Source organism: Aeromonas sp. 102P (assembly GCF_051920345.1).
In the GTDB taxonomy this organism is placed as follows: Bacteria; Pseudomonadota; Gammaproteobacteria; order Enterobacterales; family Aeromonadaceae; genus Aeromonas; species Aeromonas veronii.
In genome coordinates this window covers 930,001-986,560 of record NZ_JBQBCZ010000001.1, presented here as the reverse complement: position 1 = coordinate 986,560, position 56,560 = coordinate 930,001, and the positions used below count along the sequence as shown (strand labels likewise).

50 protein-coding genes, 1 tRNA gene and 2 rRNA genes (1 of these 53 cut by a window edge) are annotated in these 56,560 nt (G+C 59.7%); 19 read left to right on the top strand and 34 right to left on the bottom strand.

What is annotated here, in order from left to right:
• Positions 1 to 33: 33 nt before the first annotated feature.
• From mshL to ACTG1K_RS04710, 5 genes are all read right to left on the bottom strand, one after another.
• Positions 34 to 1,704 (bottom strand): pilus (MSHA type) biogenesis protein MshL, encoded by a 1,671-nt coding sequence (gene mshL / locus ACTG1K_RS04730; protein WP_268011884.1) that lies wholly within the window; start codon positions 1,702 to 1,704, stop codon positions 34 to 36.
• 70 nt (positions 1,705 to 1,774) lie between these two features.
• Positions 1,775 to 2,104: a SctD/MshK family protein gene (locus ACTG1K_RS04725; protein ID WP_193860618.1), complete on the bottom strand. Its 330-nt coding sequence runs from the start codon at positions 2,102 to 2,104 to the stop codon at positions 1,775 to 1,777.
• Entirely contained in the window at positions 2,097 to 2,744 is a 648-nt protein-coding gene (locus ACTG1K_RS04720) for an MSHA biogenesis protein MshJ (protein ID WP_139429545.1), read from the bottom strand. The genes ACTG1K_RS04725 and ACTG1K_RS04720 overlap by 8 nt, the downstream gene beginning before the upstream one ends.
• The gene (locus tag ACTG1K_RS04715) at positions 2,744 to 3,337 is read right to left on the bottom strand and encodes a PilN domain-containing protein (RefSeq protein ID WP_439979885.1); all 594 of its coding nucleotides are present in this window, start codon (positions 3,335 to 3,337) and stop codon (positions 2,744 to 2,746) included. Before ACTG1K_RS04715 ends, ACTG1K_RS04720 begins: the two co-directional genes overlap by 1 nt.
• Positions 3,337 to 4,200 (bottom strand): hypothetical protein, encoded by an 864-nt coding sequence (locus ACTG1K_RS04710; RefSeq protein WP_026035092.1) that lies wholly within the window; start codon positions 4,198 to 4,200, stop codon positions 3,337 to 3,339. Before ACTG1K_RS04710 ends, ACTG1K_RS04715 begins: the two co-directional genes overlap by 1 nt.
• 86 nt (positions 4,201 to 4,286) lie before the next feature.
• Here ACTG1K_RS04710 and ACTG1K_RS04705 point away from each other — a divergent pair, with 86 nt between their 5' ends.
• Positions 4,287 to 5,210 carry a 1-aminocyclopropane-1-carboxylate deaminase/D-cysteine desulfhydrase gene (locus tag ACTG1K_RS04705; RefSeq protein ID WP_440006796.1) on the top strand — a complete coding sequence of 308 codons (924 nt, stop codon included), beginning with the start codon at positions 4,287 to 4,289 and terminating at the stop codon, positions 5,208 to 5,210.
• Between the two features lie 76 nt (positions 5,211 to 5,286).
• Here ACTG1K_RS04705 and ACTG1K_RS04700 read toward each other — a convergent pair whose 3' ends face one another.
• Positions 5,287 to 7,215, bottom strand: a complete 1,929-nt coding sequence (locus tag ACTG1K_RS04700) for an EAL domain-containing protein (protein ID WP_181269659.1) — start codon at positions 7,213 to 7,215, stop codon at positions 5,287 to 5,289.
• Between the two features lie 504 nt (positions 7,216 to 7,719).
• Between ACTG1K_RS04700 and ACTG1K_RS04695 the strand changes: the two genes are divergently transcribed.
• Both ACTG1K_RS04695 and ACTG1K_RS04690 read left to right on the top strand, forming a co-directional pair.
• Entirely contained in the window at positions 7,720 to 9,246 is a 1,527-nt protein-coding gene (locus ACTG1K_RS04695) for an EAL domain-containing protein (protein WP_440004875.1), read from the top strand.
• A gap of 315 nt (positions 9,247 to 9,561) precedes the next feature.
• Positions 9,562 to 10,659, top strand: a complete 1,098-nt coding sequence (locus ACTG1K_RS04690) for a calcium:proton antiporter (protein ID WP_005348596.1) — start codon at positions 9,562 to 9,564, stop codon at positions 10,657 to 10,659.
• Positions 10,660 to 10,804: 145 nt separating this feature from the next.
• Here the strand turns inward: ACTG1K_RS04690 and hutH are convergent, their stop codons facing one another.
• The 10 genes from hutH to ftsY all read right to left on the bottom strand — a co-directional run bounded on the left by hutH (position 10,805) and on the right by ftsY (position 22,647).
• Positions 10,805 to 12,337, bottom strand: coding sequence for a histidine ammonia-lyase (gene hutH / locus ACTG1K_RS04685; RefSeq protein WP_425856109.1), 1,533 nt, complete (start codon positions 12,335 to 12,337; stop codon positions 10,805 to 10,807).
• 4 nt (positions 12,338 to 12,341) lie between these two features.
• Positions 12,342 to 14,051, bottom strand: a complete 1,710-nt coding sequence (gene hutU, locus ACTG1K_RS04680) for a urocanate hydratase (protein ID WP_440004874.1) — start codon at positions 14,049 to 14,051, stop codon at positions 12,342 to 12,344.
• Between the two features lie 53 nt (positions 14,052 to 14,104).
• Positions 14,105 to 15,049 (bottom strand): formimidoylglutamase, encoded by a 945-nt coding sequence (hutG, locus tag ACTG1K_RS04675; protein ID WP_425856113.1) that lies wholly within the window; start codon positions 15,047 to 15,049, stop codon positions 14,105 to 14,107.
• Positions 15,042 to 16,277: an imidazolonepropionase gene (gene hutI, locus ACTG1K_RS04670; protein ID WP_425856115.1), complete on the bottom strand. Its 1,236-nt coding sequence runs from the start codon at positions 16,275 to 16,277 to the stop codon at positions 15,042 to 15,044. The genes hutG and hutI overlap by 8 nt, the downstream gene beginning before the upstream one ends.
• Before the next feature lie 154 nt (positions 16,278 to 16,431).
• The gene (gene hutC, locus ACTG1K_RS04665) at positions 16,432 to 17,136 is read right to left on the bottom strand and encodes a histidine utilization repressor (protein WP_026035093.1); all 705 of its coding nucleotides are present in this window, start codon (positions 17,134 to 17,136) and stop codon (positions 16,432 to 16,434) included.
• An 11-nt stretch (positions 17,137 to 17,147) separates the two neighbouring features.
• Positions 17,148 to 17,807 carry a carbonate dehydratase gene (can, locus tag ACTG1K_RS04660; RefSeq protein WP_042076162.1) on the bottom strand — a complete coding sequence of 220 codons (660 nt, stop codon included), beginning with the start codon at positions 17,805 to 17,807 and terminating at the stop codon, positions 17,148 to 17,150.
• Between the two features lie 125 nt (positions 17,808 to 17,932).
• Complete coding sequence (gene rpoH / locus ACTG1K_RS04655) at positions 17,933 to 18,787, bottom strand: RNA polymerase sigma factor RpoH (protein ID WP_005339997.1); 855 nt, start codon at positions 18,785 to 18,787, stop codon at positions 17,933 to 17,935.
• Positions 18,788 to 19,238: 451 nt separating this feature from the next.
• Positions 19,239 to 20,192, bottom strand: a complete 954-nt coding sequence (ftsX, locus tag ACTG1K_RS04650) for a permease-like cell division protein FtsX (protein WP_005339996.1) — start codon at positions 20,190 to 20,192, stop codon at positions 19,239 to 19,241.
• Positions 20,192 to 20,860 carry a cell division ATP-binding protein FtsE gene (ftsE, locus tag ACTG1K_RS04645; RefSeq protein WP_005339995.1) on the bottom strand — a complete coding sequence of 223 codons (669 nt, stop codon included), beginning with the start codon at positions 20,858 to 20,860 and terminating at the stop codon, positions 20,192 to 20,194. The genes ftsX and ftsE overlap by 1 nt, the downstream gene beginning before the upstream one ends.
• An 89-nt stretch (positions 20,861 to 20,949) precedes the next feature.
• Positions 20,950 to 22,647 (bottom strand): signal recognition particle-docking protein FtsY, encoded by a 1,698-nt coding sequence (ftsY, locus tag ACTG1K_RS04640; RefSeq protein WP_440004873.1) that lies wholly within the window; start codon positions 22,645 to 22,647, stop codon positions 20,950 to 20,952.
• 110 nt (positions 22,648 to 22,757) lie between these two features.
• On the opposite strand from ftsY, the gene rsmD reads away from it, so the two are divergent.
• Positions 22,758 to 23,387 (top strand): 16S rRNA (guanine(966)-N(2))-methyltransferase RsmD, encoded by a 630-nt coding sequence (gene rsmD, locus ACTG1K_RS04635; protein ID WP_420939258.1) that lies wholly within the window; start codon positions 22,758 to 22,760, stop codon positions 23,385 to 23,387.
• A complete protein-coding gene (locus ACTG1K_RS04630; protein ID WP_440004872.1) occupies positions 23,371 to 23,682 on the top strand; it encodes a DUF1145 domain-containing protein in 312 nt (103 codons plus the stop codon). The genes rsmD and ACTG1K_RS04630 overlap by 17 nt, the downstream gene beginning before the upstream one ends.
• 856 nt (positions 23,683 to 24,538) lie before the next feature.
• Here ACTG1K_RS04630 and ACTG1K_RS04625 read toward each other — a convergent pair.
• The 5 genes from ACTG1K_RS04625 to ACTG1K_RS04605 form a co-directional block, all read right to left on the bottom strand.
• Positions 24,539 to 25,525 (bottom strand): helix-turn-helix transcriptional regulator, encoded by a 987-nt coding sequence (locus tag ACTG1K_RS04625; protein ID WP_440004871.1) that lies wholly within the window; start codon positions 25,523 to 25,525, stop codon positions 24,539 to 24,541.
• Positions 25,526 to 25,812: 287 nt separating this feature from the next.
• Positions 25,813 to 26,199 carry a SirB2 family protein gene (locus ACTG1K_RS04620; RefSeq protein WP_111900333.1) on the bottom strand — a complete coding sequence of 129 codons (387 nt, stop codon included), beginning with the start codon at positions 26,197 to 26,199 and terminating at the stop codon, positions 25,813 to 25,815.
• Entirely contained in the window at positions 26,196 to 28,052 is a 1,857-nt protein-coding gene (locus ACTG1K_RS04615; protein ID WP_440004870.1) for a monovalent cation:proton antiporter-2 (CPA2) family protein, read from the bottom strand. Before ACTG1K_RS04615 ends, ACTG1K_RS04620 begins: the two co-directional genes overlap by 4 nt.
• A gap of 67 nt (positions 28,053 to 28,119) precedes the next feature.
• A complete protein-coding gene (gene kefF, locus ACTG1K_RS04610; RefSeq protein ID WP_159158043.1) occupies positions 28,120 to 28,716 on the bottom strand; it encodes a glutathione-regulated potassium-efflux system oxidoreductase KefF in 597 nt (198 codons plus the stop codon).
• Positions 28,717 to 28,817: 101 nt separating this feature from the next.
• Entirely contained in the window at positions 28,818 to 29,660 is an 843-nt protein-coding gene (locus ACTG1K_RS04605; protein ID WP_159158042.1) for a LysR family transcriptional regulator, read from the bottom strand.
• A 142-nt stretch (positions 29,661 to 29,802) separates the two neighbouring features.
• Here ACTG1K_RS04605 and ACTG1K_RS04600 point away from each other — a divergent pair, with 142 nt between their 5' ends.
• The 6 genes from ACTG1K_RS04600 to ACTG1K_RS04575 all read left to right on the top strand — a co-directional run bounded on the left by ACTG1K_RS04600 (position 29,803) and on the right by ACTG1K_RS04575 (position 37,846).
• Positions 29,803 to 30,525 carry an SDR family oxidoreductase gene (locus tag ACTG1K_RS04600; RefSeq protein WP_005348556.1) on the top strand — a complete coding sequence of 241 codons (723 nt, stop codon included), beginning with the start codon at positions 29,803 to 29,805 and terminating at the stop codon, positions 30,523 to 30,525.
• Positions 30,526 to 30,613: 88 nt separating this feature from the next.
• Positions 30,614 to 30,937: a hypothetical protein gene (locus tag ACTG1K_RS04595; protein WP_159158041.1), complete on the top strand. Its 324-nt coding sequence runs from the start codon at positions 30,614 to 30,616 to the stop codon at positions 30,935 to 30,937.
• A gap of 46 nt (positions 30,938 to 30,983) precedes the next feature.
• On the top strand, positions 30,984 to 31,415 hold the full coding sequence (locus ACTG1K_RS04590; protein ID WP_005339953.1) for a DUF411 domain-containing protein: 432 nt from the start codon (positions 30,984 to 30,986) through the stop codon (positions 31,413 to 31,415).
• A gap of 233 nt (positions 31,416 to 31,648) precedes the next feature.
• Positions 31,649 to 33,802, top strand: coding sequence for a S9 family peptidase (locus ACTG1K_RS04585; RefSeq protein WP_440004869.1), 2,154 nt, complete (start codon positions 31,649 to 31,651; stop codon positions 33,800 to 33,802).
• Positions 33,803 to 34,215: 413 nt separating this feature from the next.
• A complete protein-coding gene (locus ACTG1K_RS04580) occupies positions 34,216 to 35,187 on the top strand; it encodes a TAXI family TRAP transporter solute-binding subunit (RefSeq protein ID WP_440004868.1) in 972 nt (323 codons plus the stop codon).
• Positions 35,188 to 35,290: 103 nt separating this feature from the next.
• On the top strand, positions 35,291 to 37,846 hold the full coding sequence (locus tag ACTG1K_RS04575) for a TRAP transporter permease (RefSeq protein ID WP_440004867.1): 2,556 nt from the start codon (positions 35,291 to 35,293) through the stop codon (positions 37,844 to 37,846).
• 521 nt (positions 37,847 to 38,367) lie between these two features.
• Here the strand turns inward: ACTG1K_RS04575 and ACTG1K_RS04570 are convergent.
• Positions 38,368 to 39,621 carry a phospholipase D-like domain-containing protein gene (locus ACTG1K_RS04570; RefSeq protein ID WP_440004866.1) on the bottom strand — a complete coding sequence of 418 codons (1,254 nt, stop codon included), beginning with the start codon at positions 39,619 to 39,621 and terminating at the stop codon, positions 38,368 to 38,370.
• A gap of 73 nt (positions 39,622 to 39,694) precedes the next feature.
• Between ACTG1K_RS04570 and ACTG1K_RS04565 the strand changes: the two genes are divergently transcribed.
• A complete protein-coding gene (locus ACTG1K_RS04565; protein ID WP_005339947.1) occupies positions 39,695 to 39,871 on the top strand; it encodes a hypothetical protein in 177 nt (58 codons plus the stop codon).
• Here ACTG1K_RS04565 and ACTG1K_RS04560 read toward each other — a convergent pair.
• From ACTG1K_RS04560 to tatA, 3 genes are all read right to left on the bottom strand, one after another.
• Entirely contained in the window at positions 39,849 to 41,270 is a 1,422-nt protein-coding gene (locus ACTG1K_RS04560; RefSeq protein WP_236322816.1) for a lytic transglycosylase F, read from the bottom strand. The genes ACTG1K_RS04565 and ACTG1K_RS04560 overlap by 23 nt on opposite strands.
• Before the next feature lie 229 nt (positions 41,271 to 41,499).
• The gene (locus tag ACTG1K_RS04555; RefSeq protein WP_005339945.1) at positions 41,500 to 41,802 is read right to left on the bottom strand and encodes a YfcZ/YiiS family protein; all 303 of its coding nucleotides are present in this window, start codon (positions 41,800 to 41,802) and stop codon (positions 41,500 to 41,502) included.
• A gap of 16 nt (positions 41,803 to 41,818) precedes the next feature.
• Entirely contained in the window at positions 41,819 to 41,980 is a 162-nt protein-coding gene (gene tatA / locus ACTG1K_RS04550; protein ID WP_005339944.1) for a twin-arginine translocase TatA/TatE family subunit, read from the bottom strand.
• Between the two features lie 276 nt (positions 41,981 to 42,256).
• Here tatA and ACTG1K_RS04545 point away from each other — a divergent pair, with 276 nt between their 5' ends.
• The gene (locus tag ACTG1K_RS04545) at positions 42,257 to 43,225 is read left to right on the top strand and encodes a LysR family transcriptional regulator (protein ID WP_005348538.1); all 969 of its coding nucleotides are present in this window, start codon (positions 42,257 to 42,259) and stop codon (positions 43,223 to 43,225) included.
• 75 nt (positions 43,226 to 43,300) lie between these two features.
• On the opposite strand, the gene ACTG1K_RS04540 is transcribed toward ACTG1K_RS04545, so the two are convergent.
• Complete coding sequence (locus ACTG1K_RS04540; protein ID WP_013724175.1) at positions 43,301 to 43,900, bottom strand: YhgN family NAAT transporter; 600 nt, start codon at positions 43,898 to 43,900, stop codon at positions 43,301 to 43,303.
• A 99-nt stretch (positions 43,901 to 43,999) separates the two neighbouring features.
• Entirely contained in the window at positions 44,000 to 44,245 is a 246-nt protein-coding gene (locus ACTG1K_RS04535; protein ID WP_425856126.1) for a YecH family metal-binding protein, read from the bottom strand.
• Positions 44,246 to 44,454: 209 nt separating this feature from the next.
• Here ACTG1K_RS04535 and ACTG1K_RS04530 point away from each other — a divergent pair, with 209 nt between their 5' ends.
• Positions 44,455 to 45,738, top strand: coding sequence for a dicarboxylate/amino acid:cation symporter (locus ACTG1K_RS04530; RefSeq protein ID WP_151287168.1), 1,284 nt, complete (start codon positions 44,455 to 44,457; stop codon positions 45,736 to 45,738).
• An 11-nt stretch (positions 45,739 to 45,749) separates the two neighbouring features.
• Here ACTG1K_RS04530 and ACTG1K_RS04525 read toward each other — a convergent pair whose 3' ends face one another.
• Positions 45,750 to 46,064, bottom strand: a complete 315-nt coding sequence (locus ACTG1K_RS04525; RefSeq protein ID WP_005339933.1) for a putative signal transducing protein — start codon at positions 46,062 to 46,064, stop codon at positions 45,750 to 45,752.
• Between the two features lie 9 nt (positions 46,065 to 46,073).
• Positions 46,074 to 46,976, bottom strand: a complete 903-nt coding sequence (locus ACTG1K_RS04520; RefSeq protein WP_139710852.1) for a LysR family transcriptional regulator — start codon at positions 46,974 to 46,976, stop codon at positions 46,074 to 46,076.
• 96 nt (positions 46,977 to 47,072) lie between these two features.
• Here ACTG1K_RS04520 and ACTG1K_RS04515 point away from each other — a divergent pair, with 96 nt between their 5' ends.
• Together ACTG1K_RS04515 and ACTG1K_RS04510 are read left to right on the top strand one after the other, a co-directional pair.
• The gene (locus tag ACTG1K_RS04515; RefSeq protein ID WP_425856129.1) at positions 47,073 to 48,125 is read left to right on the top strand and encodes an HlyD family secretion protein; all 1,053 of its coding nucleotides are present in this window, start codon (positions 47,073 to 47,075) and stop codon (positions 48,123 to 48,125) included.
• Positions 48,125 to 49,678, top strand: coding sequence for a DHA2 family efflux MFS transporter permease subunit (locus ACTG1K_RS04510; RefSeq protein WP_421336181.1), 1,554 nt, complete (start codon positions 48,125 to 48,127; stop codon positions 49,676 to 49,678). The genes ACTG1K_RS04515 and ACTG1K_RS04510 overlap by 1 nt, the downstream gene beginning before the upstream one ends.
• Before the next feature lie 78 nt (positions 49,679 to 49,756).
• Here the strand turns inward: ACTG1K_RS04510 and ACTG1K_RS04505 are convergent, their stop codons facing one another.
• Positions 49,757 to 50,383, bottom strand: a complete 627-nt coding sequence (locus ACTG1K_RS04505) for a lysoplasmalogenase (RefSeq protein ID WP_429075939.1) — start codon at positions 50,381 to 50,383, stop codon at positions 49,757 to 49,759.
• 175 nt (positions 50,384 to 50,558) lie between these two features.
• Here ACTG1K_RS04505 and ACTG1K_RS04500 point away from each other — a divergent pair, with 175 nt between their 5' ends.
• Positions 50,559 to 50,714, top strand: a complete 156-nt coding sequence (locus ACTG1K_RS04500) for a hypothetical protein (protein WP_155397466.1) — start codon at positions 50,559 to 50,561, stop codon at positions 50,712 to 50,714.
• A gap of 210 nt (positions 50,715 to 50,924) precedes the next feature.
• Here the strand turns inward: ACTG1K_RS04500 and ACTG1K_RS04495 are convergent, their stop codons facing one another.
• Positions 50,925 to 52,043: a fatty acid desaturase gene (locus ACTG1K_RS04495; RefSeq protein WP_425856130.1), complete on the bottom strand. Its 1,119-nt coding sequence runs from the start codon at positions 52,041 to 52,043 to the stop codon at positions 50,925 to 50,927.
• A gap of 147 nt (positions 52,044 to 52,190) precedes the next feature.
• Between ACTG1K_RS04495 and fabR the strand changes: the two genes are divergently transcribed.
• Both fabR and ACTG1K_RS04485 read left to right on the top strand, forming a co-directional pair.
• Positions 52,191 to 52,838 carry an HTH-type transcriptional repressor FabR gene (fabR, locus tag ACTG1K_RS04490; RefSeq protein WP_440004865.1) on the top strand — a complete coding sequence of 216 codons (648 nt, stop codon included), beginning with the start codon at positions 52,191 to 52,193 and terminating at the stop codon, positions 52,836 to 52,838.
• On the top strand, positions 52,831 to 53,196 hold the full coding sequence (locus tag ACTG1K_RS04485; protein ID WP_236322813.1) for a YijD family membrane protein: 366 nt from the start codon (positions 52,831 to 52,833) through the stop codon (positions 53,194 to 53,196). The genes fabR and ACTG1K_RS04485 overlap by 8 nt, the downstream gene beginning before the upstream one ends.
• A 479-nt stretch (positions 53,197 to 53,675) precedes the next feature.
• Here the strand turns inward: ACTG1K_RS04485 and ACTG1K_RS04480 are convergent.
• The 3 genes from ACTG1K_RS04480 to ACTG1K_RS04470 form a co-directional block, all read right to left on the bottom strand.
• Positions 53,676 to 53,752, bottom strand: a tRNA-Asp gene (locus ACTG1K_RS04480).
• Between the two features lie 97 nt (positions 53,753 to 53,849).
• Positions 53,850 to 53,964, bottom strand: a 5S ribosomal RNA gene (rrf, locus tag ACTG1K_RS04475).
• Between the two features lie 119 nt (positions 53,965 to 54,083).
• Positions 54,084 to 56,560: ribosomal RNA gene (locus ACTG1K_RS04470) — 23S ribosomal RNA — on the bottom strand (it continues 412 nt past the right edge of the window).

Below are 56,560 nucleotides of genomic sequence, written 5' to 3'. Positions count from 1 at the left end.
CGGGATGAGGGTGACCGCATCTGGTGTCATGGGTCAGCCCTTGGCCGGATACCACTTGTCGAGCAGCTCGGAGGAGCGTTGCAGCTCGTTTTGCCAGGTATCTTTCTCCACCACGGTCGGTTTGAGCATGATCACCAGCTCCACCTTCTTGGTGCTCTCGCGGCGGTTGGTAAAGGCTTCACCCACCCAGGGAATATCCCCCAGCAGCGGCACCTTGCTGACGATCTCCTGCTTGTCGGTCTTCATCAGGCCGCCGATAACGATGATGTCACCGTTATTGGCCTGCACCACGGTATCGGATTCGCGGATCGAGCTCTTGGCGAGCGGCAGTTGCAACTTGCCACCCGAGGTACCCATGTCGATCACCTTGTTTTGCTCTTCGGTATCGATAACCGAGGGATGGATGTGCAGCAGCACCTTGCCCTCTTCATCGATCTGCGGCGTTACGTCCAGCGCAATTCCGGAGAAGAAGGGGGTAAGCTCCACGTTAGGCGTCTTGTCTGTGCCCGTCGAGGTAGTGGTAATGGTGGTGGACGCATTGGTGACGTAATACTCATCCGTCCCCACCTTGATCACCGCCTTCTGGTTGTTGGTCGCGGTGACACGGGGACTGGAGAGGGTATTCACATCGCCCTGGGTCTTGAGCAGGTTGACCGCCACATTGAAGTTGCCATCAGAGATCTTGAAACCGGCGCCGCCGCCCAGCGCACTGAAGATCTGGTTGGGGGTGCTGGGCAGCTGAGTATTGGCAAGCGACTGGCCACCGGTAATCCCCTTGTTGCCATCCCAGCTGGCGGAGAGACCGCTCCAGTCGACCCCCTGTTCATACCCTTCGTTGAGGGCAACTTCGATGATCCGCGCCTCCAGCACCACCTGCCGCTTGAGGTGACTCTCGGACTGGGTCAGGAATTCACGCACCGCCTTGAGCTCTTTCGGGTAGGCGCGAATGGTGACCAGACCCGCCTGCGGGCTGGTGATCACGGCGCGACCGTCACCCGTGCCAATCAGGGTCTGCAGGGAGTCGCGCAGATCGGTCCAGTAGTCGCTGTTGGTGTCGGTTTCGATACGGGTGCCGTTGTTGCTATCGCCGTTCGAGTTGTTGCCGGAGGAGTTATTGGTGCTGTTGTTGTTCGATGCACTGTCAAAACTGCTGTCGCTGCTGTTATTGCTGTCATTGGCCGTCACCCCGCCGGTGCTGACCGAGGTGCGCGAGAGACCACGACGGGACATCATCAGGTAGTTGACCGGGATGGTTTCGGTACGCAGACCCGCCGGATAGATATGGAAGACATTGCCCTTGCGCTGCACGTCGAAGCCGTACATGTCGCCCACCACCGCCAGCACCTCTGGCAGAGTCACATCCTTGAGCTCGACGGAGACCAGCCCGGCCACCCCGGGGTGAACCGCCACGCTGTAGCGGGAGCCCTTGAACAGGGAACCGAAAAACTCCACCGCCTCCACGTCGTGAGCCGCGATACGCAGCCGCTTCTCCGGCATGCCGACCGGCATCTGCGGCCGGTTCAGCTGCAGCAATTCACTTTGCACCGATTTGGGCAACGCGGTCAGAGGGGCAGCCTGTTTCTGCTGTTCGTTCATGGCCTGTTTGAGGGCATCCTTGGCCTGGGTCGGCTCGGGGTGCTGATACGTGGTACAGCCTGCAGCCATCATGGCCACGGTGATCAGACAGAGACGGTGTTTTTTCATGTAATTAGGGCACCCTGACTTGCAATTAAACTCGATAAAGCCGATTCACCTCTCGAGAGGCAAGCACGACTCAAACCCGGATCTTGCTGGCAAAGAGTGTGACCGCATGGCGTTTTCCCGCCTTTTCCAGCACCACGGCATCGGCATTGATGGTCACCAGCGTATAGCCGTCCACCTGTTGTCCGACCCGATAACTCTTGCCATTGAGTACCGCCAGTGCCGGGCCATTGCCCAGCACCACACTCTGCAGCTTCGGCAAACCGGCGCTGCTCTCGCTGGTCGCACGGGCGCCAACCGCCACATCAGCCAGCGGCGCGGTGGGATCCTGCAATACCTCGACCTGCTCCGCCTGTGCCAGCAAGCTGAACAGGCAACAGCACAACGCAAATACTCTAGCCACGGATAAACTCCTTGCTGGTACTCAGGGTGTAGATCTCCATCTCCACCACCGCGCCGGGATAGGCTTTGACCTGATAGTCGAACTGCTTCCAGTAAAAGTGACGCGGCAAGGCTTCCAGCGCTTTAAGATATTGATACACATCGAAATAGCCGCCTTCAAGCTGAAGCCGGATACCATGCTTGTAGAGATTGACCTTCTGCTCCCCCGCCATCAGCGGGGTCGGCTCCAGCGAACTGAGGGCCAGCATGTGAAGGTTGGCGGAGCGGGAGAGCAGCGCCTCCAGCACCAGCGGCATCTCGTGCGCCGGGATCAGATCGACGGTCTGGGCCTTCAGCTCATCGTCGATCCGGGCCAGATCCGCTTCGACCTGCGCCAGCTGCTCGCGAACTCCCTGATTGGGATCCCGCTTGAGCCGGGCCTGTTTGCCGAGGTTTTCCAGCTCCATGATCTCGAGGTCGCGCTCGGCGGCGCTCAGGGCCATACGATCCTGCTGCAGGCGGGTATCGGCGCCATCGAGCCAGCCGTAGAGTCCGGCCGCGCCCAGCAGCACCAGACCGGTCAGCAGGATCAACACCCGCTCCCGCTGGCTCAACACGGCGATACGCTGGCCCCATGCCTGCCATTGTGTTTTCAGGTTCATCAGGGTTTCTCCCGCGCAATGCCGCTCAACTGGAAGGTCAGGCGACCCTCCTTGTCACGGCCGAGGGTCAGTTCACCAAACTCCTTGCCTACCAGACTCGGGGTCTGCTTGAAGCGGTTGACCCAGGCCGGCACATCCTGACTGCGTCCGGCAAAGCCGGAGAGGTTGATCCGCCCTTCGTTGATCTCGATGCGCTGCAACGAGAGGTTGCTGTTGCGAATGCGGGAAAGATCCGCCATCACGCTGGCATAGCCCTGGGATTTTTGCAGGGTCAGGCTGCCCAATTGGCGCATCAGCCCCTGCTTGGCCGTCAGCTCATCCTGCTTGTTGACCAGTTGCTGTTGCAGCCTGGGATCTGCCTGATGGCGCGCCAGCTCGGCATCGAGCCGCTGCGCCTCGCTGCGCTTGAGTTCCAGCTCGGCAGAGCGCTGCGCCAGCGCCCAGCTGACCTGCTGCTGCTGCCAGCTGTAACCGACGCCCATCAACAGGATCAGCAACAGCGCAAAGCCCCATACCAGCGCCATCTGATTGAGGCTGGCCCACTGTCGCTTGGGGCGAAACTCGGCGCCATAGAGGTTTATCTGACGTCTCATCACGCATCCTCCCCGATGGCGGCGGCGTAGGCCGAGAGGTATTCGACGCCGGCCAGGACTGCCTTGTTGGCCATGGCGGAGACGGCAAAGCCGAAGGTCTGCTCCATGTGGCGCACCAGGGTACCGATAAAGGGCGAGGCGACGGCAAACTGCATCTGCCCCAGCTCGGGCAATTTCAGCTGGCCCGCCAGATAGTCGAGGGAGCGCTGGATCTCCAGCGCCAGCGAATCGAGCAACATACTGTCCGGTTCATGTTCGCCAGTCAGGCTGGTGAAACCGCGCAGCTGGCGGGAGAAGCAGAGCCCGCCTTGATGGAAGACCAGCAGTTGCAGATCCTGCCCCTTGGGCTGCCACAGCAGCATGCGCACCGTGTCATCCGCGTCATAGAGAGAGGTGAGCGCCAATTCGTCGCTGATGATGGATTGCAGGGTGGCTATGCCATTGATGGCATCGGCCAGCTGTTGCACCCGGCTCTTGGGCAGGCAGATCACATTGATGCGCGGACGACCGGCAGGCGGGGTGGGCAAGTCCACATAATCCATCGCCAGTTGCAGCACGGGTTCGCTGACATAGTCCTTGATGGCCCAGGGAAGCGCCCCCGCCATCTCGGCGTCAGGCACGGCAGGCTTGTCGATCTGGATCTGTTGATAAAGGCTGGCGGCGAGGGCCACCCGCACCGTAGACTTGGCCAGCCCATGACGGCTGAACAGCTCGTTCATGGCCACTGCCCACTCCTGTGGGCCGTTGATGGTGCGCGTCGCGAAGACGGGGGGATTGCCCACCGCAGCCAGCATGATCCTGTCATTGGCCAGCAAGAGCCCGACCTGGCGGCTTGGCGTCGACCGTCTGAACAGTTGTTTCATGTAAGCCCGCCCATCAATAGTGATTAAATGTATGAAATATTAACATAAACAGCAGATTAGCCTCCAGATTAAAAGACGGACTCACCATTGCAAGCCAACCTTTCCGCCGAGTCAGAGGGTCAAGCCATCCTCCCTTCCCCCTGCAACGCCTCCACCATCCGTTGCTGACCCGCTATGGTGTCGAGCTGTGGTGCAAGCGTGATGATCTGATCCATCCGGCCATCTCCGGCAACAAGTGGCGCAAGCTCAAGTACCACCTGCTGCATGCCAAAGAGCACGGCAAACGGCATCTGCTCTCGTTTGGCGGCACCTATTCCAATCATATCCACGCGCTGGCGGCAGCGGGGTGCCAATCTGGTCTTCGTACTACCGGTATCATACGGGGCGAATATGACGCCGTCAGTAACTCTACTCTGCGGGATGCCCAGCGCTGGGGCATGGATCTCGTTTTCGTCGACCGCCAGAGTTACCGGCGACGGCAGGATCCCGACTGGCTGGCCCAATTCGATGCCCCCGATACCTTGATCGTGCCGGAAGGGGGTAGCAGCCCGCTGGCCATCCCCGGTGTGGCGGAACTGGTCGGCGAAGTGCCCTTCTCGCCGGATCTCTGGGTACTGCCCTGCGCCAGCGGCGGCACTCTGGCGGGCCTGATCGCCGGCAAACGGGATCGGGAGCAGATCCTCGCCATTGCGGTACTGAAAGGAGGTGGCTTTATCGCTGACGAGGTGTGTCGCCTCCATCCCGCGGCTGCCAGCATCCCCGGTTGGCGCATCGCGCTCGATCACCACGATGGTGGCTACGCCAAATTCAGCCCGGCCCTCTGGCAGTGGGTGCAGGATTTCAGCGCCACGACCGATCTGCCCCTTGAACCCATCTATAGCGGCAAGGCGATGTGGGGTCTGTTTCGCGAACTGGCGGCGGGCCGTATCGCCCTCGGCAGCAAAATCGTCTTTATCCACACTGGCGGCATGCAAGGGCTCGCCGGGCTGCGGGAGCAGGGGCGACTGTGATCCCTGCCTGACGGCAACCGCAAACAGCATCGCAAACAACAGAGGGTCGCCCCAAGGCGACCCTCTGTTGTTTATCTCAATCACCAGCCGGTTCCAGCACCAGACGCTGGGGCTCGGCAAACCAGGGCCCCTGCCCGGCATGCACCCCGAGGTGGCGCAGCATCTTCCACTCATCGCCACTCTCCACCCCCACTGCCAGCACCCGGGTGCGGGTATTGGCGCAGCCGCCTACCAGACTGCGCACCGCCATCTGGTTGACCTGACGGGCATGGATCTCCCGCACCAGGCTGGGGTGCAGCTTGAGGAAGTTGATCTCGAACTCCTTGATGTACTGGGTGCTCACCACATCCTGACCGGCATGATCGATGGCCAGCTGGCAGCCCAGCATCCGCAAGGAGCGCAGCGGCCGCTTGAGCGCCTCGAAGTGGCGGGTCACCTGGGATTCGGAGAGTTGCAGGATCAGCCGCTCGTTGGTGCTGCGCGGCAGCTGGAACAGGGCGAAGAAGAGCCAGCGCTGGAACTCGCGGTTGAGCAGGCTCTGGGCACTTAGGGTCAGGCTGATGGGGCAGCTCTGCTCGGAGCGCTGGCGCAGCAGGGCGAGGGTCTGCTCCGCCACCAGCCGATCCAGTTGCAGTAACAAGCCAACCTTCTCCGCCATCGGCATGAAGATCCCCGCCTGCAAAGCCCGCCCCTGCTCGTCGTGCAGATAGGTGAGCAGCTCCTGCTGCAGCACCACCTGCCCCCGATCCTGCTGGATCGGCTGGGTGTAAAATTCGATGCCGTGCTCTTCGAGACGGCGGCTGATCAGGGTTCGCCAGCGTACCGTCCCCTTGCTGCTCTGCTCCTCATCCAGCTGCTTCTCGTAGAGGAACCAGCCGTTGTGCCCTTGCAGACGAGCGCTCTTGAGGGCCAGCTCCGCCTCCTCCTGCACCTTGAGCAGGCTGTCTTGTGCCTGATAACAGACGGCGCCGAGATAGACCGCCGTCTCGGGGTTGACCTCCTGCGGCCAGTGCAGCCGTTGCAGGCTCTTGAGCAGCTGGCTGGCGCTATCTACCATCTCGCTCTCGGACATATTGGGCAGCAACACCGCAAAAACCTGACCGGCATAGCGGGCCTGCAGGGCACCGTTGTGTTTGCGCACGAAGGCACCTATGGTGGCGCTCGCCTCCATCATCAAATCGTGCCCCAACAGCTCGAACTGATCGGCCTCCAGCTCCTCCAGACAGGCGAGATCGATCAGCAGCACGCCGCCGCTCATCACGCTCGCCTCCATGATGGCGCTCTCCAGCCGGTTGTCGAAAAACAGCCGGTTGCCGATGCCGGTCATTTTGTCGACGAAGGCGTTGCTGCGAATGAAGTTGTCGAAGCGGCTGCGCTCCTTGCGGGCATCCGCCAGCTCGGCGAGCAGATGATCGAGGGCCTGACTGGCGGCCACCGGCCACTCTTCGGCGGGGTCATGACTCAGTTTGGAGAGCTTGTCATCGAGGATCAGCTGGGCGCGAATGCCCAGCAGCTCGGCCCCGCGCAACTGCTGGCGCAGCCAGCGGATGGAGTACCAGAGACCGAACACCACGATAAAGATGCCCAGCGAGATGCCGGACATTGCCTTGATGGAGTATTCCGCCTCCTTGAAGGGGCGCTCCAGTTTGAAGTTGGCCTGCATGCCGGCCTGATGGGGCAGCGGGTGGCGGTATGGCACCAGCAGCTGTTCGTCGACCGGATTGCGCACATCGCGGAACCAGTAGACCCGCTGGTTATTCTGGCGCACCTCCAGCTCTACCACATGGGCAGCACGCAGCAGGGTGGGCAACCAGTGGCTCATATCTTCCATGTCGTGAGCAACATCGAGCTGCTTGTCGATCACTTCGACCAGCGCATCGACCTTCTTTTGCTGCAACTCCATGCCCAGCTCGCGAAAGCTGAACACCCCGCCAATCAGCACAGTCGCCATGGCTGCGATCACGCAAAGGGTGATAAATGAGACAAGCTGTGTAGTGAGTTTCATGCGCCTTTCCGTATGCCCAGCATCATCCATGTCGCCTCATGGTAGCAGCGGCGATCGGGCCACAGCTATGGATGAAGATCCCGCTTCTGCAATTTAAGCGGGCAAGCATAACCCAAAGCAGAGGGAGAATACCAAGGATGACGGGCTACAGACGCGGGAAAGGGCGGGATGACAGACAGAAAAATGGTCCCTCAAAGGGGACCAAAAGGAACACTCATATCAAAACTAACACTCTGTGCTACTGACAAAAAACAGATACAGGAGTATTGAACACACGGTGAGTCAAACCGCAGGGCTACTCTAATGCAGTTCGGATAAGCTGAGCAATTGTCATTTATGACAGGTCAGCGATTGAATCTAGCCAAAGTTAATAATAAACACATTTAAAATCATGTAGTTAAAAAATAAATCAACAAGTGTGACAACTCGGACTCAAATTGATTGCACTAATGCTCTATGATGGCTAAGTCCATTTGTGTCTCATGAAACTGGCAGGTACTTCCTTTGCGTAAATCACCCGTCTGGATCGCTCTGTTGCTGTTCGTCCTGCCTGTCGTGGGCAGCCAGTTTCTCGGCCTGTGGTTTGCCAAGCCGATGGCCTTTCATCTGCTGGAAGAGAAGGTTGCCGAGCTCAAGGGAGCCATGGCCGTACGCCACCGGGAGCTGGATGCCGCCATCAACAAACAACTGGCACAATTTGAGTTCAACTGCGGCGCCAAAGACATGGAGCTGCTGCGCGATCCGCGCTTCTACAGCGCTCATATCCGCCTGCAAGGGCTGGAGCTCGCCTCCGGCAACAGCTGCTCCAGCCTGGGGGTGGAGATCCCGCTGATCAAAGAGCTCCAGAACAGCGGGCAGAAGTTTGGCAAGCTGGGGATCACCGCCACCGTGGCCAAATATAATACCGAGCAGGAGCTGGTGGCCTTTTACCGATCCGGCGGCAACCTCGCCTACTGGGTGCTGGATAACAGCTGGAGCCACGACCTGCTGCAACACCCCTGCAGCCACTGCTTCTATCTGGAGTTCAGCCGACAGGATAACGATGCAAGCACAGTCCACTTTCCCCGTGGCGACAAGGAGATCAAACAGGAAGAGAGCAATATCAGCCTCAGTTTCTTCGATCCCAATGAACTCACCAAACAGACGGTCTGGGCGGGAAAAGCGCTGGAGCAATATGCCCATGACCAACTCAATCACTACGGTCTCTGGTTCGGTATCGCGCTCGGCGCCCTGTTAAGCGTCACATACTGGCTGCTGCGCAGCTATCGGCGCTCCCTCAAGGGACTGCTGCAAACAGGATTGATACGCAGGGAATTTATTCCCCTGTACCAGCCGATAGTGGATGCCCGTACCCACCAAGTGGTGGGATTCGAGGCGCTGCTGCGCTGGCAGCGGGGAAACGAGCTGATCCCCCCGGGCACCTTTATCGAATATGCAGAGGAGCAGGGACTGATCCTGCCGATGACCGAACAGTTGCTGGAGCAGGTGATCACTGACCTGCCGCAGCTGGCACCGGAGCAGTGGGTCAGCGTCAATCTGGTGGCGGCCCATATCGAGCAGCCCCTGCTGCGCACCTTGCTCGCTCACAGCCAAAACCCCTCACCCACCCGGCTCACCTTCGAGCTGACGGAGCGCAAGCCGATCCTCGACATCAAGGCGGCCACCGAGGAGATCACCCTGCTGCAACAGATGGGGTATCACTTCAAGCTGGATGATTTTGGTACCGGCTACGGCAGCTTTGCCTACCTGCAGAGCCTGGGGATCCGCCAGATCAAGATCGACAAGATGTTCGTCGATACCATAGGCACCAACGACCTCAAGCGCAGCGTACTGGATGCCATCATCGTCTTCGGTCGGGAATCGGGCATGGAGATGATCGCCGAAGGGGTCGAGAGCCAGCTGCAGGTCGACTATCTGAGCCAGCACGGCGTCTATCTGATCCAGGGCTACTTCTTCGGCAAACCCATGCCGCTGAAGACACTGACCCACTGGCAACGGGAGTGGCAGTCGCAACACCAGCAGGCCAGCTAACACAGAGATGGCAGGATCTGGCCGCGAAACAGTTTGGCCTGCGGCTCGACATCATCAGGTTGATGCTGGCGGTAGCGCCGTAACCCAGCCCAGCCCAGCCATCAGGCGGGTAAATCCCCCTGCAGACCCAGGTCCGGCTCCATGGTGAAATCGAAGCGGCTCCTGCCACCCCTTATTTACATTCAGCAACAAAATGATCTGCCCTGACGGGGATAACAACCTTTATCATAAGGAGCCGGTTATTGCGCAACCGATAACCGAGCAACCTGTTTATGTCATCCGGTCGTCAAGACCCCCAATAGAGAACCATTGCCTATGAAGACAGTTATCCGGCAAGAGATTGCCCTGCCCGTTGGCCTGCTGACCCTGCTCTTTTTCAAGACCCTGGGCAGTGACCTGCTGACAGAGACAACTCCGCTCGGGATCTATCTTCCGGTTTCGGCGGCACTACTGGCCATCGTCACCTGGGCCATCTTCTCGGTGGTGCGCCACTCCGATGCCCTCGCCATCAAGCTGGGCGAGCCCTTCGGCACCCTGATCCTCACCCTCTCGGTCATCTCGCTGGAGGTGGTGATGATCTCCTCGGTGATGCTGACCGGTGAGCCCAACCCCACCATGGCCCGCGATACCATGTTTGCGGTAGTGATGCTGGTGAGTACCGGTCTGGTGGGCTTCACCCTGCTGTTTGGCGGCTGGCGCTACCACACCCAGAGCTTCAATCTGGACGGAGTGAAATCCTATCTGGTGGCCATCATCCCGCTGGCCCTGCTCTGTCTGGTGCTGCCCAACTTCACCGAGGGCGGTGCAATCGGCAGTATGTCGCGCGCCATGTCGTGGATGCTGATCATCATCTCGATCCTGCTCTACGGGGTCTTTCTGCTCATCCAGACCCGCAGCCACAGCCACTTCTTCGTCGACAGCGATCACGAGGATTATGAGGAGCACCACGGCCCGCTGCAGAGCAACGTCTATCACACCATCCTGCTGCTCGCCTACCTGCTGGTGGTAATCCTGCTGGCCAAGACCCTGGCCATCCCCATCAACTACGGGGTGCATGTGATGGAAGCACCCGCCGCACTGGGCGGCTTTATCGTCGCCTGCATCGTGCTGGCCCCTGAAGCAGTCGGCGCCATCAAGGCCGCCTTCAACAACCAGCTGCAGCGGGCAATGAACCTCTACTTCGGCTCCGTGCTGGCCACCATCGCCCTCACCGTGCCTGCCGTGCTCTTTATCGGCTCCATGCTGGATCAGGAGGTGCGCCTCGGCCTCTCCCCCGCCGATATGGTGCTGCTGGTCACGACCCTGATGGTCTGTAAAGTAACCTTCAGCAGCGGCCGCACCAATGTGCTCCATGGTGCGACCCATCTGGTGTTGTTTGTGGTCTATCTGTTCCTGATGTTCGAACACGAATAACCGCGTTCAACCAACGTCAGAAACGCAAAGACCGCCCGATTGAGCGGTCTTTTGTTATCGGCTCCCGGACCTCACCGGCGCCAGTGAAGCGGCTTCCCCCTCATCCCCCACCCTTCTCCCGCCAGGAGAGAAGGTGGATCAAGGCTTACAGGCTGGGCAGTACCCCGGCCGGGATCAGGTCGTTGTAGCTGGCACGGCCCAGCAGGGCGGCGGCCGCCTCGATGTCCGGCGCGAAGTACCTGTCCTTGTCGTAGAAGCTCACCTCTGCCCGCAGTCGTCCCTTGGCCTGCTCGATGAGCTCGGTACTGCGCAGCGGCGCGCGAAAATCGAGCCCCTGTGCCGCCGCCAGCAGTTCGACTGCCAGAATGCCACGGGTGTTCTCGGCCATATCGGCAAGCCGGCGGCCGGCGAAGGTCGCCATGGAGACGTGATCCTCCTGATTCGCGGAGGTGGGCAGGCTGTCCACCGAGGCGGGATGGGCCAGGGTCTTGTTCTCGGAGGCCAGCGCCGCCGAAGTGACCTGAGCGATCATAAAGCCCGAATTCACTCCGCCGTTGTTGACCAGAAACGCCGGCAGACCGGACATCCGCGAGTCGATCAGCAGTGCCATCCGCCGCTCGGAGAGCGAGCCGATTTCGGCGATGGCCAGCGCCAGATTGTCGGCAGCGAAGGCCACCGGCTCGGCGTGGAAGTTGCCGCCGGAGAGGATCTCCTCGTCATCGGCAAACACCAGCGGGTTGTCGGAGACCGCGTTGGCCTCGCACACCAGCACCTCGGCGGCGTGGCGGATCTGGGTCAGGCAGGCACCCATCACCTGCGGCTGGCAGCGCAATGAGTAGGGATCCTGCACCTTCTCGCAGTTGTGATGGGACATGCCGATCTCGCTGCCATCCACCAGCAGGTGGCGATAGCAGGCGGCCGCATCGATCTGGCCACGCTGACCGCGCACTTCGTGGATGCGGGCATCGAACGGCCGGCGGCTGCCAAGGGCGGCTTCCACACTCATAGCACCTATGGTGATGGCACCAGCGAACAGATCCTCGGCATGGAACAGCCCTTCCAGCGCGAAGGCGGTGCTCGCCTGAGTGCCGTTCAGCAGCGCCAATCCTTCTTTGGGTGCCAGCGCGATAGGCTCGAGCCCAGCAATTTTCAGCGCAGTAGCGGCGTCGATCAGCTCGCCCTTGTGGCGGGCCTTGCCCTCCCCGATCAGCAGGCAGCTCATATGGGCCAGCGGTGCCAGATCGCCGGAGGCACCGACGGATCCCTTCTTCGGCACCACCGGATAGACTTCGGCGTTGATGAGGGTCATCAGGGCCTCAAGCACCGTCAGCCGGATGCCGGAGAAGCCCCGCGCCAACGAGTTGAGCTTGAGCACCATCATCAGCCGCACGGTAGCGTCATCCATGTATTCGCCGATGCCAGCGGCATGGGAGAGCACGATGGAGCGCTGAAGCTCGTCCAGCTGCTCCACCGGAATGCGGGTGTTGGCCAACAGACCAAAACCGGTGTTGATGCCATACACCACCCGGTTCTGCTCGATCACCTTGGTAACCACAGCTGCGGAGGCGTGGATCCCCGGCAGCGCGGCCGGATCCAGTGAAACATGTACCGGCTCGCGGCTGACGCGGCGCAGGGTGGCAAGATCCAGCTCGCCCGGAGTAATAGTCAATTTAAACATGGTGTTACACCTTTCCTTTGACACCGTTGGCGCCGTCAATCATCGGCAGATCCAGTTTCGCCTCAACGGCGCAGTTGATGGCAATCTCGTAGCCGGCATCGGCATGGCGCATCACGCCGGTGGCCGGGTCGTTGCGCAGCACCCGACCTACCCGCTTGGCAGCGTCATCGGAGCCGTCGCAGACGATCACCACGCCGGAGTGCTGGGAGAAGCCCATACCGACCCCGCCGCCGTGGTGCAGAGAGACCCAGGTCGCGCCGCCAGCGGTGTTGAGCAAGGCGTTGAGCAGCGGCCAGTCGGAGACGGCATCGGAGCCATCCATCATCGACTCGGTCTCGCGGTTCGGGCTCGCCACCGAGCCGGAATCCAGATGGTCGCGGCCAATGACGATGGGCGCTTTCAGCTCGCCGTTTTTCACCATCTCGTTGAAGGCCAACCCGAGCCGTACCCGATCCTTGACCCCGACCCAGCAGATCCGCGCCGGCAGCCCCTGAAACGCGATGCGCTCGCGGGCCATGTCGAGCCAGTTGTGCAGGTGAGGATCATCCGGGATCAGCTCTTTCACCTTCTGATCTGTCTTGTAGATATCTTCCGGATCGCCGGAGAGGGCCACCCAGCGGAACGGGCCTATCCCCTCGCAAAACAGCGGGCGAATGTAGGCGGGGACGAAGCCGGGGAAGTCGAAGGCGTTCGCCACCCCCTCCTCCAGCGCCATCTGGCGAATGTTGTTGCCGTAATCCAGAGTCGCCGCGCCGCGCTCTTGCAGGGTCAGCATCGCCTCCACCTGACGGGCCATGGAGCGACGGGCGGCCAGATTCACCTCCTGCGGGGCACTCTGCTGCAGCTCGCGCCACTTTGCCACGCTCCAGCCCTGCGGCAGATAGCCGTGCACCGGGTCGTGGGCGGAGGTCTGGTCGGTCACCACATCCGGGGTGATACCACGGGCCACCAGCTCGGCGAAGACGTCGGCGGCGTTGCCAAGCAGACCGACGGAGACGGCGGCGCCGCTCTGCTTGGCCTCATCGACCATGGCCAGCGCCTCATCCAGACTGTGAGCCTTCTTGTCCACATAACGGGTGCGCAGACGAAAATCGATGCGAGTCTCGTCGCACTCCACGGCGATCATCGAGAAACCGGCCATGGTGGCGGCCAGCGGCTGGGCACCGCCCATACCGCCGAGCCCACCGGTCAGGATCCAGCGCCCTTTGGGTTCACCGTTGAAGTGCTGATTGGCCACCGCGAAGAAGGTCTCGTAGGTGCCCTGCACTATCCCCTGGGTGCCGATATAGATCCACGAACCCGCAGTCATCTGGCCGTACATCATCAAGCCCTTCTTATCGAGCTCGTTGAAGTGCTCCCAGTTGGCCCAATGCGGCACCAGATTGGAGTTGGCGATCAGCACCCGCGGCGCATCCTTGTGGGTCTGGAACACCCCGACCGGCTTGCCGGATTGCACCAGCAGGGTCTGATCCTCCTCCAACCGGGTCAGCACCTCGACGATCTTGTCAAAGCAGGCCCAGTTTCGGGCGGCGCGACCGATGCCGCCATAGACCACCAGCGACTGGGGATGCTCAGCCACCTCGGGATCCAGGTTGTTCATCAGCATCCGCAGCGGCGCCTCGGTGAGCCAGCTCTTGGCGGTCAGCTCGGTACCGCGCGGGGCACGGATCACGCGGTTAGGATCATGACGGGGATCCTGCTGTTGCACAGACATACACACTCCTTGTTGTATCAATAGGGTGCCTTTGGCGACGTGCGGCCAAAGGGTTAACGGGTCAACAGATGAACCAGCCGCGCGGCCACGCGGGCACTGCGATTGTCCTGATCCAGCGTCGGGTTGTACTCGGCCAGATCGGCAAGCCTCAGCTTGCCGCTGGCCCGGATATGGGCAATGAGCGGTTCGATCACCGCCAGCTCCACGCCGCGGGCGGCGGGGGCGCTCACTCCCGGCATCACGGAGCCAGGCAGCACATCGAGATCGATGGTCAGATAGAGGTGATCACAATCGGCGATAAAGGCATCCAGCCCGCTTAGCAAGGCTGGCAACTCGGTCTGGGTCATCGCCTCATCCAGCACATGCCACACACCCAGCGCCTTGGCACGGGCAAACAGGGCTTGGGTATTGGCGGTCTCAGCCACCCCGAGGCAGGCGTAGTGAAACGGGGAGCCCTGAGCGGCGCACTGCTCGGCGATCTGGAAAAAGGGGGTGCCGGAGCTGGCCTGCTCCAGCTTCATGCGCAGGTCGAAGTGGGCGTCAAAATTGATAATGCCGACTCGCCCCTGACCCGCCAGATGCAGGTTGAGGCCGCTCCAGCTGCCGAAGGCCACCTCGTGGCCGCCCCCCAGCACCAGCGGGAAGTGGCCCAGATCAAGCGCAGCAGCGACCCGCTCAGCTAGTCGGCCATGGGCAGCGTCGAGATCGCCATCGAGGCAGCTCACATCCCCGCCATCGTAGACGGGGCGACTCAGATGCCAAGCGGTGTTGGCCAGCAGCTTGCGGACCACCAGCGGCGCCCCGGCGGCGCCGACACGCCCCTTGTTGCGGCGCACCCCTTCATCGCAGGCAAAACCGAGCAGCACCACCCCGGCAGCCTCCTGTGCCCCGACGGCCCAGGGTTGCACCTTGTCATGCCAGCGCAGGGCCAACTCGCCATCCTCCGGATCCTGCCGCCCCTGCCAGAGCGACATGTCGATCGGGTTGAACTTATCCATGAAGGGTCTCCTCACCGTTGAAGATGCGGCCTGCCAGCTGATCGACGCCAACCATGTAGCTCAGCTCGGCCGGATGGGCGCAGTGCCAGATCAGGAAATCGGCCGCCATACCGACCCTGAGCTGACCAAGGCGATCCTGCTCGCCAAGTGCTTTGGCGGCGTGGCGGGTCACCCCGACCATCGCCTCCACCGGAGTCAGACCAAACAGGGTACAGGCCATGTTCATGGCCATCCGCAGCGAGACGATGGGGGCCGTGCCCGGGTTGATGTCGGAGGAGACCGCCATCGGCACCCCCGTCTTGCGCAGCGCGGCGACCGGCGGCAGCTTGGTCTCCTTGAGGAAGTAAAAGGCGGTGGGCAGCAGGGTTGCGACCACGCCGCGATGGGCAAGCGCCAGGATCCCTTCCGGATCCAGATACTCCAGATGATCCACCGAGAGTGCACCGAAGTTGGCGGCAAGCGTGCTGCCACCGAGGTTGGAGAGCTGATCCATATGCCCTTTCACCGGCAGGCCGTATTGATCCGCCGCCAGATAGACCTGCTCGGTCTGGGCCAGCGAGAAGCCGATATGCTCGCAGAAGACATCCACCGCATCGGCCAGACCCGCCTCGGCGGCGGCCGGGATAATCTCCTGACAGATGGTCTCGACCCAGCTGTCGGGATCATCGCGATACTCCGGCGGCACAGCATGGGCCGCCAGCAGAGTGGTCTTGACCCGGATCGGCAACGCCTCTCCCAGTCGGCGGGCCACCCGCAGCATCTTGATCTCGTCATCCAGCGTTAGGCCATAGCCGGACTTGATCTCCACCGTGGTGACCCCTTCGCGGATCAGGGATTTCACCCTCGGCAACGCCAGCTCGAACAGCAGCTCTTCGCTGGCGGCACGGGTGGCACGCACCGTGCTGATGATGCCGCCTCCCCGACGGGCGATCTCGGCATAGGGCACACCCTGCTGACGCAGCTCGAACTCTTCGGCACGGCTGCCGGCGAAGACCAGATGGGTGTGACAATCGATAAGGCCGGGGGTGACCAGCTTGCCCTGCATATCCTGCCAGTGAGCAGGATGGGGCCCCTTAAGCTCGGCCATCGGCCCCAGCGCGTGGATCTTGCCATCCTTCACGCCGATGGCGTGGAGCGGCAGCAGGCCGTAGTCGGCCAGCTCATCATTCAGGGTGGCGGGTGTCACGTTGAGCCAGACCCGCTCGCAGTTCAACAGTTCCTTGTTCATAGCGACCTCAAATGTATATACATATTCTTATAGTCGATCTCTATGACGAAAGAAAGAGCGAAGTTCACATCCTGATAACAGCATCAAACTTAGAGTTTAAGCACAAAAAAGCCCACCAGGAGGTGGGCTTTGCAAAATCGAGTTGTATATACATTCACTCCAACTGAGTCTTGGAGCTGAGCTTGTAGCGGGAACCGGGGGAGAGCAAACGGGCGTAGGAGACCAGATGCCCCTCCGACCAGGTACGCCGGTGCAACAACAGACAGGGGGAATCTACGCGGATCTGCAACAATCCCGCCTCACCGGCGCTGGGCAACACGGCTTCCACCACGTGCTCCATCTCGGAGAGGGGGCAGACATCCATCAGATAGCGGTTGGGGGTCTGTTGGGTAAAATCCTGCTCGCCATAGCCAGGCAAGCGCCCGGCATCGACGAAGCGCTCCTCCAATTGCAACGGCTCCCCATCGGCCTGATGGACGATCAGGCTGTGAAAGATGGGGGCGCCAACCCGCAGCCCCAGTTGTACCGCCACCTTCTCGTCGGCGGCCAGTCGCTGTAGCCGGATCACCCGGGCGCTGTACTCGCTGCCACGCTCGGCGATCTCGTCGGCAATGTTGCGAATAGCCAGCAACGGCGACTCGGTACGCCGGTCCGCCACGAAGCTGCCGGAACCGGCGGTACGCACCAGCCACCCTTCCGCCACCAGCTCCCGCAGCGCCCGGTTGACCGTCATCCGGCTCACGGTGAACTGCTCGCACAGGGCCGCTTCGGTCGGGATCCTGTCCCCCGCCTGATAGTGGCGTTCGCGGATCCCGTCCAGAATATGCTGTTTGATCTGCAGATAGAGGGCTGGCGCCACCATGAAGCTCCCTAGCGCCGACGGTGGGGCGGACGCATGTCCGGCCAGGCGCGATAGACATCGGGGATCTGATCCGGCCCGCTGATGCAGAGATCGAGATCGTGCAGCAAGCCATCCTTGATCCCGTAGATCCAGCCGTGAACGGCCAGCTCCTGCCCCTTGCGCCAGGCGTTCTGGATGATGGTGGTGTGGCAGACGTTGGCGACCTGCTCGGCCACATTCAGCTCGCACAGGTAGTCGAAGCGCTCATGTTCATCCTCGATGGCCTCGAGCTCTTCACCATATTTGAAGTAGACATCCTTGATGTTGCGCAGCCAGTTGTCGATGAGACCCAGCTCCTGATTCTGCATCGCGGCCTTGACGCCGCCGCAGCCATAGTGACCGCAGACGATGATGTGCTTCACCTTGAGCACTTCTACCGCGTATTGCAGCACGGAGAGGCAGTTGAAATCGGTATGTACCACCAGATTGGCGACGTTGCGGTGGACGAAGACGTCCCCCGGCAGCAAGCCCATCAGTTGGTTGGCGGGGACCCGGCTGTCGGAACAACCGATCCAGAGGTATTCGGGGGCCTGCTGGGCAGAAAGAGTGGCAAAGAAATTGGGATCTTCGGCTTTGATCCGTTCGGCCCACTCACGGTTGTTGGTAAACAGGTCGTTCAACAGTTTCACTTCTGCTCTCCCTAATGTGGCAGTGGCGGCAACATAACACACTCAAGGGTAACCAAAGCAAGGCCGACCAGATCCCTGCGAAACAAAAACAGGGCCATCAGGCCCTGTTTTTATGAGAGGAAGCATCAGGCCTCCATGGCATCTTTCAGCTTCTTGAGTGCGTTTTTCTCAAGCTGACGCACACGCTCGGCAGAGACGCCGTAGGTATCGGCCAGCTCCTGCAGAGTGGTCTTGCTGTCATCATCGAGCCAGCGGGCGCGGATGATGTGCTGGCTGCGCTCATCCAGGGTGGCGAGGGCCGAGCTCAGGCGACGGGTCGCGTGATCATCCCAGTTGTCGTTCTCGATGGTCGCGGCCAGATCGGAGGATTTGTCCTCCAGATAGTGAACCGGAGCGAAACCGCCCTCTTCCTCATCGTCACCCACCAGATCGAACGCCTGATCGTAGTTGGCCATCCGCGCTTCCATCTCGGTCACGTCAGCGGCAGAGACGCCGAGATCGGCCGCCACGGCCTGAACCTCTTCGTGGTTCAGCCAGCCCAGACGCTTTTTGGATTTGCGCAGGTTGAAGAAGAGCTTGCGCTGGGCCTTGGTGGTCGCCACCTTGACCATGCGCCAGTTGCGCAGGACATATTCGTGGATTTCGGCCTTGATCCAGTGCACGGCAAAGGAGACCAGACGCACGCCGACCGTCGGGTCGAAGCGCTTGACCGCCTTCATCAGGCCGATGTTGCCTTCCTGAACCAGATCGGCCTGAGGCAGGCCGTAACCGGCATAACTCTTGGCGACATGAACGACAAAGCGCAGGTGCGACATAACCAGCTGGCGGGCAGCCTCGAGATCGCCATCCTGCTGCAAACGCTCAGCCAGTTCACGCTCTTCCTCTGCGCTCAGCACAGGAATAGAGTTTACTGCCTGGATATAGCCTTCCAGACTACCTTGCGGAATCAGAGCCATAGTGCGCTGCAATGAAGTTCCCATCTGTTACCTCTTACTTTTCAATCGAATCAGTCTAACACCCTGAGAGGGTCTGTCTACTGACCGGATGCCATTCTGCGGCGTGTATCAAAGAACATGCCCAGTTTTAGACCGGCTTATCTTAAGCCTGCAGGATGAATCATGAATGAACAGTCAAAAAAAGGGGGTCACAATGAAGGACCCCCGAAAAGTAGCATGCTAAGTCCATTGTTGCGGAGCTCGCAACCTTCACATGCTTGCCAAGTCTGACGAGCAAGGCAGAGGGGCCACACCCGTATAAATGCTTCAGCTTTAATAGACTGCTTATAAATCAGAAGGTTCACTGGATCTAGCGAAGATCCGGAAGATCATTGTTATTCAGAATACTCTGACTATGGGGGCCAAGCCAGAAACGGCCCCTCTTTTACTTGATCCGCCTCTCAAAATCCAGCGATTTACTTTGATGACAAAGTAATCAGGATGGTTCGATGTCGCGAATGTGGCGATGGACCGAGAACCAGGAGGCAATCAGCCCCAGCAGGGCGCCCAGCAAGATCAGATTTATCCCGTCTACCGCTCCCATGCCAACCAACCGGAAGTTACTGTTATACAAGCCCGCCAGCTCCTTCACCACCCCTTCGCTCCAGATCACCATCACTTCGGTCAGCCACCAGGCCAGCATGCCGCCGATCACCCCGAACCAGATACCGGTATAGAGGAAAGGGCGATGAATGAAGGAGTCGGTCGCCCCCACCAGCTTGAGCACTTCGATCTCGGAACGCTGGTTGAGGATGTTGAGACGCAGGGTATTGCCGACGATCAGCAACACGGCGGAGAGCAGCAGCACCGCGATACCGGTAATGGTGTGGCGCAGCAGGTTCATGATCCCCTGCAACCGGGTCAGCCACTGCAGATCCAGCTTGCCCTGCTCGACCCCCACCTCGTTGTTGAGCTTGCTGAGCAGCTCGGCGGCCCCTTCCGGGTTCTGCCAGCGCGGATCCGGGATCACGCTCAGCACCGGCGGTAGCGGGTTGCTGTCCAGATAATCGAGGGCATCGCCGAAGCCGGAGATCTCGCGAAACTCCCGCAACGCGTCGTCACGGCTCAGGTAGGTGACCGAATCTACCTCGGGATAGAGCAGGATCCGGTGCTGCAGATCGAGAATGCTCTGCTCCGGCAGATCCTTGCGCAGGTAAAGGGAGATCTGGGAACTGCTCTGCCAGCTCCCTTCCACCACCTCGGCGTTTTTCAGCAGCACGTGGAAGCAGGATGGCAGCGCCAGACTGACGCCGAGCACCGCCAGCGTCATCAGAGAGGCGAGCGGATTGCGCCACAACTCCCCGAGACTGGCAAACGCCTGCCGCACATGATCAACCCCGTACATCATCAGACGGCGCAGCGGCGGTTGTTTATGACGAACGATAGCCATCAGAGCTCCTCCCCGGCCGAATACATGCGACCCGCTTTGAGGGTCAGGGTGCGATAGCGCATACGAGCGATCAGCCCCAGATCGTGGGTGGCAATCAGTACCGAGACCCCAAAATTGTTGAACTCCTGAAATAGCCGCATGATATCCATGGAGAGCTGAGGATCCAGGTTGCCGGTCGGTTCATCCGCCAGCAGCAGCGGCGGCTTGTTGACGATGGCACGGGCGATGCCGACCCGCTGTTGCTCACCACCGGAGAGCATGCGCGGCTGGTAACGCTCCTTGCCGAGCAGCCCCACCTTGTCCAGCGCCGCCGCCACCCGCTTGTTGATGTCCGCATGGCTGTAGCCATCGATCACCAGCGGCAGCGCCACGTTGTCGAACACGGTTCTGTCCATCAGCAGGCGGTGATCCTGAAAGATCATCCCGATCTGGCGGCGAACATAGGGGATCTGGCTGCGCTGGATATGGCTGACATCATCACCATGAAAGAAGACGCGACCATCGGTCGGGCGCTCCATCACGCTGATCAGTTTGAGGAGGGTACTCTTGCCCGCCCCCGAGTGCCCGGTCAGAAAGGCCATCTCTCCCTTGCGCAGGTGAAAGCTGACCTTTTGCAGCGCCTGATGGCCGCCGCTGTATACCTTGCTGACCTTGTCAAAACGAATCATAACGGTTCCCTGAAATTGACAAACCCCGACCGGAGTCGGGGTATGGAACACTTAATCATCACGGCTGAGCTGACTCATCGCGGCCGGACTTATTCATCGCGGCTGAAGAGCGCCTCGATGAAGTCATTGGCAACGAAGGGACGCAGATCGTCGATCCCCTCGCCCACCCCGATATAGCGGATCGGGATCTGGAACTTGTCGGCCACCGCGAAGATGACGCCGCCCTTGGCGGTGCCATCCAGCTTGGTGAGGGTGATGCCGGTCAGGCCAACCGCCTCGCTGAACAGCTTGGCCTGGCTCAGCGCATTCTGGCCGGTGCCGGCGTCCAGCGTCAGCATGATCTCGTAGGGCGCCTCTTCATCCAGCTTCTTCATCACCCGCACCACCTTCTTGAGCTCTTCCATCAGGTTGCTCTTGTTCTGCAGGCGACCGGCGGTGTCGGCGATCAGCACATCAGCCCCGCGGGAGCGGGCGGCCTCGATGGCGTCATAAATGACGGAAGCGGAGTCGGCACCGGTATGCTGGGCAATCACCGGAATGTTGTTGCGCTGACCCCAAACCTGCAGCTGTTCGACCGCTGCGGCACGGAAGGTGTCACCCGCCGCCAGCATCACGCTCTTGCCTTCAGCCTGGAACTGCTTGGCCAGCTTGCCGATGGTGGTGGTCTTGCCGACGCCGTTTACGCCGACCATCAGGATCACATAAGGCTTCTTGCTGGTGTCGATCACCAGCGGCTGCTCGACCTTGGCCAGCATCTCGCCCATGTCCTGCTTGAGCAAACCGTAGAGCGCCTCGGCATCCTTGAGCTGCTTGCGATCCGCGTGCTGCACCAGCCCTTCGATGATGCGGGTGGTGGTGTCGACGCCGAGATCGGCGGTCAGCAGCTGGGTTTCCAGCTCTTCAAACAGCTCATCGTCGATCTTCTTGCCACGAAACAGGCCGAAGAAACCGGAACCGATATTCTCCTTGGTGCGCACCAGACTGCGCTTGAGGCGAGCAAAGAAGCCCTCCCGCTGCGGTTTGTCCTGGGTGTCGTCGTCCACCTTGGCGGCCAGCGGCAGGGCAGCCAGGGCGGCGGCCTCAGCCTCCATCGCGGCGACCAGACGCATATCTTCCGCTCGCTGGGCCTCTTTGGCGATACGGGCTTCTTCCGCAGCCTGAGCTTCGGCGGCAATGCGAGCCTCCTCCGCAGCGCGGGCTTCGGCAGCAATACGGGCCTCTTCCGCGGCGCGGACTTCGGCAGCGATACGAGCCTCTTCCGCAGCGCGGGCTTCGGCGGCAATGCGAGCCTCTTCCGCAGCGCGAGCCTCGGCAGCAATACGAGCCTCTTCTGCAGCGCGAGCTTCGGCGGCGATGCGGGCCTCTTCCGCGGCGCGAGCTTCGGCAGCAATACGAGCTTCTTCGGCAGCCTTGACCTCAGCGGCTTGCGCCTCTGCGGCAGTGCGAGCGGCTTCAGCGGCACGCTCCTCTTCGGCGATCAGCGCTTCGTTGACGATCACCGGCTCCAGATCGGAGGCGCACTCCTCCACTACCAGCGGGCCGTGGTCGTCCAGCTCGGTCGGCAGGCAGCAATCATCTTGCAAAACGGGATTCTGTGCGCTGGCAGGCACTTCGGGGGCAACGGCCGGCGTACTATCGGAAACAGTGGTATTGGAAACGGGAGCGGGGGTAGCAGTGACCTCGGGCTCAACGGTAACGGGGGTGGCTTGGGGTGTCTGTGGTTGGACAGCCTCAGCCTCTTCTTTCTTGCGGCCGAAACCCAGCCAGGAAAACAAACCTTTTGCCATCTAAAAATACTCACATCAAAGGCTGACTGCTAAGATAGCCGCCCCTTGGCGGGTCGGCATAAAAATGAACCGCCTTATACTACCACTTTATTTTCTGACGATGAAACGCGATGCCCAGAGTGAAATCCAGCCGTAGCAACCCGAGCAAGAGTCCCGCCCCGCAAGGAAAATCGGGCTTTGTAAGAATCATCAGCGGCCAGTGGCGAGGCCGCAAATTGCCGGTCAAGGATGTTGAGGGGCTCAGACCCACCACGGACCGCGTCAAGGAGACCATCTTCAACTGGCTGGCCCCCCACATTCGCGGCACCCGCTGCCTGGATCTGTTTGCCGGTAGCGGCGGACTAGGACTGGAGGCGCTGTCGCGCTATGCCGAGCAGGTGACCCTGATCGAGATGGACAAAGGGGCCGCCGACCAGATCAAGAAGAACCTGACCGCCCTCGGCAGCAGTCAGGGTCAGGTGATCCAGTCAGATGCAGTGAGCTGGCTGCAAGGCTCGGCCACGCCGTTTGATCTGGTGTTCCTCGATCCGCCGTTTCGCCGCGAGCTGCTGCCGCAAGTGTGCGAACTGCTGGAGCAGCGCGGCTGGCTGGCACCGGACGCCCTCATCTATCTGGAGCGGGAGAAGGAGATGGCCGATCTGGCGCTGCCCGCCAGCTGGCAACTACTCAAGGACAAACAAGCCGGTCAGGTCTGCTATCAACTCTATCTAAGGGAGGTAAACAATGAAGCGAGTCTTTAATCTGTTGGCGATGGGGCTGATATTGTTCTTCTGGTTTGGCGTACTGGTGAGCCTGATTGCCCCTCTGCCCGGCAAACTCAACGGCTTTCTGCCGGTCTGCGGCGTGATCGTCGTCCTGCTGCACTGGCTGCAGGCCAGCATGATCAAGGCAGCTTGCAAACGCTACTTCGCTGTTACCAAGGCCGAATTTGTCACTGTGCTGATCTTTGGTGTGTTTGGCATGGTCGACATTCGTCAGCGCCTGCAAGAGATCGTCAACGCCGCCCAGCGCGGCAATCTCTCGGACAAACCATAAAAGAAAAGGGGACGGCGGTAGCCGTCCCCTAGAGTCGTGTCGTCCTGTCCGTAGAACTGCAATGCTCCCTGCAATCCCTGACGTTATCCTAATCCTTTGGAATATCCCCTTTCCAATCCGTTGGCGTGTCCTGCGGCGTTCCTGGCCTGGCAATTCATCCTGAACTGCTTCACTGTCTCCATCCTGGAGGTGTCCATTACCACGTCCTGTGGGGTTCCTTGCGTCTTCCTGACAGATAACCATCCGGGTTATCTCACTTCATCCTGAAGTATTCCTCTCGCATCCGGCGAGGTCCTGTTCATCCTGAAGAACGAGGTTCCGTTCGTTCTGCTCCCATCCCGAGAGTGTCCTGCCGCATCCCGCGGTGTTCCTTTATTCATCCGTGACGATAATCGTCCTGATTATCGAGCTCATCCTGAGGTGTCCCTTGTCCACATCCTGCGGACTATTCCATCTTTATGCGCTGCCCTGCATCCTGCCGGACCAGCTTCGTCCTTGTGAGACCCATACTAAGGAAATGCGCACCCCGAACAAGGGCCATCCGATGATAAAGATCCGATGCGGCTCCCATCTCAAAAAACGAACTTAAAAACTAACCCTTTAATATCAGCTATTTATTTAGTTTCACGGGAAAGCTCGATCAATCTGGCATGGCTTCGCGTACGGCTCAAAGCGCCAGCCTCTTACAGTCGCTATGGCAGATCTCTTACACGGGTTTCGCCCCCAAAAACGGGGCAGGAAAACGGTTCAATCCTGACGTTAAGACTTAAAAATTAGTTGAATAAATATGCTTAAAAAAACCGCAAAAAAAAAGAGCCGAGGCCAGGCTCGACTCTTCAACATTCCAATTTTTTAATCAGCTCAAGCGGTTGGCCGGATTGAGATAGGCCTTGCGCAACGATTCCGGCGCCAGCACCTCGAGTTCACCGCCGATGTTGTTCAACCAGCTGCGAAACTCCGGGGTGTCCTGCACTTCAGTCTCCACCACCACACTGCGCTTGTCATAGCGGGTCATGCGCGGATTGTTGCCGGGGATCTGGTTATCCACCAGCGACTGGCTGTTGGCATCGATCCGGCCGACGAAGCGGATTGGGCCGCTCACATCCTGATAGCCCTGATCGCGGATCAGCTTCTGGATATTGAAATCCTTCGGCTGGGTGGCGCTGAAGTTGGTCAGCTCCACGTTCTTGATATGGTCAAACGGGATGCCGTAGACCTTGGGATCCAGCTCGGACAGAGTGCAGAGCAGGATCGGAGCGTCCGGCTGATTGAGAATGCCGAGCGGGTTGATACGGTCGTAGCAGAGCCACACGGTGCGCTCTTTGATCACGCGCTGGATCTCGGCACTGAACTTGCGACCACGCCAGAGCGCATCGCGGATCAGGGTGCTGCGGCGGATCTCCGGGTTGCCGGCAAACGGACGCGGTGACTGGTGGACACTCTCCAGCCAGCGTTCGGCCAGTTCGCTCTGGCTGTCGCGGATCACCTGACTCGCCTTGTCGACCAGCGGGTTCAATTCGGTCAGTACACTCGCCGGTAACAGTTGGCTCGCCTGATCACTCCAGGTTTTCAGGGCCACCGCCAGCGAGAGCGGCATGATATTGGCAAAGTCGTTGAGGCCGTGGCGCTCGAAGCACCAGCCATGGGGTTTGCTGCGCTCGTCCGAGGTGAGGTCGAACAGTCCCATGCCGGACATCTCCTCCAGGTCCCGTTGCACGGTACGCAGACTGACGTGGATACCTTCCTCTTCCAGTTTTACCTGGAGTTGGCTGGCGGTCAGCTTGTAAGGGCGGTGCGGGATGCAACGCGCCAAGGTCAGTTGTCGTAACAGCTTCTTGCTCATGGTGCTTGCCTTCACTGGTTTAGCGTTGACTGTATGCTAGTCGTGACTTGCGACAGTCTATGTCGCAAGTTTTGCTGCGACAACTGTCGCCATTTTCATACAAAACACACTAAACAATTGATTTTCAAAGACAATACACTCAAAAAAGGAGCCGCTAGAGGCTAAAATTAGCCAAAAATCCCTCAAATGAAAGTTCTATCTTGCGATTTATTGTTAGCATAAAACTCCGATTAATTAATTCATCACAGAATATGATTTCAGGGGAGAGTATAGCTCTCCCCTTTTGCTCACATCAGCCACGACCAGGCTGACTTGGTGATGGCCGCACCGACCATGTAGCCAAACACCGCCAGTGCCGCCACACCGGCCACCAGCTTCTGACCGCGGGCCGGGCGCTTGAGCGCCATGACTCCCAGACCGATATAGAGTACCAGTGCCATCAGCTTGGCCATCAGCCAGGGTTGTTGACCCGGGCTCAACTGCAAGGCCACCGCCAGCAACACACCAAACAGCAGCAGGAAGGTGTCGTTGATATGCGGCAGGATCTTCAGCCACTTCTGCTGCAACCGATCGCTGCCGGCCAGCGCCAGACTCCAGCGATAGATAAAGAGCAGCAGACTGACCAGCGCCAGCGTCATATGCAGGTGTTTGAACATGGGATAATAGGCAATCATTTTGCTTCCTTGTCGTCGTCGGGTAGCCCGCTGTTCCAGTTGTGGGCATGGATACGCTCCTGCCCCTCCTCGTCGTCTTGCAACAGATCGGAGAGGATCTCCCGGTATTGCAGGCTCTTGTTGATATAAGTGTGTTCGTCGTCCAGATAGTTGACCTGCTCGCGCAACAGCCAGTTATCGTGCTGCTTGAAGGTCTGCCCCGCCCGCCAGGCCTGGTTGGCCCTAAACCCAAGCTGGGTCAGGGCTTCCACCCCCAGATCCACGGCGGAGCCCAGCGTCTCCCGATATACGCTGTCGACACCGTGGCGCAGGATCTCGTGGGCATGGGGACGATCCTGCGCCCGCGCCAGGATCTTCAGGTGCGGGAAGTGCTTCTGCACCATCTCGATCACCGCCAGCGAAGTGGCGCTGTCGTTGATGGAGAGCACCAGCAGCTTCGCCTTGTGCGCCCCGGCGGCATGGAGCAGGTCGATCCGGCTGGCATCGCCATAGAAGACCTGATAGCCATACTTGCGCAGGGTCTCTATCTGGCTGGCATCCTGCTCGAGGATGGTGGTACCGATGCCGTGACCGTGCAGCAGACGCCCCACGATCTGACCGAAGCGGCCGAAGCCCGCGATGATCACCGGATGCTCCACCAGCTCAGGTTGCTCATGCTGCGGCGCGTCGCTCTGGTTACGGTAATCGAACCAGGGCTGGATCACCCGATCATTGAGGATCAGCAGCAGCGGGGTGAGCGCCATGGAGAGCGCAACCACCAGCGTAAGCAGCGAGATGGTCTCGCCGGGCAGCACCCGGTTCTGGGCGGCAAACGAGAAGAGCACGAAGGCAAACTCACCGCCCTGTGCGAGCGCCAGCGCGAAGGTCCAGCGTTGGCTCGGCGAGATGCGGATGATGAAACCGAGTGCCATCAACACCAGCCATTTGAGCACCATCAGGCCAACCACCAGAGTGGGTATCAGGAAGGGGTGTTCGGCAAACAGCCCGAAGTCGATCCCCGCCCCCACCGACATGAAGAACAGGCCGAGCAGCAAGCCCTTGAACGGCTCTATGTCGGCCTCCAGCTCATGGCGATATTCGCTGTCGGCCAGCACCACACCGGCGAGGAAGGAGCCGAGAGCGGGCGAGAGCCCCACCGACTCCATCAGCACCGCGATGGCGATCACCAGCAGCAGGGCGGCGGCGACGAAGATCTCCCGCATATGGGACTGGGCGATGGCACGAAATACCGGCCGCATCAGGTAGTGGCCACCCAGCACTATGCCGGAGATGGCCGCGACTACCAGCAGACCATGCTGCCAACCCGCCAGCTCGGAGCCACCACTGCTGGCGACCGGTGCCATGGCCAGTAGCGGCAGCAGCGCCAGGATCGGAATGACCGCAATATCCTGAAACAGCAGCACCGCAAAGGCGGAGCGACCGCTCTCGCTCTGCATCAGCTTGCGCTCCTGCAGGCTCTGCAGAACTATGGCGGTGGAGGAGAGCGCCAGAATGAGGCCGATGGCCAGCCCCTGTTGTAGAGGTAGACCGATCAGGTGCGCCACGCCAGTCAGCGCCGCCGTGGTGAGCAGCACCTGCAGGCCGCCGGTGCCGAGGATCGGCCCCTTCAGCTGCCACAAGAGGGCCGGACGCAATTCAAGACCGACCAGAAACAGCATCAGCACCACGCCAAACTCGGCGAAGTGCATCACATCCTTCTGCTCCCCCACCAGCCCCAGCAGAAAGGGGCCTATGATGATCCCCGCCAGCAGGTAGCCGAGCACCGAACCCAGCCCCCAGCGTTTGGCCAGCGGCACCGCGATGACGGCGGCAGAGAGATAGATAAAGGCATCAAACAGGATCCCGTGGCCCATCAGTCAGCCCTCCGTTTGAACGTCTGATCCGACTCATAAGCTCGGCCAACAAGCTGTCCATGTGTCATCAGAGCACCTCCAGCAAGTCGCGTAGATAGGGGTGCCCGGCCAGTTGCTCTGGAGTCAGCTGATCGTCACGCAGGGCGCAAAGCAGCTGGCGGTAATCCTGTCCACAGCGGCGCAGGGCGGCGGGATCCTTGATCTTGTGAAAGGAGTGCAGCACGAAAGGGGGCAGCCAGTTCATGCCGCACAAGGTGGCCGCCTGCTGAAATGGCAGCAGAAAATCGAGCAGCGGTCGGCTGTTGTAACCCTCGCTGCAGTAGGACTCCGGCGCCCCGCCGGTGGTGATGGCGCTCAGCCACTGCTTGCCCTTGAGGGCCTGGGCTTCGGGGCCGTAGGCGTAGCCATACTCCAGTACCAGATCCATCCACTCTTTCATGATGGCCGGACAGGAGTACCAGTAAAACGGGTGCTGAAAGACGATGATGTCGTGCTCACAGAGCAGCGCCTGCTCCCGCTTCACATCGATAAACATGTCGGGATAGTGCTGATAGAGGTCGTGAACCGTGACCCCCTCCAGCCCCTCAATCGCCTGCAACAGCTGCTTGTTGGCCCGCGAGCTCTGCAGCGCGGGATGGGAAAAAATAACCAGAATGCGTTTCATGACCACATCACCCGAACAAAGCCTTGCGGAGCAAGGCGAGGTAAACAGAAAAGGGGAGTCTGGGGAGCTGCATCGTAAAGGTGCACAGGAGAGCGACCTTATCAGGAAGCGCCATAGCCTGCCAACTCGGGGATCAGCTCCCGCAGCGCCGGATTGAGGGTCTGGTGGGCGGGATAGCAGAGCCCGATCCGGCGAAACATCCGCGGCCCGCTCACCGGAAGGGTACAGAGCCCCGCCTCATCCTCCACCAGCCCGTCCGGCAGAAAACTGATGCCGACCCCCGCCAGCACCAGCGCCATCACCAACCCCTTGCTCTCGGCCTTGGCCACCAGATTGAGGGTAAGCCGGTCACAGGCCAGCAGGCCGATAGTCTGCTGATGGGCTTCGCAGGGCGGGCACTCAATAAAATCATAATGTTGCAGCTCGGCCAGCTCGATCCTTTCGCGACTGGCCAGGGGGTGATCGACCGGCACGCAGAGCACGTAATCCTCCTCCCACAGCGGCAGGAAGATCTCGTCCTCCCGACGCAAGGCATCCAGCGTCAAGCGGCAGTCGGCGAGCGTAGTGTAGTCGGAGAGGGTGAGATCCAGCTGCGGCAACACGCGCTGTACTTGCTGCAGCAGCCCGGCCACCCGGCGGCGACTCAAGTCCGGCATGATGGCGATATTGAGCCTCGCACGCGTCGCTTTCTGGCGAAACAGCTCCGGCAGACGGCGCGCCTCCTCCACCAGCTTGACCGCGTGGGGATAGAGATAGTGGGCCGGATCTTTCGCCACCACCCCTTTCTTGCCCCGGACAAACAGGCTGTCACCGAGCGCCTCTTCCAGCTGGCGCAGCCCCGCCGAGAGGGAGGGCTGGCTGACGTGGCAGCGCTCGGCCGCCGCCGTGATGTTCTTCTCTTCATAGATGGCGATGAAGAAACGCAGCAATCTCAAGTCCAGCATAAACCAACCATAGTTTTTTCAGATGATAACCAGCGGAAAACAATATTTATCACTTATAGATGCAGTGACTATAGTGATTGGGTTCCGTGCTGGCCAGCCACCTGTTTGCTCAAACCGACTCTTGAATCAGAAGGAAAGACCCATGTCCAAATCTCTCGTCGTGATCACCGGTGCCTCTGCCGGGATCGGTGCCGCCATCGCCCGAGCCTTCTCTGCCGCCGGTCATCCGCTGCTACTGCTGGCCCGCCGGGTCGAGCCGATGCAGGCACTGAACCTGCCCGATACCCTCTGCATCGGGGTCGATGTAACCGACACCGCTGCCATGAAGGCCGCCGTCCAGCAGGCAGAAGCCAAATTTGGCCCGGTCGGCTGCATGGTCAACAACGCCGGCGTCATGCTGCTGGGTCAGGCCGATGTGCAGGATCCCGCCGAGTGGCAGCAGATGCTCAACATCAACGTGATGGGGGTACTGAACGGCGTCCACGCAGTGCTGGCAGGCATGAAGGAGCGCCGCAGCGGTACCATCATCAACATCAGCTCCATCGCCGGTCGCAAGACCTTCCCGAACCATGCTGCCTACTGCGCCACCAAGTTCGCCGTGCACGCCCTGACCGAGAACATCCGGGAAGAGGTGGCCGATGTCGGCGTGCGTATGGTGACCATTGCCCCGGGTGCGGTCGAGACCGAGCTGCTCAGCCACACCACTGACGAGAGCATCAAGGCCGGTTACCACGACTGGAAAGATCAGATGGGTGGCGTCATTGCGCCGGAAGTGATCGCCGATGCCGTGCTCTACGCCTGGAACCAGCCTGCCAACGTCTGCGTGCGCGAGATCGTGCTGGCGGCGACCCGTCAGCAACCTTAATCCTGGCTGACTGACACCATGGGGAGGGCTTGACCCTCCCCCGGGGCACAGGGTTACCATGTGCCCCTTGTTATTTTCGAGTCATTCCATGGTTCTCACCCGTCGCCAACTCGCTCACGCCCGTCGCTGGCTCCCCTTGTGGAGTCTGGTGCTGGTGTTGATGTCGTTTGGCAGCCGGGCCGCAACCGACCTCTGTACCCTGACCACCCACTGCAGCCAGAGCGAGCGCACCCTGGAAAAAGCAATGCCCTGCGGCAGCTTTACCACCGCCCTCTCGATGACGCTGGTAGGCAACGACAGCCTGACGGTCGCCGTGCTGGAACCGGATACCCCCGACTTCGCCTCCCCCTCTCTCTTTATGCCGGACGCTCCGCGCGAGCGGCTCGAACGTCCCCCACGCATCCAGATCTGAAACGCATCCCGTATCGGGCATCTTTTCTTTCAATCTGAGGTGAGTGATGTACAAACCCCTGTTACTGGCCATGCTGGCCGGTACCGTCAGCTTTTCGGCTCTCGCGGCCGAAAAGATGACCGTTTACAAATCCAAATATTGTGGCTGCTGCCAAAGCTGGAACGAGCACATGGAGCAAAATGGCTTCGAACTGGAGGTCATCGAAACCGAACAGCTCGGCGCAGTGAAGCAGCAATACGGTATCGCGCCGGAACTGGCTTCTTGCCATACCGGTATCGTAAATGGCTATGTGATCGAGGGGCATGTACCGGCCGCCGATGTACAAAAGCTGCTCAGGGAAAAACCGGCGATCCGTGGCCTGACTATTCCGGGCATGCCCCAGAGTGCGCCGGGCATGGATATTCCGGGCCATCCCTATGAGGTACTGAGTATCAGCAACGAGGGCGCGACCAACCGCTGGTCGAGCTACCCCGGCTGACGAAAACTGGCCATGAGAGGGCACTCCCATATCATGTGAGGCACACCTGAGCGGACTCTTGCCGCTCATGGCCAGAAAGAGGGCCGCTATCGCGAGATAGCGGCTTTTTTGATTACATTTCCTGCAATAACAAGGGATTGCTTGCAACCACCGGCAACAAGGGGCAGATTTAACGCCAATTCATGGAGCCGATGCTCAGGTCTACCAACCCTTTCCAGCGCCAAGGATGCGACATGTTTACCTTTTCCCGAGGAGTTCTGCTGCTAGCCTTTCTGACAGTTCTCCCCCCCACTTATGCCAATGAAGAGCCCGCCATGCTGACAAGCGAACATCCAATCCAGCCGCCCGTGGCCGCCAAACATCCCCGCACTTTGAAAAAACACGGGGATACCCGCATCGACAATTACTACTGGCTGCGTGACGACGAGCGGCAGAAGCCCGAGGTGTTGGACTATCTCAAGGCCGAGAACGCCTATACCGAGGCCATGCTCAAGCCGACCCAGCCCCTGCGCGAACAGCTTTACAAAGAGATGGTCGCCCGCATCCCCCAGCAGGATGAGTCGGTGCCCTATGTGAAGAACGGCTACCGCTACCAGACCCGCTATGAGCCGGGCAAGGAGTACGGGATCTATTCGCGTACCAAGCTCGGTGAAGAGCAGGCGAGCCTGCTGCTCGACAGCAACCTGCGGGCTGAAGGGCACGAGTTCTATGCCCTCGGCGCCCTTGAAGTGAGCCGCAACAACCGCTGGCTGGCGGTGGCGGAAGATTTCCTCTCCCGTCGTCAGTACCAGATCCAGTTCCTCGATCTGGAGAGCGGCCAGTGGGCCACCGACAAACTGGAAAATACCTCCGGCAATCTGGTGTGGGCCAACGACAACAAGACCGTCTTCTATGTGCGCAAGCACCCGCAGACCCTGCTTCCGTATCAGGTCTATCGCCACACGCTAGGGACGGATCCGGCCACGGACAAGCTGGTCTACGAGGAGAAGGATGACTCCTTCTACATCAGCCTCTACGCCACCACCTCGGAAGATTTCATCGTCATCGCTCTCTCCAGCACCACCACCGGTGAAGCGCGGCTGATCGATGCCAACCAGCCGGAGCACGCCCCCCGCCTGTTCCTGCCCCGTCAGGTGGATCACGAATACAGCCTGGATCACTACCGCGGCCGCTTCTATGTGCGCTCCAACAAGGACGGCAAGAACTTCGGCCTCTACGAGACCAAAGAGAGCCCGGTCGATCGCTGGAAGGCGGTGATCGCCCCCAATCCGGAGGTGCTGCTGGAGAGCTACGCCCTGTTCAAGGATTGGCTGGTACTGGAAGAGCGCAACAAGGGGCTGACCCGACTGCGCCAGATCAACTGGCAGAGCGGTGACGAGAAGGAGATCGCCTTCGACGATCCCGCCTATGTCACCTGGCTCGCCTACAACCCGGAGCCGGATACCAGCGCCCTGCGCTATGGCTACTCCTCCATGACCACCCCCGCCTCTACCTATGAGCTGGATATGGCGAGCGGCAAGCGCACCCTGCTCAAGCAGCAGCCGGTGGCCGGCTTCAAGGCCGACCAGTACGCCAGCGAGCGGCTCTGGGTGACCGCCCGCGACGGCGTATCGGTGCCGGTGTCGCTGGTCTATCGCAAGGACAAGTTCAAGAAAGAGCAGGCCGAAGCGCCCAAGAATCCGCTGCTGGTCTATGGCTACGGCTCCTACGGCGCCAGCATGGATCCCGACTTCAGCAGCTCGCGCCTGAGCCTGCTGGACAGAGGCTTCGTCTACGCCATCGCCCATATCCGGGGTGGTGAAGAGCTGGGCCGTCACTGGTACGAAGATGGCAAACTGCTGAAAAAGCAGAACACCTTCAATGACTTTATCGATGTCACCAAGGCGCTGGTTGAGCAAGGCTACGGTGCCAAAGATCAGGTCTACGCCATGGGCGGCAGCGCCGGTGGCCTGCTGATGGGGGCGGTCATCAATCAGGCGCCCGAACTCTATCGCGGCGTGGTGGCGCAGGTGCCGTTCGTCGATGTGGTTACCACCATGCTGGACGAGTCCATTCCCCTCACCACCGGGGAGTATGACGAGTGGGGCAACCCGAACCAGAAGCGCTACTACGACTACATGAAGAGCTACAGCCCCTACGATCAGGTGAAGGCGCAAGCCTACCCCAACCTGCTGGTCACCACCGGGCTGCACGACTCGCAAGTGCAGTATTGGGAGCCCGCCAAGTGGGTCGCCAAGCTGCGCGAACTGAAGACAGATGATAACAAGTTGTTACTGAACACCGACATGGACGCCGGCCACGGCGGCAAGTCGGGCCGCTTCAAAGCCTACGAGGATATCGCGCTGGAATACGCCTTTATCCTGGATCTGGCCACCCCGGCCAACTGATCTCTCATGACTCCGGCCCTTGTCATTCAAGGGCCGCATAAGAATCCTCTCGTAGTTTTTCCCTCTTCCATTTCCCTTCATATCAAATTAATCTTCGGCAAGAAAATGAATGATCGAGGTCATGTTTCTCAAGATTTAACTCCGCTATTTTGCCATTTCGTTTGATTTATGTTGGGTGAATGTGCTTAATCGGAGTGCTTGCAACTTTTTATTTGGCCCCTCAGGGGCCAATTTATCTTCGACCGACAGGAGGTCGGTAGCCTCACCACAGGATGAGGGTGACTGCCGGAAAGGGGGTGATCAACTCCCCCGCTTTCGCGCAACGAGAAGAGCGGGCAAGCCCGGCGCAGAACGGGATTGCCATCAATTTATCCGGGGATCGGATAAACAAAATCAAAGAAAAGGGAGAAAAAATGAAAGGATTAACTTTGGCATGCGCCCTGTCGGCGGCTCTGGTCGGTGTCTCATTCGGTGGTCCGGTACAAGCGCAGGAGCACTTCGTGACCATAGGCACCGGCGGTCAGACCGGCGTCTACTATGTCGCTGGCCAGTCCATCTGCCGCTTCCTCAATCGCGGCGCCGCCGATCACCAGATCAAGTGCAACGCCCCGGCCAGTGGCGGTGGTGTTGCCAACGTCAACGGCATCCGCAGCGGTGAATTCAACTTCGGCATCATGCAATCCGACCACCAGTTCAAGGCGATGAAGGGGCTGCCGCCGTTCCAGGCCGAAGGGGCCATGGACGATATGCGCGCCGTCTTCTCCCTGCAGAGCGAGGTGTTCACCATCCTGGCTCGCCGCGATGCCAAGATCGCCAGCTTCGACGATCTGAAGGGCAAGCGCGTCAACATCGGCAACCCGGGCTCCGGCCAGCGTGACACCATGGAAGAGATCATGGCGGTCAAAGGCTGGAAGAAGGGTGACTTCGGTCTGGTCTCCGAGCTGAAGCCGGCCGAACAGGCCTCCGCCCTCGGTGACAACAACATCGACGCCATGAGCTACTTCGTCGGTCACCCGAACGGCGCCATTCAGGAAGCCTCCACCACCACAGATGCGGTACTGGTACCTGTGACCGGCGCCGACATCGACAAGCTGCTGGCCGAGAAGAGCTACTACAGCAAGGCCGAGATCCCGGGCGGCATCTACAAGGGCAGCGACAAGCCGACCCCCTCCATCGGTGGCAAAGCGGTGCTCTCCACCAGCGCCAAAACCGATCCGGAAGTGGTCTATCAGCTGGTCAAGTCGGTGTTCGACAACCTGGATCGTTTCAAGCGCCTGCACCCTGCCTTTGCCGACCTGAAAGAGGCCGACATGATCAAGGTAGGTCTCTCTGCACCGCTGCATGAAGGGGCTGCCCGCTACTACAAAGAGCGCGGCTGGCTCTGATTGAAGGCCCCGGGGCCTTTGTCACTCTCTTCGACACCCGTCTGCCGCCTGATTGCGGGGGCGGGTGTCGCTCTTGTTGTACTCGTTGGCACAAGTTAACCCTATGCAAGATAAACAACTCTCTACCGAGGAACTGATCGCCCAGGATGTGGGCGCTCGCCTGCCGCTGGGCATCATGGGCTGGCTCATCACAGCTCTGGCGCTGGCCTGGTCGCTGTTCCAGCTCTGGATCGCCTCGCCACTCCCCTTCATGGTGGGGTTTGGCGTACTCAATGACACCGAAACCCGCTCCATTCACCTCACCTTTGCCCTGTTGCTCGCTTTTCTGGTGTTCCCTGCATTTCGCTCCTCGCCGCGGGATCGGGTTCCCCTCGGTGATATCGCCCTCGGCCTGATCGCTGCTGGCGCCGCCTCTTACCTGTTCGTGATGTATGAAGCGCTGGCGCTGCGTCCCGGCACCCTCACCACCGCCGATCTGGTGACCGCCTGCATCGGCATTCCGCTGCTGCTGGAAGCGGCGCGCCGCGCCCTGGGGCCGGCACTGGCGGTCATCGCCATCGTCTTTCTGATCTACAGCCTGGCGGGCCCCTGGATGCCGGGACTGCTGGCACATCGCGGAGTAGGCTTTACCGCGCTGGCCAACCACCAGTGGATCACCACCGAAGGGGTGTTCGGCATCGCCCTTGGCGTCTCCACCAGCTTCGTGTTCCTGTTCGTGCTGTTCGGCGCCCTGCTGGAACGGGCCGGTGCCGGTCACTACTTTATCCAGCTCGCTTTCAGCCTGCTCGGTCACTTGCGCGGCGGCCCGGCCAAGGCGGCAGTGGTCGCCTCTGGCCTGACCGGCCTGATTTCCGGCTCGTCGATTGCCAACGTGGTGACCACCGGCACCTTCACCATCCCGATGATGAAGAAGGTGGGCTTCAGTTCAGAGAAAGCGGGGGCGGTTGAAGTGGCCTCCTCGGTCAACGGCCAGATCATGCCACCTGTGATGGGGGCTGCGGCTTTCCTGATGGTCGAATACGTGGGCATCCCCTATGTGGAGATCATCAAGCACGCCTTCCTGCCTGCCGCCATCTCCTACATAGCGCTGCTCTACATCGTCCATCTGGAGGCGTTGAAACTGGGCATGCAGCCCATCGGCAACCATCAACCCAAACCCTGGCTGCGTCGCCTGACCGGTTTTACCTTTGGCGCGGCCCTCATCAGCGGCCTGTCACTGGCGGTCTACTATGGCCTCGGCTGGCTCAAACCTGCACTGGGTGACTACGCTCTGCCGGGGATCTCGGTACTGCTGGCTGCCACCTATGTGGCCCTGTTGAAGATCGCCGCCAGCAATGAACCACTGCCTGCCGAAGATCCCGACAAGCCGCTCACCGAGTTGCCCAACACCCGCGCCGTGCTGCTCTCCGGCCTGCACTTCCTGCTGCCGGTGGTGGTACTGGTATGGTGCCTGATGGTGGAACGCCTCTCGCCGGGGCTGTCGGCCTTCTGGGGTACCGTGATGCTGGTGATCATCCTGCTGACTCAGCGCCCGCTGCTCAACTGGCTGCGCAAGGACGGCAAGCACGACTACGGCACCGTCGCTGACGGCGTGGTGGATCTGCGGGAAGGGCTGGTCGCCGGTGCCCGTAACATGATCGGTATCGGCATTGCCACCGCCACCGCGGGGATTATCGTGGGTGCGGTCTCCCAGACCGGTGTTGGTCTGGTGCTGGCGGATCTGGTGGAGTTCCTCTCCATGGGCAACCTGCTGCTGATGCTGCTGCTCACCGCCCTGCTGAGCCTGATCCTCGGCATGGGGCTGCCGACCACTGCCAACTACATCGTCGTCTCCAGCCTGCTGGCACCGGTGGTAGTGACGCTGGGGCAGCAAAACGGGCTGATCGTGCCGCTGATCGCGGTGCACCTGTTCGTCTTCTACTTCGGCATCATGGCGGATGTGACGCCGCCGGTGGGGCTGGCCTCCTTCGCGGCAGCGGCTGTCTCCAAGGGCGACCCCATCAAGACCGGGATCACGGCGTTTTACTACAGCCTGCGTACCGCGGCGCTGCCGTTCCTGTTTATCTTCAACACCGACCTGCTGCTGATCGACGTGGACTTCGCCCACGGGGTGCTGATCTTCATCGTGGCGACCATCGCCATGCTGATCTTCGCCGCCGCCACTCAGGGCTGGTTCCTGGTGAAGAGCCGCTGGTACGAGAGTGTGCTGCTGTTGCTGGTCGCCTTTACCCTGTTCCGCCCGGGTTTCTGGATGGACATGGTGCACGACCCCTATCGCGAGACCCCGCCTGCCCAGCTGGCCCAAACCATGGGTGAAGTGGAAGCGGAGAGCACCCTGCGGCTGCGGATCCTCGGTGAAGATGCAGTGGGCAAGCCACGCAAGTTCACCCTGCTGGTCGCCGTACCGGATGGGGCAAATGGCGAAGAGCGGCTGGCCAATCTGGGGCTGAGCCTCTATGAGCAGGATGGCAAGACGCTGATCGACAACGTCGCCTTTGGCAGCCCGGCCGCCACCATGGGACTGGAGTTCGATCAGGAGATCCTCACCGTCAAGGCGCCGACCGAGCGCTGGACCAAGGAGTGGATGTGGATCCCGGGCTTCCTGCTGTTCGGGGCGATCGTCTGGCTGCAGCGTCGCCGCAGCATCAAGGCCGGTTAACCCACCGGGCAGATGAGACTGAGGGCCGCTATTGCGGCCCTCTTTTTATTGCCTTGCCCTCTGCGGCTCTTGCGACGAGCAACAGTCATGGAAAAAGGTAAACGGTGGCGAGCGGCCAAAAAAGTGGGGTGACATGTCCATGTCACCCCCTCGCAAATAGCATGTTCCATATTGGAGTCCGGCCACGCCGGGTCTCTGTTTCACTTTCCGATAGTTCGCGACCCATCTGAAGTGCGCGCCAATTGAAGCGATGCAACCGACCAGCTACCCGTTACAACCTTCGTCCACACGGCAGACAGGCCGCCGTGTTTGTCCTTGCAACTGAAATATTACGCATAAAAACAAAATAAAAAACGTTTTTATGCTAATTCCATTCACATCAGAGTACAAAAAACAGCCTTATCATCACCGCTAAATTGTTATAAAACAGTAAGATAGGTTCATGCATGGTTATTCACCCGCAAAGGGCATCAGCAATGGCTTACAAGGCTTTGCGAGATCTCGCACAAAAAATGGCCGCCTCACAGCCAACGGCGCAGGGGCAACCAGTCGCTAAGGCGGGCTATCAGTCGCCTTGACCACCCTTCGGGTTTGCGCGGCAATCCACCCGCCTGCTCCTGCCAGTGAGCCAGCCACGTTCGCAGCGCCTCGCAGATCGGCGGGCAGTGCAGATGCAGCATCAGTTCGGTATTGAGAAAGAGTGAGCGAGGATCGAGGTTGAGGCTGCCGAACAGCGCCCGCTCCTCCCTCAGCAGGATCAACTTGGCGTGCAGGCTGCCGTGGCCATGGTCAAACTCGGCGACCCGGATCCCTTGGCGCAGCAACCAGCCGAGATAACGCTGATAGGCACCATAGACCAGTGGCACATCGGTGCTGGCCAGCGAGTTGGTGAGAATGTCGATGGCGACCCCCTGCTGGCGTAGCCGCGCCAGACGGTGCCGGAACCCGCGAGTAAGGATGAGGTAAGGGGTCACCAACCCCAGCGAGCCAGGATTGTCAGCCAGCTGGCGCCAGAGCTGACGGGCGGTGGTGGGACGGGAGATAAGCCCCTTGCCGGGACGGTCGAACCACACCTCTGCCCGCCCCTCGTGCCACTGCAGCGGTACATCGCTCTCGTCAAACAGCGCCGCGGGCAGATCGTAGACCGTCGCTACCGCCGGATCCGTCATGGTGAACAGGAAGTCGTTGACCACCTCTATTTCGGCGGGCAGCAACTCGCGGCGCAGCAGATGGCGGATGGGGTGACTCCAGCGGCTGTGCCAGAACTGCTCGAACCCCTGCACCATCTGCTGGCACAGTCCCCCCTGACAGGCGAGATCGAGATCCACGAAGGGAGCCTGCGGATCCAGACCGAAGTAGCGATCGCCTATGTTGCGCCCGCCGATCAGCGCCTGCTTGCCATCCACCAGCAGCAGCTTGTTGTGCATCCGGTGGTTGATGCGGCGAAAGCTGAGCAGCCCCTCCAGCAGCAGTGCCAGCGGGCGCCAGCCCCGCAGCCAGAAGGGGTTGAACAGCCGCACCTCGATCCCCGGGTAGTGAGCCACCATTTCCAGAAAGCGGTTGTCACCGGCATAGAGATCATCCACCAGCAGCTGCACCTTGACGCCGCGCCGAGCGGCGTGAAGCAGCTCGCTCAGCAGCAACTTGCCGCTGCTGTCCTCTTCCCAGCTGTAGTACTGCGCCTGGATCCGCTCGCGGGCATGGCGGATCCATTGACAACGCACCTTCAGCGCCAGCAGAGGATCGTCGATCAGGGCAAAGGATCCGGGGATCATGGTGTCATCCTGCTGTCATGGCCGGGTGTCATAACGCTGGCGAGCCTCTTCACATATTCAAAAGGAGTTGCTGATGGAACTGCATGATACCCCGATGTTGCGCTATCTGGGCCAGCTCAGCCAGCCAGATCTCATCCCGGCCACCGGCCCCGCCCACTGGTTTTTGCAACACAGGGACGGTGGCTGGCAATTGCCGACCGTGCAGGCGACCCTGCCGGTCAACCGGCTCAGGGCTGAGCCGCTTCGATAGCGGCAGCCTTGCCCTCGATCTGGGGCAGGCTGAAACGATAGGCCACGTAGTACTTGTAGATGGTGCCGACATAGTTGATCGGCCCCTGTCCGACTTCGTTGGCTACCAGCTGATCCACGTTGCCGAACCAGACGTTGGGATCGAGCCCCAGTTTCTCCGCCTTGCCTCGCAGCGCCTGCACCCGGTTCGGTCCGGCGTTGTAGGCGGCGAGGGCAAACAGGTGGCGGTTGAGCCGATCCAGCTTGGGATCATTGAAGTAGGTATCGAGGATCAACCGCATGTAGCGGCAGGCGGCCTCCACATTTCCCTCCAGCGTGGTGAGTCTGGCGCCGTTGATGCCGACCTCCCGCCCCGTACTGGGCAGCAGCTGCATGAGGCCCACGGCCCCCTTGGGCGAACGCGCCTTGGGATTGAGGCCGGACTCCTTGTAACCAAGCGCCGCCAGCATCAGCCAGTCAAGATCGTATTTATTGGCGTACTTCTCCAGCACCTTGCGAATGGTCGCGAGGCGCCCTATGGGATCCGGCGCCAGGATATTGCTCATCTGATCGCTGCGAACCAGCAGCCGGCGCAGGGTCATGTCGCTGTAAAGGCTGTTGCGGCTGACACTCGCCAGATAGCCATTGACCGCCTTGAGCAGCTCGGGGCTGTTCTTGCGCAGCGCCCAGGCACTGGTGCCGTTGCTGCGCAGGGGGATCAACTTGTGGGCCTTGAGGCCGGAGATCATGCCACCCAGCCAGATCCGCCCCTTGTAGCTGTCGGTCACTGTCAGGGGAATAATGCCGGCGGCCACCATCTCCAGCAGATCGCCATCCTGCAGGTATTCGGGCACCGTTTCGATATAGACGGGGGGCAACCCCAGCTCGCGAAACAACCAGTTGAGCTGGCGCAAACTCTCGTAGTAGCTGGAGCTGGCACGCACCCAGACCCGCCTGCCGGAGAGCTGGGTAATGCGGCTGAAGGCGGGCAGGCTCTGCTGGCTCACCACCCACTCCTCGATGGATGAAATGAGCGGCCGGGAGAAGGCCACCTGTTCACGCCGGGTCGGGGTCACCGTCATGGTTGCCGCCACCAGATCGCCGCGCCCCTCGGTCAGATAGTCCAGCAGCTTGTCCTGACGCACCGGGATGTAGACCACCTTGAGTTTGACCTTCTCTTTGGCGAGATAGGTCTTGTTCAGCCAGCGCTCGAACCCTTGCAGCTGATTGACCAGAATGCCGTACTGGGCGCCGCGATCGAGAAAATAGAAGCCGCGCTCATAGACCACCAGCGCCCTGAGTTCGCGCTTTTGCAGAATGCTTTCGAGATCCCCGGGTTGGGGCAGACGCTGTGGCTTGAGTTCAGCCGCCAGCAGGGGAAAACAGCAGAGGGCCAGCAGCGCCCAGATCCAGCGTCGCATCACGATGGCTGCCCCTGTGATGACGTCACACCTGCTGCCTGTTGGCAGCACGGATCACGATAGAGGGTAGGATTGGGGGCAGAGATCCATCGCTGCGTCATGATGTTTACGCCTTCTGTTGGCCGACTCGCGCCGGGCAAAAACGTCTGTGGGATAGAGTAACTATAGAACGCCGACCCACAGCAGAAGGGTCAACACGGCAGGCAAACCTGCCGCGTTATCAGACAACTCAGATAGAGCGGGCCCGCATTTCGAAAATCAGTTTTTCGGCAGTGCAGGTGAATTGCAGGCGGGCTTTCAGGATCACGCCGTTGGCGCCTTGGGTCAGTTCGCTGCTCACTTGAGCTTCGGCAGTGACCTGTTTGGCCAGTGCTTCATAGGCAGCCAGCTTGGCGCGGGCATCCGCCTCGGCAGCGGCTTCAATCACCAGATCCATCACATCGTCGCCTTCGCCGATGATGGTGCCAATCTCGGCAAAACAGCCGCAGCTGTCACAGGTTTCGTTCAGTTCAACTTTCTCGTCTACAGACATTTTCTACTCCTACTGCTTATTTCGGATGATTTGCGTCGTCACGCATCGCCTTGCGAAAATCTTTGATGGCGGTACCCAGATCCTCACCTGCACTGGCAAGACGCTTGCTGCCGAAGACCAGCACAACGACCAGCAAGAGGATCAGCATATGCCAGATGTGAATTCCACCGAGTCCCATAGGGATACTCCCTCACAAAGAGATATCTGTTACTTGTATCAAAATAGAGCGCAGGGATTGTTGGGCAAAATCAAGGCAGGTGCAAGTGAGCAAATAAATCATAGCCAAAAAATAGGGCGACCCAAAGGTCGCCATATTGATTGTGCTACATGTCCCCTCAACCGCTACATCCTGTACCAGTGGTTCATGCGAACCTGAGACCATTCGAGGATAAGATCGCCAAGATATGAAAACAAATGGTATAAATTCATCTTAGAATTGAAGAGGATTCATATCATGCTGCTGGAACAACTGGGTCGCATCGACCTCAATTTGCTGATTATCCTGCAGGTGCTGCTGGAGGAGCGCAACGGCAGCAAGGCGGCACGCCGCCTTCATCTGAGCCAGTCCGCCGTCAGCAAAGCCCTCGGCCGTCTGCGCGATACCTTCAATGATCCCCTCTTCATCCGCTCTGCCTACGGGCTGGAACCCACCGGCCGTGCCCTTGCACTGCAGCAGCAGTTGCAACCCATCCTGCTGTCGCTGGACAACCTGATCCAGCCGCCCGAGTTCGACCCCGCCAGCTCGGAGCGGGAGTTCGTCATCGCCAGCATGGACAGCGCCTTCACCCTGTTTGCCCCGCTCTACCTGAGCGAGCTGAAGCGGCAGGCACCAAGGATCCGCTTGCGTTACGAGGAGTGGACCGAGAACAGTCTGACCGAGATGAGTCAGGGTCAGGTGGACATCGCCTTCGCGGTGCGGGAGAACTGCATCAGCTCCGATTATCGGCTCGATACCCTGCCCGACAGCATCTGTCAGCGAGTGCTGGCGGTCGATGATCTCACCTGTCTGGTGCAGCAGCACCACCCCGCGCTGCGAGAGCCCAACTGGAATCTGGAGCACTACCTCAGCTATCCCCATGTGCAGACTTACTGCGAGGGGCGAGACCGCTGGATGCTGGATCACAAGCTGGCGGAGCAGGATCTCTACCGGCGTATCGAGGCAACCGTGCCCTCCTTCGAGGCGGCGCTGCGGATGGGGATGCACTCCGACATGATAGTGACCCTCTCCAGGCTCTACGCCCGCCACGCTACCCAGGTCTATCCGCTGTTGCAGCTGCCGCTGCCCATCGGGTTGGACAGCATCTCCCATCTGCTCATCTGGCATCAGCGTCACAGCGAGGATCCGGGCCACCGCTGGCTGCGGGAATTGCTGCTCTCCCTCATCATGAGCAAACTGGAACCCGCTGCGACCACTCACGAGTGACTGCACGTCCTCTCGGCGGCACAAAAAACGGGGCTCTGCGTAGCCCCGTTTCATTCACTTCAAGATGTAAACCGCTCAGCCCTGACCGGTCACCGCCAGATAGTGATGCACCCCGTCCAGCAGCATCTGTACCGAGATCATCACCAGCAGCATACCCATCAGCCGCTCCACCGCAGTGAGTCCCCGCTCACCCAGCAGCTTGTTGAATACCTCGTAGAACATCAGGATCACCGCGCTGGCAGCCCAGGCCAGAAAGAGTGCCAGCGACCAGTCCACCATGCGGGTCGGCTCCTGATTGGCCAGCAGCATCAAAGAGGCGAGGATCGAGGGGCCGGCAATCATCGGGATCGCCATCGGCACCAGGAAGGGCTCCTCGCCCGCCGCCAGCCCGGTCACGCCCCCCTCACTCGGGAAGATCATCTTGATGGCGATCAGGAACAGGATAATGCCCCCCGCAATGCTGACCGCCTCCTGCCGCAGGTTGAGGAAGCCGAGGATCTGCTGACCGACGAACAGGAACAGCATCATGATGGCCAGCGAGAAGAGCAACTCGCGCACCATCACCTTGCGACGTCGCTTGGGATCGATATGACGCAGTATAGAGAGGAAGACCGGCAGGTTGCCCAGCGGGTCCATGATCAGAAACAGCATGACTGCGGCAGAGAAAGTATCCATACAACGCCCGGGCTACGCCCTGAATAGGGAAAATAGAGGGGGCGAAATATAGCAAAGGGCGAAGAATTGAGCGAGCGCCATGATGCGCTCGCAGCGGGATTAACCGTGGTTGCAGATCTTGTCGGCGCGGGTCTGGAAACCCTCGGCCGAGTCGATGAATTTGCCGCGGGCAGCCAGAAAGTCGATCAGCTCTTCCGCATCCATCTCGCTGGCGCTGCAGGTATGAAAACGGGCCTCGGTACCGAACCGCTCGGCCATCGCCTGTTTCAGGCTGGCACGGGTAAATTGCCCCCCTTGTGCCAACATCATCTCCATCACTTCGTGACCATGAACCGATTGCGACATCTCTCACCTCAATAATGAACATATTTAATGCCAATTAAATATCTCCACGCCCGGAGGGATCTTGATATAGGCCAATAAATTGCGCATTACCTGGTCAGGGGAGTGGTCACCGCCACCGCTTTGTCGATAATGTGGCAACCCGCGTCAGGGATCGCTACACTGGCGCCCCTTTTTGGCCATCGCAGACAATGTATAAGGATATTGGCGTCATGCTGTTCCATGGAGAGGCTCTCAAGCCCTGGCAGATCTGGACCCGCCGACCACTCTGGCTCAAGACCCTGATCGGCATGCTGACAGGGGTGGGTCTGGGCGTCGGCTTTGAAGAGCAAGCTCTGTTGCTCAAGCCCCTTGGCGTCCTGTTCGTCAACACCATCCAGATGCTGATGGTGCCCCTCATTTTCTGCTCGGTCATCGCCGGTCTCACCTCGCTGCTCAAGGGCAAGGCCCTCGATCGCATCGGCAGCAAGGCGATCTGTCTCTACTTCTGTTCGACCGCCATCGCCATCTGCATCGGCCTGATGATGGGCTGGCTGCTGGAACCCGGCATGGGTGCCGACATGGGCCCCTATGAGCGGGTCGGTATGTCGGAACCACCCACCCTGGCCAGCGTGCTGAGCCATCTGGTGCCGAGTAACCCGGTACAGGCGATGGTGGATGGCAAGATCCTGCAAGTGATCGTCTTTGCGGTGGCGCTGGCGGTCGCCCTCAATGCCAGCGGTCGCCGTGGCCGCCCCGCCATCCTCTTCTTCACCTCGCTGGCCGAGGGGATGTTCAAGCTGACCCAGATGGTGATGGCGCTCGCCCCTTACGGTGTCTGCGCCCTGATGGCCTGGATGACCGGCAAGTACGGCCTCGACCTGCTGCTACCGCTGCTCAAGGTGATCGGCGCCGTCTACCTCGGCTGCCTGCTGCACGTGCTCGGGGTCTACAGCACCCTGCTGCTCCTGCTGGCACGGCTCAATCCGCTGCACTACTTCAAGAGCATCGTTGACGCTCAGGCGGTGGCCTTCACCAGCAGCTCCAGCAACTCCACCCTGCCCATCAGTCTGGCCTGCGCCGAGAAACGGCTGGGAGTCTCCCCCGCCATCACCGCCAAGGTGCTGCCCATCGGCGCCACCATCAACATGGATGGCACCGCACTCTATCAGGGAGTGACTGCGCTGTTCGTGGCTCAGGCATTCGGGGTGGATCTGCACCTGGTCGATTACCTGACCATCATCAGCATCGCCACCCTGGCCAGTATCGGCACCGCTGGCACCCCGGGCACCGGGTTGATGCTGCTGACCCTGACCCTGACTGCGGTGGGCTTGCCGCTGGAAGGGGTGGCACTGATTGCAGGCATTGACCGGATCCTCGACATGGCGCGCACCACGGTCAATGTTTCGGGGGATATTCTGGTGTCGGTTCTGATCGCCCGCAGCGAAAACGAGCTGGATCTGGCGACCTATCACGATGCCAGCGCAGGGGAAGATATCGAGTTCCCGCCGCGCTAGCGGAAGAGAGATCAGCTGTCGTGGGGATCGTGATGACAGCGCCAGCAGACGTCGAAGTTGGCGCCGTTCTCCTCCCCGCACTGGCCGCACAGCCAGCCGTTTCCCTGACGCTGCTGGTAACGCTCGATGACCCGTCCTGCCTTGCTGCGATCCTCGGCCCGCACCATCAGGGTCACCTGCAACATGTCGACCGGCAGCTCGCCAAGGGCGCCCGACAGCCCCTCGCCATTGAGGCGCACCAGCACCCCTTCCGCCTCCAGCGCCCCTTTCAACGCGTGTGCCTCCAGGGTGTGTGAGGCGCGATAGAGATTGATCCAGTTATCCATAGCTCCCCCTTACAACAACTTGTCGATGCCAAACTCGGCGCCATTTTCAATCATGAAATCGATGAATGCCCGCAACTTGCGCGGCATCAGTTGCCGCTCCGGAAACAGCAAATAAATCGGCACCCTGGGTTGCTGCCACTCTGGCAGCAGGATCACCAGCTCGCCGCTGGCCAGCTCATCCTGACAGAGCATAGCGGGTAACGAGGCCAACCCCAGCCCCGCCTTCGCAGCCTCCCGGGCACAGGTAATATTATTGACCCGAAAACGGGATGGGGGGTCAACCAGCACCTCTCTGCCATCCAGCTCGAAGCACCAGTGAGAGGCGAGAAACCCGCTGCTCACCGTCACTCGCTCGTGGTTGGCCAGATCCTCCGGCCGCTCGATGACCGGGCTGCGGGCCAGATAGTCCGGGCTGGCACAGAGCAGCCGCCCGGTGCTCCAGAGTCGGCGTGCAGCCAGATTGGAGTCGCTCATGTCGCCAATCCGCACCACCGCATCCAGCCCTTCGCTGATGGGGTCCACCACCCGGTTGGTCAGCTCCAGCTCCACCTGCAAGGCGGGATAAGCCTGCAAAAACTTGGCGACCAAGCGCCCAACCACCAGTTGCCCCGTCTCGATAGGCACCGCCAGTTTGAGGATGCCGGTCACCTCCTGCTGGCTGGCGCTCAGCATCAGCTCGGCTTCGGTCAGGGCATCGACCGCCTTGCTGCAGTGCAGGTAGTACTTCTCCCCCTCCTCGGTCAAAGTGAGCTGACGAGTGGAGCGATAGAGCAGACGCACTCCGAGCCGCTGTTCCAGTTCGGCGATGCGGCGGCTGACCATCGCCTTGGTCATCCCCAGCTCGCGGGCGGCCCCCGTAAACGAGCCCTTGTCGACGATACGCACCAGAATTAACGCGGCATTGAGATCCATTGTTGCACCAGTGAAACTGTATATCTCGTGAACCAATACTAATCGAAACAGTTGACCAGTGTTAGCCTGCGCCCCTTAAGTTCAGGAATCACAAAAATGAGTCAACACAAGAAAATTCCCCTGCTGGCAGCCATGATATTGGCTCTGCTCGGTCTGCTGTTCGCCGGTTACTGGTATCTTCACGGCCGCTATTTTGAAAGCACCGACAACGCCTATCTGCAAAGTGAAGTGACCGGGATCAGCTCCAAGCTGCCCGGCTATATCCGCGAAGTGCTGGTCACCGACAACCAGCCGGTCAAAGCGGGTCAGCTGATCGCCCGTCTCGATGATCGCGAATACAAAACCAGGGTCGCGGAGGCCGAAGCCGACCTGCGCCTCAATCAGGCGACGGCCGAAAATCTGGCCGCCACCCGCACCCAACAACTGAGCCTGATCCAGCAGGCCGAGGCCAAGGTCGCCTCCGCCAACGCCGAACAGCTGCGTGCCAGCCAGCAGGTCAACCGGATCAGTCAGCTCAACCAGCGCCACTACAGCTCGCAAGACAGTCTGGACGAAGTGCGTGCCGGGCTGCAGGTCAATCAGGCGCAAGCCCGGGAGGCCCAAGCCGCCCTGCAGGCGGCCCGTGAACGACTGCTGGTACTGGATGCCGAGCGCAAACAGAATCTGGCCAAGCTGGCATTGAGCGAAGCACAACTGGAGCAGGCCAAGCTGGAGCTCGGCTACACCGAACTGCGGGCGCCTGCTGACGGCATCATTGGCAAGCGCAGTCTGCGGGAAGGGCTCTACGTCCAGTCCGGTATGCAGGTCGCCAGCCTGGTGCCGCTGCAGCAGGTGTGGGTCGAAGCCAACTTCAAGGAGACCCAGCTCGCCCATATGCAGCCGGGCCAGAAGGTCGAAGTGGTGCTCGATGCCTACCCGGATCAACCGGTCGAGGGGATCATCGACAGCCTGGCCCCGGCGACCGGCGCCAAGTTCGCCCTGCTGCCGCCGGAGAATGCCACCGGCAACTTCACCAAAATCGTGCAACGGGTGCCGGTCAAGATCCACATCCCCGAGCCGGGCCCGCTGGCAGGCAAGCTGCTGCCGGGTCTCTCTACCGAAGTGATCGTGGATACCCGTACCCCTGATCCCGTGGTGGCTGCCAACTGATGGAACCCATTCCACGTCGCAACTGGATCGCGGTCATGGGGGGCCTTATCGGTGCCTTCATGGCCATCCTCGATATCCAGATCACCAATGCCTCCCTGAAGGACATTCAGGGGGCCCTGTCGGCCACCCTGAGCGAGAGCTCCTGGATCTCCACCTCCTATCTGGTGGCGGAGATGATCGCCATCCCCCTGAGCGGCTGGTTGAGCCGGGGGCTGAGCGTGCGCCGCTACCTGCTCTGGACCACCGGTGCCTTTATCGCCGCCTCTGTGCTCTGTTCGTTCAGTTGGAACCTCACCAGCATGATCGTCTTCCGGGCGCTGCAGGGCTTCACCGGCGGGGCGCTGATCCCGATGGCCTTCTCCCTCATCGTCACCCTGTTGCCGTTACAGAAGCGGGCCACCGGCATGGCGCTGTTTGGCCTCTGCGCTACCTTCGCCCCCGCCATCGGCCCGACCCTCGGTGGCTGGCTCACCGAGCAGATGTCGTGGCACTACATCTTCTATCTCAACGTGCCGCCGGGACTGCTGGTGATGGCCATGCTGGCCCACGGGCTGGATAAAAAACCGGTGGACTGGGCCGTGATCAAGCGGGTAGACCTCATCGGGATTGTCACCATGGCGCTTGGCCTCGGCTTGCTGGAGGTGGTACTGGAAGAGGGCAACCGGGAAGACTGGTTCGGCTCAAGCTTCATCGTGCGACTGGCGGTCATCTCGGCTGTGGCGCTGGTGTTCTTCGTCATCAGCCAGCTGATCCGCCGTCACCCGCTGGTCAATCTGCGGCTGCTGCACAACCCGCGCTTCGCGCTGGCCTGCTTCGCCTATCTGATCCTCGGCATGGCGCTGATGGGATCTATCTATGTGTTGCCGCTCTACATGACCCAGATCCACAACTACAACGCGCTGGAAATCGGCGAAGTCCTGATGTGGATGGGGCTGCCGCAACTGCTGGTGCTACCGCTGGTACCCAGGCTGACCCACAAGATAGACCCGCGCTATCTGGTGAGCTTCGGCTTCCTGATCTTCGCCGTCAGCTGCTTTATGAACGTCAACATGAGTGCCGACTACGCCGGGCCGCAGCTGATCCATTCGCTCATCGTGCGGGCGCTGGGACAGCCCTTCATCATGGTGCCGCTCTCCCTGGTCGCCACCGCCAGCCTGAGCCACGATGAGATCCCCTCCTCCTCGACCCTGCTCAACGTGCTGCGCAACCTGGGTGGTGCGTTCGGTATCGCCATCATCGCGACCCTGCTCGACAACGATACCCGCACCCATGTGTTGCAAATTGGCAGCACTCTGGCCGCCAGCAGTATCGAGGGGCAAAACTATCTGCTGCAACTGGCCCAGAGCATGATGGCGCAGGGTTCAGGCCCCGAGATTGCCCAGCAGCAAGCACGGGCCATGCTGGCCAATACCATCAACCGGGAGGCGGCCATCATGGCCTACAACCAGGTGTTCTACATCATGGGGATCTTCCTGCTGATCGCCAGCGCACTGATGCTGTTGCTCAAATCCCCCGCCCCACGGGCAGCAGATGCCGAACCGCTAGAGGCGTGAAACAACGCCGGGCATAAAACGAAAAACGGGCTAATGCCCGTTTTTCGTTATCTGTTACCTGCACTCAACCAGAAAGCGTTATCCCGCCAGCGACCCCGCAATCAGGAATTGCGCCGCGAAGTAGCTGCTCATCACCCAGGCACGAGCATGGGGAAAGGGGTGGCGGAAGCGATCGAGCGCCAGCATGCTGTCGGAGAAGAGGAACATCAGCGCCCCAACCAGAGCGGCGGCAGAACCGGCAGTGAGAGAGGCGTGCCAGGCACCGGCGGCCACCCAGGCCATGCCGATGATCACCAGCATGTAGCAGAAGACCGGGATCCGCATCTCCCCAAGCTTGCCCCACAGCAGGCCAAAGACCATGCCGGCGATCAGCAACAGCAGCAAACCATCCACCAGATTGAGCAACAACGGCCCTTGGGCAAAACCGACGATATAGCAGAGATGCGCGACAAGAAATGCCGCCAACCCCTGAATGAAGCGATCGCTTGGCAGCATCAGCAGCACATCGCCCGCCAGCGAGAGGCAGAGGCCGAGCAGGATCCAGGCGTGTGAACCATCGTGGTCATAACTCTGGTAGCCGAACGCCAACGCGATGATAAGCAGCATGGTCAGCGGCTTGCTGATATAGAACTGGCGGCTGTCTGAACCGTAGGCAGAACGGATGTGCCACCAACCTGAAGCGATGATCAAGAAACTCAATAACATGCCCTGCTCCTCACCTGTTGCTCGCAGTCATACGGCAACCGTTTTTATCATGATGCAGGGTAACAAATTCCCTCCCCCAGTGGCAGGGGTGCTGATCAAATGGACAGACTAAGCCTAAAGTCTAATTGCCGCCCCGAGTAGTTCAGGGCATAAGTGACGGGTCTGGAGGATCACCATGGAAGAAGCTATGAAGAACTATCTGCCCGCCATCGATATCATGATGTGCCATCTGGGGATCAGCTTTGAGCAGGCCTGTGAACAACTGGGTCTTAGCCAGCAGGAGCAACAGGCACTGGATCTGCTGCAGCAACAGCAGAGCCAAGCCAACTAAGCCCTCCCGTTATTGGATATCATGATGCGCCATCTGGGGATCAGCTTTGAGCTGGCCTGCGAACAACTGGGTCTCAGCCAGCAGGAACAACAGGCACTGGATCAGTTGCAGCAACAGCAGAGCCAAGCCAACTAGCTTGAGTTGAATCATAAAAGAGAAGACCGCCAGCAGGCGGTCTTCTCTTTTAGTCTCTGTGATAACCGGGTGGCATCATGCAATACCTGCCAGCAGGCGACTCCAGTTGCGTTTACCTGCGATAAAGCCGTCCCGCAGGGCCCGATACTCCAGTTGCAGCTTGAGGCGGTCATAGCGCGCCAGAGCCTTGCGCTTGCGTAGCTCAAGCAGCCGCTTGCGGCTAGCGTAATAGTGTTGCAACTGCTGGCTCAGCTTGTCGTACTCCTCCTGCAGCAGCGCCTGCCACAGTTCGCGATCTTCCTGCTTGCGCAACTTGGCTTGTGCCCGTTTCAGCTGCATCTGCAGCCGGGCTTGTTCGATACGCTCCTCCGGCGAGGATCTGAGATCCCCCGCCAGACCACACCAGGAGGCGAGCCGGATCAACCACTTGGTCGGATCGAACTGCCACCAGTGAATGCCGTTGCGGTAATCATTCTCGAACAGGTGGTGAAAGTTGTGATATCCCTCGCCAAAGGTGAAAAAAGCCAGGATGCCGTTATCGCGAGCGGTATTGCGGTCGGTATAGGGCTGACTGCCCCAGATATGGGCCAGCGAGTTGATGAAGAAGGTGGTGTGGTGAGTCATCACCATCCGCAGCACGCCCGCCAACAGCAACATGCCGAGCAAGTCCCCATGCCACAGGCCGAGCAGCAGCGGCAGCCCCAGATTGGCCGCCAGCGCCAGCGTCAGATAGTGACGGTGCTGAAACGCGACCACCGGGTTGTTCTGCAGATCACGCACATTGCTGTAATCGCCATAGCGATCTCCCTGATGTTCCCGCAGCATCCAGCCGATGTGGGAATACCAGAAACCGCGCCCCGCGCTGTAGGGGTCTTTATCGTTGTCATCCACATGACGATGGTGACGGCGGTGATCGGCCGACCAGTGCAGGGCAGAATTCTGCAGCGCCAACGCACCGCCGATGGCAAACAGCCACTGCAAAGCGGTGTGCGCCTTGTAGGCCTTGTGCGACCAGAGCCGGTGATAGCCTGCGGTGATGGAGAGACCACTCAGGCAGAACAACAACAGGAAACTGGCCCACTGCCAGAGATCGTAACCGTGGCTCATGCCGTACCAGGGTACGACAATCAACGCCACTATCCCGGAGAGGGAGAACAGCAGGGTATTGGTGAAAATAATGGGGGGTCTAGCCATCTCATTGCATCCTTTCAGCGAACAGCTGTTAGCCATTTTCTATGGTGATTTCCTCACGGTCAATGGTAAAAAAGTAGGATACAAACCTGATCCTGAGGCGCCTTCGGGTTATCATTTGTTCTCGTTAAGCTGAAGGTGACTGATTTCGTGGGTATTCGCGCTCAACAAAAAGAAAAAACCCGGCGTACATTGATCGATGCTGCATTCAGCCAACTGTGCGCCAATCGGAGTTTCTCCAATCTCAGCCTGCGGGAAGTCGCTCGCGAAGCGGGTATCGCTCCTACCTCTTTCTATCGCCACTTTCGCGATATGGAGGAGCTAGGCCTGACCCTGGTTGACGAAGGAGGTCTTACCCTGCGCCAACTGATGCGACAGGCACGCCAGCGCATTGCCGGTGGTGGCAGTGTCATCAGCACCTCGGTGCAGACCTTCATGGAGTTCGTCGAGAACAACCCCAACATCTTCCGGCTGCTGCTGCGGGAACGCTCCGGCACCTCGGCCGCCTTTCGTCAGGCAGTGGCTCGCGAAATCCAGCACTTTATCGCAGAGCTGACCGATTATCTGGAAGCTACCACCGAAGCACCACGGGAAGATGCCTACATCCAGGCAGAAGCCATGGTCACCATCGTCTTCAGTGCCGGTGCCGATGCACTCGACATGACCAGCGAAGAGTGCCGTGCACTCTCCGACCGAACAATTCGCCAACTGCGGATGATCGCCATGGGCGCCGAGGTACAAAACCAGAAGCGCCGTGAACCTCACCCATTACCACAGGATGGAGAACGATATGACTGAACAGCTTATGATTCCGAAAAAACCGCTCGCCATGGCCATGCTGATTGGTATCTGTGGCGATGCCTCTCTGGCCGTGCTGACCAACTCGGTTGTGCCTTTCTCCTTCTTCCCGCTGATTGCCCTCTGGCTGGCGGCCTATCAGCTGTTCCAGCACTATCGCCATGAACCCATGGTGGGCAACACCCCCATCTGCACCCTGCTCTGCTTCTTTATCGGTGCCTTCGGCCACTCCGCGCTGCTCAAGGTGCAATACCCGGAGCTTGGCAGCAACTTCTTCTCCCTGATCATGATGCTGCTGTTACTGGCAGCCCTCTCCATCAAGCTCGGCCTGAGCATTGGCAACAAAGAGAAGCGCTGATAAATCGACCGAGTGATGGTAATCAGCTGATAGATAAAACAAAGAGGCCTTCCCGTCGGGAAGGCCTCTTTGCTTGAACGGTACCTGATTAATCCGGCAATCTCGGTATTCCCAACCTAGCCAAGCTGCTAGGCTTCAAGATCGATGTGCAAATAGAAGAGAGGATGGTCAATATGGAGCTGCCCTGTAGTCAGCAGGCGGCAGAAGGCTGATTTGGCCCCCTGTAGAGTCATTCAAATAGCTATAAATGAAACTGATAAGACTCTGATATAGCCAGAAAATGATGGAAATAACCGGCTATCTGGCACTCTTACTTGGCAGGGAAAAGCCAGATATTGGTGGTTTAACGCGCTAAAAATACAAAAGCCCGGTCGTGAAGCCGGGCTTTTGTATTCGTTCTGGTATGCAAACCTGTGGGTCACTTGATAAAAACGCCCATAGCAAAAAGGCCTTCCCATCTGGGAAGGCCTTCAAATTAGTGGCGGAGCGGACGGGACTCGAACCCGCGACCCCCGGCGTGACAGGCCGGTATTCTAACCGACTGAACTACCGCTCCGCATTCGGTTAGCTTTCGCTAAATCTTCTGCTGCATTTTCTGAGGTGTCATCCTCGCAGCCAGTGACGTGATTCTTCACATCGCTGTTTAATTGAGTGCCTAGCAGTGTCCTACTCTCGCATGGCGAATGCCACACTACCATCGGCGCTACCGCGTTTCACTTCTGAGTTCGGCATGGGATCAGGTGGTTCCACGGCGCTATGGCCGCCAGGCAAAATCTTCAATCTGAGAAAGCTGACGTGAGTAGTGATGTTGCGCTTGGCTTGTCACTATCACTGAATTAGTAGTTCTTCGATTTGCTACAAGCCTTAGAACACTTCTTGGGTGTTGTATGGTTAAGCCTCACGGGTAATTAGTATGGGTTAGCTCAACACGTCGCCGCGCTTACACACCCCACCTATCAACGTTGTGGTCTCCAACGGCCCTTTAGGACCCTCAAGGGGTCAGGGATGACTCATCTCAGGGCTCGCTTCCCGCTTAGATGCTTTCAGCGGTTATCGATTCCGAACTTAGCTACCGGGCAGTGCCACTGGCGTGACAACCCGAACACCAGAGGTTCGTTCACTCCGGTCCTCTCGTACTAGGAGCAACTCCCTTCAATCATCCAACGCCCACGGCAGATAGGGACCGAACTGTCTCACGACGTTCTGAACCCAGCTCGCGTACCACTTTAAATGGCGAACAGCCATACCCTTGGGACCGACTTCAGCCCCAGGATGTGATGAGCCGACATCGAGGTGCCAAACACCGCCGTCGATATGAACTCTTGGGCGGTATCAGCCTGTTATCCCCGGAGTACCTTTTATCCGTTGAGCGATGGCCCTTCCATTCAGAACCACCGGATCACTATGACCTACTTTCGTACCTGCTCGACCTGTCCGTCTCGCAGTTAAGCTGGCTTATGCCATTGCACTAACCTCCTGATGTCCGACCAGGATTAGCCAACCTTCGTGCTCCTCCGTTACTCTTTGGGAGGAGACCGCCCCAGTCAAACTACCCACCAGGCACTGTCCGCGAGCCCGATTCAGGGCCCTGCGTTAGAACATCAAACATACAAGGGTGGTATTTCAAGGACGGCTCCAGCGCAACTGGCGTCACGCCTTCAAAGCCTCCCACCTATCCTACACATGTAGGTTCAATGTTCAGTGCCAAGCTGTAGTAAAGGTTCACGGGGTCTTTCCGTCTAGCCGCGGGTACACCGCATCTTCACGGCGAATTCGATTTCACTGAGTCTCGGGTGGAGACAGCATGGCCATGGTTACACCATTCGTGCAGGTCGGAACTTACCCGACAAGGAATTTCGCTACCTTAGGACCGTTATAGTTACGGCCGCCGTTTACCGGGGCTTCGATCAAGAGCTTCGCTTGCGCTAACCCCATCAATTAACCTTCCGGCACCGGGCAGGTGTCACACCCTATACGTCCACTTTCGTGTTTGCAGAGTGCTGTGTTTTTGATAAACAGTCCCAGCCATCTGGTCACTGCGACTCCCGACAGCTCCATCCGCAAGGGACTTCACCATCAAGAGCGAACCTTCTCCCGAAGTTACGGTTCTATTTTGCCTAGTTCCTTCACCCGAGTTCTCTCAAGCGCCTTGGTATTCTCTACCCGACCACCTGTGTCGGTTTGGGGTACGATGACTTGTAATCTGAAGCTTAGAGGCTTTTCCTGGAAGCAGGGCATCAATGGCTTCCACACCGTAGTGTGTTCGTCTCGTGTCTCAGTGTTGTATCAGCGGATTTGCCTACCGATACCACCTACGCACTTTCACCAGGACAACCGTCGCCTGGCCCACCTAGCCTTCTCCGTCCCCCCATCGCAATTACAAGTCGTGCAGGAATATTAACCTGCTTCCCATCGACTACGCCTTTCGGCCTCGCCTTAGGGGTCGACTCACCCTGCCCCGATTAACGTTGGACAGGAACCCTTGGTCTTCCGGCGAGGAGGCTTTTCACCCCCTTTATCGTTACTTACGTCAGCATTCGCACTTCTGATATCTCCAGCATACCTCTCGATACACCTTCGCAGACTTACAGAACGCTCCCCTACCACTTGCACTAAGTGCAAATCCGCGGCTTCGGTGCCTGGTTTGAGCCCCGTTACATCTTCCGCGCAGGCCGACTCGACTAGTGAGCTATTACGCTTTCTTTAAATGATGGCTGCTTCTAAGCCAACATCCTAGCTGTCTGAGCCTTCCCACATCGTTTCCCACTTAACCAGAACTTTGGGACCTTAGCCGGCGGTCTGGGTTGTTTCCCTCTTCACGACGGACGTTAGCACCCGCCGTGTGTCTCCCGGATAGTACTTACTGGTATTCGGAGTTTGCATGGGGTTGGTAAGTCGGGATGACCCCCTAGCCCAAACAGTGCTCTACCCCCAGTAGTATTCGTCCGAGGCGCTACCTAAATAGCTTTCGGGGAGAACCAGCTATCTCCGAGTTTGATTGGCCTTTCACCCCCAGCCACAGGTCATCCCCTAACTTTGCAACGTTAGTGGGTTCGGTCCTCCAGTTGATGTTACTCAACCTTCAACCTGCCCATGGCTAGATCACCCGGTTTCGGGTCTACACCTTGCAACTAGACGCCCAGTTAAGACTCGGTTTCCCTACGGCTCCCCTATACGGTTAACCTCGCTACAAAATGTAAGTCGCTGACCCATTATACAAAAGGTACGCAGTCACCCCGAAGGGCTCCCACTGCTTGTACGTACACGGTTTCAGGTTCTATTTCACTCCCCTCACAGGGGTTCTTTTCGCCTTTCCCTCACGGTACTGGTTCACTATCGGTCAGTCAGGAGTATTTAGCCTTGG

Excerpts from the sequence above, each read along its gene's own strand:
- mshL (WP_268011884.1), bottom strand. The coding sequence starts at position 1,704 with ATGAAAAAACACCGTCTCTGTCTGATCACCGTGGCCATGATGGCTGCA.
- ACTG1K_RS04720 (WP_139429545.1), bottom strand. The coding sequence starts at position 2,744 with ATGAACCTGAAAACACAATGGCAGGCATGGGGCCAGCGTATCGCCGTG.
- ACTG1K_RS04715 (WP_439979885.1), bottom strand. The coding sequence starts at position 3,337 with ATGAGACGTCAGATAAACCTCTATGGCGCCGAGTTTCGCCCCAAGCGA.
- ACTG1K_RS04710 (WP_026035092.1), bottom strand. The coding sequence starts at position 4,200 with ATGAAACAACTGTTCAGACGGTCGACGCCAAGCCGCCAGGTCGGGCTC.
- ACTG1K_RS04700 (WP_181269659.1), bottom strand. The coding sequence starts at position 7,215 with ATGAAACTCACTACACAGCTTGTCTCATTTATCACCCTTTGCGTGATC.
- ACTG1K_RS04690 (WP_005348596.1), top strand. The coding sequence starts at position 9,562 with ATGAAGACAGTTATCCGGCAAGAGATTGCCCTGCCCGTTGGCCTGCTG.
- hutH (WP_425856109.1), bottom strand. The coding sequence starts at position 12,337 with ATGTTTAAATTGACTATTACTCCGGGCGAGCTGGATCTTGCCACCCTG.
- hutU (WP_440004874.1), bottom strand. The coding sequence starts at position 14,051 with ATGTCTGTGCAACAGCAGGATCCCCGTCATGATCCTAACCGCGTGATC.
- hutG (WP_425856113.1), bottom strand. The coding sequence starts at position 15,049 with ATGGATAAGTTCAACCCGATCGACATGTCGCTCTGGCAGGGGCGGCAG.
- hutI (WP_425856115.1), bottom strand. The coding sequence starts at position 16,277 with ATGAACAAGGAACTGTTGAACTGCGAGCGGGTCTGGCTCAACGTGACA.
- rpoH (WP_005339997.1), bottom strand. The coding sequence starts at position 18,787 with ATGGGAACTTCATTGCAGCGCACTATGGCTCTGATTCCGCAAGGTAGT.
- ftsX (WP_005339996.1), bottom strand. The coding sequence starts at position 20,192 with ATGGCTATCGTTCGTCATAAACAACCGCCGCTGCGCCGTCTGATGATG.
- ftsE (WP_005339995.1), bottom strand. The coding sequence starts at position 20,860 with ATGATTCGTTTTGACAAGGTCAGCAAGGTATACAGCGGCGGCCATCAG.
- ftsY (WP_440004873.1), bottom strand. The coding sequence starts at position 22,647 with ATGGCAAAAGGTTTGTTTTCCTGGCTGGGTTTCGGCCGCAAGAAAGAA.
- rsmD (WP_420939258.1), top strand. The coding sequence starts at position 22,758 with ATGCCCAGAGTGAAATCCAGCCGTAGCAACCCGAGCAAGAGTCCCGCC.
- ACTG1K_RS04630 (WP_440004872.1), top strand. The coding sequence starts at position 23,371 with ATGAAGCGAGTCTTTAATCTGTTGGCGATGGGGCTGATATTGTTCTTC.
- ACTG1K_RS04625 (WP_440004871.1), bottom strand. The coding sequence starts at position 25,525 with ATGAGCAAGAAGCTGTTACGACAACTGACCTTGGCGCGTTGCATCCCG.
- ACTG1K_RS04620 (WP_111900333.1), bottom strand. The coding sequence starts at position 26,199 with ATGATTGCCTATTATCCCATGTTCAAACACCTGCATATGACGCTGGCG.
- ACTG1K_RS04615 (WP_440004870.1), bottom strand. The coding sequence starts at position 28,052 with ATGGGCCACGGGATCCTGTTTGATGCCTTTATCTATCTCTCTGCCGCC.
- kefF (WP_159158043.1), bottom strand. The coding sequence starts at position 28,716 with ATGAAACGCATTCTGGTTATTTTTTCCCATCCCGCGCTGCAGAGCTCG.
- ACTG1K_RS04605 (WP_159158042.1), bottom strand. The coding sequence starts at position 29,660 with ATGCTGGACTTGAGATTGCTGCGTTTCTTCATCGCCATCTATGAAGAG.
- ACTG1K_RS04600 (WP_005348556.1), top strand. The coding sequence starts at position 29,803 with ATGTCCAAATCTCTCGTCGTGATCACCGGTGCCTCTGCCGGGATCGGT.
- ACTG1K_RS04595 (WP_159158041.1), top strand. The coding sequence starts at position 30,614 with ATGGTTCTCACCCGTCGCCAACTCGCTCACGCCCGTCGCTGGCTCCCC.
- ACTG1K_RS04590 (WP_005339953.1), top strand. The coding sequence starts at position 30,984 with ATGTACAAACCCCTGTTACTGGCCATGCTGGCCGGTACCGTCAGCTTT.
- ACTG1K_RS04585 (WP_440004869.1), top strand. The coding sequence starts at position 31,649 with ATGTTTACCTTTTCCCGAGGAGTTCTGCTGCTAGCCTTTCTGACAGTT.
- ACTG1K_RS04580 (WP_440004868.1), top strand. The coding sequence starts at position 34,216 with ATGAAAGGATTAACTTTGGCATGCGCCCTGTCGGCGGCTCTGGTCGGT.
- ACTG1K_RS04575 (WP_440004867.1), top strand. The coding sequence starts at position 35,291 with ATGCAAGATAAACAACTCTCTACCGAGGAACTGATCGCCCAGGATGTG.
- ACTG1K_RS04570 (WP_440004866.1), bottom strand. The coding sequence starts at position 39,621 with ATGATCCCCGGATCCTTTGCCCTGATCGACGATCCTCTGCTGGCGCTG.
- ACTG1K_RS04565 (WP_005339947.1), top strand. The coding sequence starts at position 39,695 with ATGGAACTGCATGATACCCCGATGTTGCGCTATCTGGGCCAGCTCAGC.
- ACTG1K_RS04560 (WP_236322816.1), bottom strand. The coding sequence starts at position 41,270 with ATGCGACGCTGGATCTGGGCGCTGCTGGCCCTCTGCTGTTTTCCCCTG.
- ACTG1K_RS04555 (WP_005339945.1), bottom strand. The coding sequence starts at position 41,802 with ATGTCTGTAGACGAGAAAGTTGAACTGAACGAAACCTGTGACAGCTGC.
- tatA (WP_005339944.1), bottom strand. The coding sequence starts at position 41,980 with ATGGGACTCGGTGGAATTCACATCTGGCATATGCTGATCCTCTTGCTG.
- ACTG1K_RS04545 (WP_005348538.1), top strand. The coding sequence starts at position 42,257 with ATGCTGCTGGAACAACTGGGTCGCATCGACCTCAATTTGCTGATTATC.
- ACTG1K_RS04540 (WP_013724175.1), bottom strand. The coding sequence starts at position 43,900 with ATGGATACTTTCTCTGCCGCAGTCATGCTGTTTCTGATCATGGACCCG.
- ACTG1K_RS04535 (WP_425856126.1), bottom strand. The coding sequence starts at position 44,245 with ATGTCGCAATCGGTTCATGGTCACGAAGTGATGGAGATGATGTTGGCA.
- ACTG1K_RS04530 (WP_151287168.1), top strand. The coding sequence starts at position 44,455 with ATGCTGTTCCATGGAGAGGCTCTCAAGCCCTGGCAGATCTGGACCCGC.
- ACTG1K_RS04525 (WP_005339933.1), bottom strand. The coding sequence starts at position 46,064 with ATGGATAACTGGATCAATCTCTATCGCGCCTCACACACCCTGGAGGCA.
- ACTG1K_RS04520 (WP_139710852.1), bottom strand. The coding sequence starts at position 46,976 with ATGGATCTCAATGCCGCGTTAATTCTGGTGCGTATCGTCGACAAGGGC.
- ACTG1K_RS04515 (WP_425856129.1), top strand. The coding sequence starts at position 47,073 with ATGAGTCAACACAAGAAAATTCCCCTGCTGGCAGCCATGATATTGGCT.
- ACTG1K_RS04510 (WP_421336181.1), top strand. The coding sequence starts at position 48,125 with ATGGAACCCATTCCACGTCGCAACTGGATCGCGGTCATGGGGGGCCTT.
- ACTG1K_RS04505 (WP_429075939.1), bottom strand. The coding sequence starts at position 50,383 with ATGTTATTGAGTTTCTTGATCATCGCTTCAGGTTGGTGGCACATCCGT.
- ACTG1K_RS04500 (WP_155397466.1), top strand. The coding sequence starts at position 50,559 with ATGGAAGAAGCTATGAAGAACTATCTGCCCGCCATCGATATCATGATG.
- ACTG1K_RS04495 (WP_425856130.1), bottom strand. The coding sequence starts at position 52,043 with ATGGCTAGACCCCCCATTATTTTCACCAATACCCTGCTGTTCTCCCTC.
- ACTG1K_RS04485 (WP_236322813.1), top strand. The coding sequence starts at position 52,831 with ATGACTGAACAGCTTATGATTCCGAAAAAACCGCTCGCCATGGCCATG.